Source organism: Winogradskya consettensis (genome assembly GCF_018332715.1).
GTDB lineage: Bacteria > Actinomycetota > Actinomycetes > Mycobacteriales > Micromonosporaceae > Actinoplanes > Actinoplanes consettensis.
This window is the reverse complement of record NZ_BOQP01000012.1, coordinates 1-57,397: the sequence shown is the minus strand read 5'-3', so window position 1 is coordinate 57,397 and position 57,397 is coordinate 1. Positions and strand designations below refer to the sequence as shown.

Here is a 57,397-nt window from a genome sequence, read left to right as displayed (position 1 = left end):
TGTCGAGCAGCGGGCGCATGGCGTACGTCCAGATCTCCTGCCGGGGGCAGCCCAGGCCGACCAGCACGATCCGGGCACCGGAGGCCTTGATCCGGTCGGCGATCTCAACGTCTTCGCCGGGCTCGTTGCTGCGGAACTTCGACGGCTCGACACCTGCCAGCTTCAGCGCGGGGAACATCTGCTCCAGGGCCGGGACCAGCTTGTCGAGAACCGGCTGCGTCGACCCGTACAGGTAGACGGGCAGGCCCTCGGCCGCGGCCTCCCGCAGCACCCGCAGGGTCAGCTCGGGCCCGTAGACCCGGTCGGCGAGGTCTGCGTGGTCGAGCAGGTTCATGGCTCCGCGCACGGGCTGGCCGTCCGGAGTCACCAGGTCGAATGAGTTGAGCCGGGCGTTGTGGGCCTTGTCCTGCACACCGGTCATCACGCCGTGCACGGCGAGCGCGGTCACCGCATAGTGCTTTCGCTCGCGAGCCGCCTCGATGATCTTGGCGGTGGCAGCTTCGTAGTCGACCGCGTCGACGAGCACACCGAGGACGTTTTTCTTGCCCAGGTCGATCATGATGCCGGAACCCACTTGTCGACGTTCGCGTCGTGGATCTCCTGCAGGATCATCGGGACGTCGTAGACCTGCTTCCACTGCGGGTAGTCGGCCTGGAACGCCGCCATCGAGCCGATCCACCACTGGTGGTCGCCGATCCGGTTGTCCTCGACGTACTCGGTGATCATCTCGGTGCCGCTGATCCGGCCGGCGATCGCGAACGCCTCGAGGTTCGACACGTTGGAGTGCCGTCCGCCACCCAGGTTGTAGACCTTGGCGGAACCGGGGTTGCGGAAGAACGCCTCGAACGCGCTGAGCACGTCGTGGCTGTGGATGGCGTCGCGTACCTGCTTGCCCTTGTAGCCGAAGATCCGGTACGTCCGGCGTTCCATGTTCGCGCGCATGACGTACCCGAGGAAGCCGTGCAGCTCGGTGGCGGAGTGCGCCGGCCCGGTGAGCGTGCCACCCCGGAAGATCGCGGTCTTCATGCCGAAGTAGCGGCCGTACTCCTGGGCCATCACGTCGGCGGCGACCTTGGACGCGCCGAACACCGAGTGCAGCGTCTGGTCGATCGACATGTCCTCGGTGATGCCCTCGTAGTAAGGGTGTGCCGAGTCGAGCTCCCAGCGCGTCTCCTGCTCGACCAGCGGAAGCCGGTTCGGCGTGTCGCCGTACACCTTGTTGGTGGAGCAGTGGATGAACGGCGCCTCGATGCAGTGCTCACGCGTGTTCTGCAGCATCGTGAGCGTGCCCCCGGCGTTCACATCGAAATCAGTGAACGGGTCCCGCACAGCCCAGTCGTGCGAAGGCTGCGCCGCAGCGTGGATGACAACGGCGATGTCCTTGCCGTACTTCTCGAAGATCCTGGCCACGGCATCCCGGTCCCGGATGTCCACGCCATGGTGCGAGTACTGCGACCCGAGGTCAGCAGTCAACCGCTGCACGTTCCACGCGGTAGACGCCTCAGCCCCGAAGAACTCCTGCCGCATGTCGTTGTCGATCCCCACGACATCCAGCCCAAGCCCAGCAAAATGCCGAACAGCCTCGGACCCGATGAGCCCACCTGATCCAGTCACCAGAGCAACGCCCACGAGCAACTCTCCAAAGCCCTCGACACCAAGAAATCAGTCGAGAGCATAACGCCCCCCGGCCCACCCGCTCTTCCACAACCCACAGCGCCCCCGCCGCCCAACTTCACCCAAACGATCCCCCGGCGCCGACGCCGCGCCCGGCCGCCCCCAACTCGGTAACAACTTGATCCCGCTCGAAAACCGGCAAAAGGGACCCCGCGGCCAAAGGATGTGACGCATTCGGCCCCGCCAACAAGGATTTTGATCGAGACTCAGCGACGCCCGCGAGCACTTCGAGGTTGAACGACCGCGCGGGCGCGACAACCGCAGGGTTGACCGCCACCACCGCACCGCGGGGCTTCCGGGGGCTCGGCCCCCGGAGCAGACATGACGAGGGACCCTAGCTCGCGCTTTCTGCGAGCATAGAGTCCCTGGTCACTCGTGGGGATGGGGGGAGTTGAACCCCCACGTCCTTTCGGACACACGGACCTGAACCGTGCGCGTCTGCCATTCCGCCACATCCCCGTGGCATTCAGTTAGCCGGAACAGACTACGCTGTCCCTCGTTACATCGCGAGCAGGTGTTTCCCCGCGACGCCAGGAAGACTAGCACGGCGTCGCGGGGCGTTATACGAGGGTCAGGAGCGACCGGCCGCTCGTCGCAGAGATGCGCAAGCGGCGGCCGGATACCATCATGTCCTCGGAACCCGAGGAGGAGCCGGTGAGCGTGCTGCAGCGCTTTGAGAAGCGATTGGAAGGCCTTGTCGAGGGGGCCTTCGCCAAGGTGTTCAAGGGTGTCGTGCACCCGGTGGAGATTCTGAATGCCATGCAGCGGGAGGCCGAAGCCCACAAGGCTATTCTCGCCGGTGGCCGGACTCTCGTGCCGAACCGCTACGTCATCGATCTGTCCCCCTATGACCACAGCAGGCTGGCGCCGTATGCCGCCGCGCTGGCCCAGGAACTGGCCCAGTCGCAGGCGGAGTTCATCGGCGAGCAGGCCTGGACGGTCTACGGGGACGTGATCGTCGAGATCGAGCGGGGCGATGGGCTGGACACGGGGATGTTCCGGGTCACGGCGGAGGTGTACACCGGCGGCGAGGTCGCTCCGGTGCAGCAGCCCGCCTATGACTCGCAGCCCGCGTATTCGCCTTATGACCAGCAGCAGGGTGGTTACCAGCAGCAGGGGCACAACGGTCGCAGCGTCGGCCTTGTCTCCGGCGACGGGCGTACCTATCCCCTGCAGATGGGGTCGACGGTGATCGGCCGAGGTGACCAGGCCAACCTGCGCCTGCCCGACGTCGGGATCTCCCGCCGCCACGCGCGGCTGGATTACGACGGCAGCCAGGTCGTGTTGACGGATCTGGGCTCGACCAACGGCACCATGGTCAATGGCCAGCGGGTGTCGGCGGTGGCCCTGAACCCGGGCGACATGATCCAGTTGGGGACGACGACGTTGACGTTCCGAGTGGACGGCTAGGCACCTTGCCTGAATTCGTCCTCACCGTCGCTCGTTTCGGCTTCCTCATCCTGCTGTGGATCTTCGTGTTCACGGTGGTCGGGGTGATCCGTAAGGATCTCTTCGCCGGTGTCCGGTCCAAGAGCATCGTGGCTACGCCCCGGGGGGTGGGCGGCGGCGTGATGCCTCAGGGCCGGCCGGCGAAGGCGAAACGCGGCAAGGCGGCCCGGCAACTGGTCGTGACCGCGGGTCAGCTTGCCGGCACCAGGATCACTCTGGGTGAGGCTCACATCACGATAGGGCGTGCCGAGGATTCGACCCTCGTCATCACGGACGACTTCGCGTCGGCCCGGCATGCCCGGCTCGTTCCGCGGGACGGCCAGTGGTTCGTCGAGGATCTCGGCTCGACGAACGGCACCTATCTCGATCGCGGTAAGGTCTCCGGACCTACTCCCGTCCCCCTTGGCGTGCCGATCCGGATCGGCCGCACTTCCCTTGAGTTACGGCCATGACCCTGACTTTGCGCTACGCCGCCCAGAGTGACCGCGGTCTGATCCGAGACGGAAACCAAGACTCCGTCTACGCCGGACCGCGGCTCCTTGCCGTCGCCGATGGCATGGGCGGCATGGCCGCCGGTGACGTCGCCAGCAACATCGTTATCGCGGCCATGGCTCCGCTTGACGAGGACGTCCCCGGCGATGCGCTGGTGGACGCTCTTCGGCAAGCGGTCGGCACGGCCAATCAGACGCTGCGCGACACCGTCGATGCCAATCCCGCGCTGGAAGGGATGGGCACGACGCTGACCGCTGTGCTCTTCTCGGGCAGCAAGATCGGGATGGTGCACATCGGCGACTCGCGCGCCTACATGATTCGCGCGGGCGAGTTCGCCCAGATCACCAAGGACGACACGTACGTCCAGATGCTGGTCGACGAGGGCCGGATCAGCCCGGAGGAGGCGAGCAGCCACCCGCAGCGCTCGCTGCTCACCCGGGCGCTCGATGGGCGGGACATCGACCCGGAGTATTCGGTTCGCCAGGTGCTCAAGGGCGACCGCTATCTCATCTGCAGCGACGGGCTCTCCGGTGTGGTCAGTGCCGAGACCATCGGCGAGAGCATGCGGGACATCCCCGATCCGCAGGCGTGTTGCGAGCGGCTCGTGCAGCTCGCGCTCCGCGGCGGCGGCCCCGACAACATCACTGTGGTGGTGGCCGACGCGACGGACGCCGACATCGTCGAGCAGGCGCCGATCGTGGGTGGCGCTGCCGCCCGTGACCGGGGCAACTCGACCGTGGCCGACAGCTCCAGCGCCGCCGCGCGGGCGGCCGCCCTGCAGTCCCCGCCTCGTCCGGCTCAGCCCGAGGGCCCGGCCTACGAGCGGGACGAGCAGGAGCAGCCCAAGCGGCACCCCGTGCGGACAGGTCTGCTCGTCCTGTTGCTTCTCGCCGTGCTCGGTGGCGGGTTGTGGACGGGCTGGCGTTACACCCAGGACCAGTTCTACGTGGGCGCCACCGAGACGGGTGAGCTCGCGATCTTCCAGGGTGTGCCCGGGCAGATCGCCGGCCTGGATCTCTCCAGCGTCGACGAGACCACGACGGGCCGCCTCGAGGACCTCACCACGGTCGCACAGGACCGGGTCAAGCAGGGCATCCACGCCGACAGCAAGGCCGATGCCCAGCGCATGGTGCTCGAGCTGACCAGCGAGGATCCGTCCAACCCGAACCTCAAGCCGGTATGCGCACCGAGCAGCGCCGCTGCCTCGATCACACCGTCGGCGAACCCCTCGGTCTCCGCGTCCGCGGGGAAGAGCTCGGGGCCCACCAAGAACACGAACTCCTCGGCGCCGACCGAACCCACCACCACGCCGGACGCACAGCCTTCGGACTCGACCCCGCCGGTCACCAGCGACCCGGTCGGGTGCCGGCCCGTCGACTGAGTGCCGTGCCCGACCGACGTCTGGGGACTCTTTCTTGACCGCGCCCGCCATACCGGCTCCCACACCCGCCTCCACGGGTGAGATGCCGCGCGTCCCGGGCACGAGGACGGGACGCAACGCGGAGCTCGGGCTGCTCGCCTTCGCAATGATCATCGTGGCGCTCTACGGCGCCATTGTGGAGGCGAACCAGCTCGGCAAGATCACCACCACCTTCTGGGTGCCGGCCGCGCTGCTGAGCATCCTGTTCCTGGGCCTGCACCTGGTGGTCCGGTTCACCGCGGCGTGGGCCGACCCTGTGCTCATCCCCGCGGTGGCCTTGATCAACGGGCTCGGCGTGGGGTTCCTGCGCCGGCTGGACATCGCGAAGTCGATCACGAAGAAGCTGCCCGAGCCGGGCATCTTCTCCGGCATCGGCGGCCGCCAGCTCGCGTGGACGCTGGTCGCGTTGATCCTGGCCGCGGTGTTGCTGCTGATCGTGCGCGATCACAAGGCGGTCTCGCGGTACGCGTACACGCTGGGTCTGGTCGGTATCGTGCTCGTGATGATCCCGGCGGTGCTGCCGGCCTCGATGTCCGAGATCAACGGCGCGAAGCTCTGGATCAAGATCGGCGGATTCTCGATCCAGCCGGGTGAGTTCGCGAAGCTCGCGCTGGTCTCTTTCTTCGCGTTCTACCTGGTGCGCAAGCGCGAGGTCCTGTCGCTGGCCAGCCGCCGTTTCCTCGGCATCGACTTCCCCCGTGGTCGCGACCTGGGCCCGGTCATCACGGTCTGGCTGCTGTCGCTGCTGGTCCTGGTGTTCGAGAAGGACCTCGGCACGGCGCTGCTCTACTTCGGTCTCTTCGTGGTGACGCTCTATGTGGCCACCGAGCGGGCGAGCTGGCTGATCATCGGCCTGATCATGTTCTTCGGCGGCGTCTACGTGGCTTACCTGCTGGGCGCGTCCGTCGGCGGCCCCTTCGCCAACTTCTACGACCGCGCCTCGATCTGGCTCGACCCGTTCGCGCCGCAGTACGTCTCGAACGAGGGCTATCAGCTGGTCCAGAGCCTGCTGGGGCTCGGCACCGGCGGGCTGTTCGGCACCGGACCGGGTGCTGGTTCGCCGGGCTTCGTGCCCGAGGTCCAGACCGACTTCATCTTCGCCGGCATGGGTGAGGAGATCGGCCTCTTCGGCCTCTCCGCACTGCTGGTGGTCTACCTGCTGATCGTCGAGCGGGGTCTGCGCGCGGCCATCCTGGTGCGCGACTCGTTCGGCAAGCTGGTCGCCGGTGGTATGGCGTTCACCCTGGGCTTGCAGGTCTTCGTCATCCTTGGTGGCATCACCGGGCTGATCCCGCTGACCGGTCAGACGACACCGTTCCTGTCGGCGGGTGGTTCGTCACTGATGGCCAACTGGTTGCTGATCGCGATGCTGCTGCGGATCTCGGATGCCGCTCGTAAGCCCGCGACGGGTGGCCCGGCGGCCCAGGCCGGTGGCCCCAAGCAACCGCCCGCACAGCTGCACGGCGCCATGACGGAGGTGATCAAGCCGTGAACGCACCCCTGCGCAAGGCCGGCGTGGTCGTTTTCGTCCTGTTCGGACTGATCTTTGCCAACCTGAACTGGGTTCAGGCCTACAAAGCCGACAAGTACCGCACCGATGATCACAACGGTCGCGTTCGCGTGGCGGAATACAACACGCCGCGCGGTGTCATCGAGGCGGACGGCAAGGCGCTGGCCGAGAACAAGGCCACCGACGATACCTACAAGTACCTGCGTGAATACCCCGAAGGGGAGATGTACGCGCCGGTCATCGGTTACAAGGGCGTCAACCTCGCGGCGACCGGCATCGAGCGCAGCGAGAACGAGTTCCTCTCCGGCACCAGCGACAAGCTGTTCGCCGACCGGGTGAGCTCGATGTTCACCGGTGACGAGGCCCGTGGCGGCAACGTCGTGCTGTCACTGAAGACCAAGGCACAGGAAACCGCCTGGAAGCAGCTCACAAACAACGAGCGCGGCGCCAAGTTCGGTTCCGCGGTCGCGATCGACCCGCGTACGGGTGCGATCCAGGCGATGGTCTCCATGCCGAGCTACGACCCGAGCCCGCTGGCCAGCCATGACACCGAGGATGCGGCGGCGGAGTACAACAAGCTCAACGCCGACAAGGACAAGCCGCTGCTCAACCGGGCCACGTCCGAGACGTACCCGCCGGGCTCGACCTTCAAGGTCATCGTCTCGGCGGCGGCGCTGCGGGCCGGCTACAAGCAGGACACCGAGATCCAGGCGGGCGACGAGTACATCGCCCCCGGCTCCGGCGCGCCGATTCACAACGCCGAGGCGGAGACCTGCCCCGGCTCGAAGATCAGCCTGAAGGAAGCCCTGACCGAGAGCTGTAACACCGGCTACGCCCGCCTCGGCGTGGACCTCGGTGGTCAGAAGGTCCAGGACGAGGCCAAGGCGTGGGGCTTCGAGCAGGAGGACCTCACGGTCGGCGACCTGAAGGACGGCGGCCTGCCCGTCGCGGCGAGCCACACCGGTGACCTCACGGTGGCGAACGACCAGGGTGGCCTGGCCCAGTCGTCGATCGGTCAGAAGGACGTCCGGATGACCACGGTCGAGGGCGCGCTGATGGCGGCGACGGTGGCCAACGGCGGTGTGCAGAAGCGCCCCTACCTGGTGCAGCAGCTGCTCACCGCGGACCGGCGGCCGATCTACACGGCCAGCCCGGAGACGCTGCGGACGCCGATCAACGGCTCGATCGCCGGTGATCTCAAGGACATGATGATCAGTGTCGTCGAGAACGGCACCGGCAAACAGGCCAAGATCAGCGGTTATGACGTCGGCGGCAAGACCGGCACGGCCCAGAACGCCGAGGGTGCCGACCCGCACGGCTGGTTCATCGGCTTCGCCTTCAACGACAAGGGTGAAGCGGTTTCCGCGGTATGCGTCATGCTTGAGAACGTGAGCGGCGGTCATGCGAGCGCCGAGGCTGCCCGGATCGCCGGGCTCATCATGAAGGCCGCGGCCGGTGGGGGAGGGGACTGACGTGATCAGCCCTGGGGTGACCCTCGGTGGCCGCTACCGTCTGGACGAGCGGATCGCCGGTGGCGGCATGGGTGATGTCTGGCGCGGCACCGACGAGGTGCTGGGCCGGACCGTCGCCGTCAAGATCCTGCTGCCCGCGCTGCTGGACGAGCCCGGCTTCGCCGAGCGTTTCCGCGGCGAGGCCCGGACCATGGCCACGATCAACCACCCCGGTGTGGTCGACGTCTACGACTACGGCAGCGACCAGCAGCTCGCCTTCCTCGTCATGGAGTACGTCGAGGGTGACGCGCTGTCGCGGACGCTCAGCCGCGTCGGACGGTTGACGCCCGCGCGCACCATGGCGCTGGTGGCGCAGGCCGCCGACGCGTTGCAGGCCGCGCACGCCAACGGGATCGTGCACCGCGACGTGAAGCCCGGCAACCTTCTCGTACGCCCGAACGGCACCCTGGTCCTCACCGACTTCGGCATCGCCCGCTCGGCGATAGTGGGTCAGCTGACCGTGGCGGGCTCGGTTCTCGGCACGGCGTCCTACATCTCACCCGAGCAGGCGTCCGGCGCGACCGCCACCGCGGCCTCCGACGTGTACGCCCTGGGCGTCGTCGCCTATCAGTGCCTCTCCGGCCACCGCCCGTTCGACGGCGCGACGCCGATCGAGATCGCCATGAAGCACGTCCGGGACCGCCCGCGCCCGCTCCCGGCCGACATCCCGCCGTCGGTCCGCGCGATCGTCGACCGGGCCATGTCCAAGGACCCGACGGCGCGCTGGCCCACGGCCTCGGCGATGGCGGCTGTGGCCCGTCAGGCGGCGTCGTCGCTGACCACCCAGGTGCACCAGCCGGCCGTCAACGGCTCGGCCCCGATGATCCGGCCGCAGTCCGGCGCCGGCCCGTCGAACCACCCGCAGTCCGGTGGACCGGCGGTCAACAACCGGCCGTATTCCGGTGTGCCCCAGTCCGCTCCTCCTGTGCCCGGTTCCGGCCGTCCGCCGTACCCACCCGTGCCCCGCCCCGTTTCCGGTGCTCAGGGTGCACGCGGAGCTGCCTCGGTCCCCCCGGCGCAGCAGCAGCCCTACCGACACCCGTCGGCCCCGCCGATGTCGCACCCGCAGATGGCTCCGGCCAAGCAGGGTGACGGCTCGGGCGGCCGGCAGGTCCTCATCGTGCTGGCCGTCGTGCTGGCATTGCTTGTCCTGCTCTGTGCCGGTGTGATCTCGTTCCTTCTGAAGAACGGGAACACCAGCTCTCTGGGCGCGGCCGATCAACGTGCTGCGGCGGCGTCGTACCGTCTTACGAAGCAGGCTGGTGCTCCGCACCGCCTCATCCCCGCGACCGAAGGACGACAGACGTTATGACGGCGCCCTCCCGCCTGCTCGGTGGCAGGTACCAGGTCGGCGAGCTGCTGGGCTACGGCGGTATGGCCGAGGTGCACCGGGGACGCGACCTCCGGCTCGGCCGAGATGTCGCCATCAAGATGCTGCGGACCGACCTGGCCCGCGACGCGACGTTCCAGGAACGCTTCCGCCGTGAGGCTCAGAACTCCGCTGCCCTGAACCACCCCGCGATCGTGGCTGTCTACGACACCGGCGAGGAGATCTCCGCGGCGGGGGAGAAGCAGCCGTTCATCGTCATGGAGTTCGTCCCCGGCAAGACGCTCAAGGAGGTGCTCGCGGCTGAGCAGCGCCTCCAGCCGCGTCGCGCCCTCGAGATCCTCGCCGACATCGACGCCGCCCTGGAGTTCAGCCACCGGCACGGCATCATCCACCGCGACATCAAGCCCGGCAACGTGATGATCACGCCGAACGGGCAGGTCAAGGTCATGGACTTCGGCATCGCCCGGGCGCTGGCCAGCGGTGCGACCACGATGACGCAGACCAGCGCGGTCATCGGCACGGCGCAGTACCTCTCGCCGGAACAGGCGCGCGGCGAGTCCGTCGACGCCCGCTCCGACGTTTACGCGGCCGGCTGCGTGCTCTTCGAGCTGATCGTCGGGCACCCGCCGTTCGTCGGCGACAGCCCGGTCAGCGTCGCGTACCAGCACGTGCGGGAGCAGCCCAAGGCGCCCAGCGACATCGTCCATGACCTGCCGCCCGAGATCGACGCGATCGTTCTCAAGGCGCTCGCGAAGAACCCGCTCAACCGCTACCAGAGCGCCCAGGAGATGCGCGCCGATGCCCTGCGCGCCGTCGCGGGGCGCCCGGTCATGGCCCCCGCGGTGATGACCGAGGCCGAGACGATGGCGATGACCGGCGGCATGGGCGGCGCGCCGACGGCGATGACCCGTCCGATCCAGGCCGGATACGGTCCTCCCCAGCGCGGCGGCCCTCAGCAGCCGCAGCGCAAGACCTCGTCGTGGGTGATGGCCGCGCTGGCCGCGCTCGGCGTGCTCGCAGTTGTCGCGCTCGGCATCGGGCTCGCCCTCGCGGGCGGCAACGACGACAACAACGACGCTCCGGTGACCAAGGCCATCCCGAAGGTGACCGGCCTCTCCGAAGGTGACGCGAAGACCGCCCTGACCCAGGCCGGCTTCACCAACGTCAGCGTCGGCGACGCCATCCCGAAGCAGGACTGCAAGGAGACCGTCGAACGGCAGACACCGGTCGAGAGCACCGCGGTCCCGCTCGACCAGCAGATCACCATCCAGGTCTGCTCGCCGCCGGAGCAGATCCGGGTGCCGTCCGGCCTCAAGGGCAGCACGCAGAGCGTCGCGGTCGAGGCCATCGAGTCCAAGGGTCTCAAGACGGACATCGCCGAGATCGACAGCTCGTCGGCGAGCGGGACGGTGATCAAGGTCGAGAAGGAAGGCGAGAACGTCGACCCGGGGACGACCATCACGATCACGGTCTCCCGCGGCAACCTCGTCGCCATCCCGGACGTCAAGGGCCAGACCGTGGACTCGGCCAAGGCCGTGCTGAAGTCGTTCGGCTTCACCAACGTGACGACCGAGGAGAGCAACGAGGACGGCGCTCCGGGCACGGTGGTCAGCCAGACTCCGAGCTCCGGCAGCAAGAAGTCCAAGTCGACGAAGATCGTCCTCACCGTCATTGCGGAGAAGGAGCCGGAGCCCTCCGACACGCCGAGCACCGACCCGAATGCCTCGAGCCCCCCGCCGGATGACGGCACCGGTGGCGGCGAAGGCACGGTCGACGGCCTTCTCAACTGACCAACCTTTAGGTACGCCCGGAGCCCGGCAGCTGATCGAAGCGGCCGGGCTTCGTCGTGTCAGCGGTCCGGCAGGATCCGGCGGACAGCGTCGAGCTCCCCGGCGAGCTGCAGGCCTTCCAGCTCGGCATCGTGCAACGACAGCCCTCCGGTCAACAGCGCGGTCAGCACCTTGGGCGGCCCGGTGAGCGTGGCCGCGGGCTCGTCCACCCGGCCCGGATGGGTGTGCACCACGCCGTGGTTCACCTCGAGCACCAGGTCCTCGTTGTCCTCGGCGTGCAGCTGGATCGCCACCGGAGGCTCGACGGGGGTCCGATCCGTCAGAGCCCGGGCGGGCTGGGCGAGCCAGTGTGTGCGGAAAGTGCCCATGCCGGGGGACTCGTGGAGCAGGGGGACACCCCAGCGGCTGAGCTCGCGGAGCACCGAATCCAGCTCACGGCCACGGTCGGTGAGCGTGAACAGGGTGGTGGCGACGGGTGGCGGCGCTGCTTCCCGGCGGATCAGCCCGGCCTCCTCGAGCTCGCGGAGCCGGTCGACGAGCAGGTTGCTGGCTATGCCGGGCAGCCCGTTGCGCAGGTCGGTGTGGCGGGACGGGCCGAGGGCGAGGAGCTCCCGGACGATCAGGAGGGTCCACCGGTCCCCGATCAGGTCCAGTGCCTTCGCGATGCCACAGAACTGCCCGTAGGTGCGCACGGGGTCAGCCTATCGACTCTTGTTGAGAATAAAAAGCTGCTTGTTGACTTTCTCAACAAGAAGGTTCTAGCGTCCTCGGACATGAGCCACACTTTGCGTGTACGCCGTCTGGCCTGGGCCGGCCTCGAGATCAGCCTCGGTGACCTCCGGCTGCTGATCGATCCGTTGGAGAACGCGGAGCCACTCGCACCCGCGATGGGCGTGCCGCGCCGGCCGCTGCCGCCCGTCGAAATCTTGCCGGGCACTCATGCCCTGATCACGCATCTGCACCCGGATCATTACGACCATGGGGTGCTCGCCAGGATCGGTGGCGAGGGGACCGTCGGCTGCCATGAACCGGTCGCGGCGGCGTTGATCGATGCGGGGCTTCCCGTGGTGGCCCAGAAGATCGGGCAGACGCGGGACCTGGGCGGGCTGACCGTCACGCCGGTGACCTCGCTGGACTGGCGAGGCAACGACGCCGACCAGGTCGCCTGGATTGTGGCCGGTGGCGGGCGGTGCATCATCCATTGCGGGGACACCATGTGGCACGGTAGCTGGTGGCAGATCGCGCGTGACCATGGGCCGTTCGACGTGGCCTTTGTGCCGGTCAACGGGGTGATCGCTCGATTCGAGGGCTACGAGGCGAACGTTCCGGTGACCATGACGCCGGAGCAGGGGGTGGAGGCTGCTGTCGCACTCGGCGCCGGCGCTGTCTGCGCGATCCACTACGGGCTGTTCGACAATCCGCCGACCTACGTTGAACAGCCGGATATCGAGAACCGCTTCCGCAATGCCGCATCGGAACGCGGGATTACCGCGATCCTCGCCGCTGACGGGGAGCCGGTCGTTCTGCGCTGATCAATCGATATGAGGCGGTGTTAACGTCGGTCATCGCGTATCCCACCAGCGGTATGGAGTTGCGATGGTTCTGAACGCCGATGACAGGCTGGCCATCCACGAGGTGATCTCACTTCACGGTCACCTGTGTGATGCCTCTGCCTATGACCGGTTCGATCTGGTGTTCACGGCTGACCTTGTGGTTGACGTGAGCGATCTCGGGCTTGCTCCGGTGCCGCATGTGGGGCCGTCCCAGGAGCGCCTCGACATGTATATCGGTGTTGCGCACAGCCGGGGGCCCGGTGACACGATTGCTCTGCATGTCACCAATGTTCTCGTTGTTGAGGACGGTGCTGGGGCTCGCGCATGGTCGAAAGCGCTGGCTCTTGGCAGGGACGGGTCGGTCGCCAGTTATACGTATGCGGATCGGCTTGTGCGCACCGATGTGGGATGGCGCATCAGGCACCGGAAAGTCTCGCCTCGGCGGGTGCCCGGGGTGGGGATCGAACCACTGATCGTTTAGCGGCGGGTTCGGGGTTCGGGCATTTGGGATTTGGGTTTTGGGGGCGTGGCGGTCTTGGGCCGCCACGGCCGGATGCGCGCGTGACGGCCTGGGCCGGTGAATGGTCGCGGGCGATAGCCGCCGGAGGCGGGGTTCGCGGCTGGTGCGGTTGTGGGGGTGGCGGGCGTACTTATGAGATTGCTTTTTCGCCCTTGATGCTGCGGAGAAGAACGCTGGCGACATCGATGACCTCGACGTTGTCCTGTTCGCCCTTGCCGGTTACGCCGTCGCCGATCATGGTGTAGCAGAAGGGGCAGCCGACAGCGATTGTCTTCGCGCCGGTGGCCAGTGCTTCCTCGGTGCGTTCGACGTTGATGCGCTTGCCGATTTTCTCTTCCATCCACATGCGGGCGCCGCCGGCACCGCAGCAGAAAGAGCGTTCCGAGTTGCGGGGCATTTCGGTGAGGCCGCCCTCGATGGCGCTGCCGAGAACCTCGCGGGGGGCGTCGAAGACGCGGTTGTGCCGGCCCAGGTAGCAGGGGTCGTGATAGGTGACGCCGCCGTCGACCGGCTGGACCGGGGTGAGTTTGCCCTCGGCGACCAGGTGGGCCAGGAGCTGGGTGTGATGCACTACCTCGACCTTCAGGCCGAGCTGTTCGTATTCGTTGCCCAGGGTGTTGAAGCAGTGCGGGCAGGTCGCGACGATGCGCTTGACCTTCGCTTCCTGGAGCGTTTCCACGTTCTGCTGGGCGAGCATTTGGAAGACGAATTCGTTGCCGATCCGGCGCGCGGGGTCACCGGTGCAGGTTTCGCCCTCGCCGAGAATGGCGAAGTCGACGCCGGCCTCGTGCAGCAGCGTCGCCACGGCGCGGGTGGTCTTTTTGGCCCGGTCCTCGAATGCGCCGGCGCAACCGACCCAGAACAGGTAGTCGAAATCGGACTCGCCGACCCGCTTGATCTCGAAGTCGAGGCCCTTTGTCCAGTCCTCGCGGGTGTTCTGCGGGGCGCCCCACGGGTTGCCCTTGTTCTCCAGGTTGCGCAGCATGACGCCGGCCTCGGCCGGGAAGCTGGATTCGATCAGCACCTGGTAACGGCGCATGTCCACGATGTGGTCGACGTGCTCGATATCCACCGGGCACTGCTCGACGCAGGCGCCGCAGGTGGTGCAGGACCAGAGGACGTCGGGGTCGATGATCCCGCCCTCTTCCTCCGTGCCGATCAGGGGCTTGTTGCCCTCGGCGAGCGTGAGGACGTCCATGTGTGCGAGCTGGGCCGCCGTGGCCTTTTCCTCGCCCGTGAGGTCTTTACCGCCACCACCGATCAAATACGGAGCCTTTGCGTACGCGTGATCGCGCAGACTGGTGATCAGCAGTTTCGGGGAGAGCGGCTTCGCGGTGTTCCAAGCGGGACACTGCGATTGGCAGCGACCACATTCGGTGCACGTGGAGAAGTCCAGCAGACCCTTCCAGGTGAACTGCTCGACCTGGGCGACGCCGAACTGGTCCTTCTCGGGGTCCGCCTCCTCGAAGTCGAGCGGCTTGCCCTGGCTCATCATCGGGCGCAGCGCACCGAGACCGGAACCGGCCGGCTTCTCCGGGGCGCGCTTGAAGAAGATGTTGAAGAACGCGAGGAAGCGGTGCCAGGCCACGCCCATCGTCACGTTGAGCGCGATCGTGATCAGCCAGCCCATCGAGATGAACAGCTTGACCAGCGCGACCCAGGTCGGCCCGTCCTCGGCCCTGGGCAGCAGCGCGCCCACACCGTGGCTGAGCGGGGTGGCCCAGGCCGGGAACTCGAAGGTGTCGTTGGCGACCTTGAAGCCGCGGATCAGGAAGCCACAGACCAGGACCCCGACGATGATCGCCTCGACGAAGTACGCCTGCCACATCGTGGAGCCCGTGAAACGGCTGCGGGGCTTCCGCCTGGCCAGCTGGCGGATCACGATCAGCACCACGATCCCGGCCAGGCCGAGAATGCCGATCAGCTCGGTGCCCAGCCCGTAGATCAGCCAGTGGCCGATGATCGGGAGCCCGCCGGCCGGGTCGACGACCTCGAAGTAGGCCTCGACCACCAGCAGGAACAACACCATGAAGGAGACCATGACGAACCAGTGCGCGCCGCCGACGACGCCCCACTTCAGCATCCGGGTGTGACCCAGGGTCTCGACCAGCATGGTCTTCGCCCGGGTGCCCTTGTTCTCGAAGCGAGCCGGGTCGGGTTGACCCTGCCGGATCACTGCTGTCATCTGGATGACAGCACGCACCGCGAGGACGACGGCCACGAGAGTGATCGTGCCGGCCAGAACGGTGGCGATGATCTGCGCGACGCCCATCTGCGTTGTGCCTCCTCGGTCGGGTGCCGACCTATGTTACCCACGGGTAATCGCTTTGCGCGCGGGTGTCGCCGCTTTCCTTCACAGCTTGGCCCACGGCGTGGTTTGCGGCTTGGCCCAGGGCTTGGCCCAGGGCTTGGCCCACGGCTTGGTTCGCGGCTGGGGGGGGCGCGGAAAAGCGCACCCCGCTGACCGGTGTGGCCGAGGGGTGCGCGTCTTTCGCTGCGGGCGGTCAGCGCCAGCGGGAAAGGATGCCCAGGGAGGCGACCATGCAGCCGAAACCGACGAGAAGGTTCCAGTACTGCCACTGCTCGACCGGCCACCGCTGCTCGGAGAGGTAGTAGACCACCAGCCAGGCGATGCCGAAAACGATCAGGAAGACAGCCGTGATGGGCAGCCAGACCGGACTCGGCTTCTTGGACGTGGCCGCACTGGCCGGACGGATGTCCGTCGGCGGCGTGTAGACCTTCTTCTTGCGAACCTGTGACTTCGGCACGGCGCTCTCCTGAGGGCAACAAGTGGTGAACAACCCACCCCTGAGCGGCTCCGGGGACACCGAAAGCTGCCCTTGGCGAATACTGTTCGATAGCTAGCGTAGTCAAGGCGGCACGCTCATAGGCACCCGGCGGTTGCCTTGAGCCAAAAACATGCGGAATCAGCTCGGGAAGTCTCGAGTAGCTCGGGGAGGTAAGACCGACGTGGAGTACACCACGGGGACGCCCTCGTGGCGACTTGTCATGCGCCGGGCCATTCGCGGCCTTCGGCCCCGACGTCGCGGGCAGCGTCAGCGCGGCTGGGGAATGGTGGTGCCGCTGATCGCTCTCGCGGCCGGCCTGCTGTTCACCACGTCGGCCACCACGGCCGACGGGACGGCGCTGCGTGACGACCGCCGCCCGCAGCTCGCCCAGCTCATCACCGACAAGCGCGAGCGGCTCGACGAGCGGGACGCCGAGGCCACCGCCCTGCGTGCCAAGGTCGACGAGGAGAGCCGCCGGTTCGCCGAGGTGGACGAGCCGGTCAACGAGGCCCGCAAGCGCGCCGACGCCCTACGCGAGCAGGCCGGCTTCACTGCTCTGCACGGCGAGGGCGTCACGGTGGTCCTGAACGACTCCTCACGCCGCCCCACGGACACCGGCGCCGACGCCCCGCAGAACGACGACCTTGTCGTTCATCAGGGTGATGTCCAGGCCGTGGTGAACGCGCTATGGGCAGGCGGTGCGGAGGCAATGTCGATCATGGATGTCCGTGTCATCTCCACCAGCGCGGTACGCTGTGTCGGCAACACGCTGCTGCTGCACGGCCAGGTTTTCTCGCCACCATTCAAGATCACAGCGGTGGGCAATCCCGCGGCGATGCACCGGACCCTGGACTCCTCCGAGGGCGTCCAGCAATTCCGGGACGCGGTCGCCGACTTCGGCCTCGGCTACACGGAAACCGTCGAGAGGAACGCGACTGTGCGGGCGTACGACGGGTCGAGTGACCTCCGATCCGCCGAGGTCACCAAGTAATGGCCCCGGAAGCCACCCCCGGGGGCAACGCCAGCTCCGGGCGCCACCGCGCGCCCGACGGCGACGCACAGACCGCATACATCCCCCGGATCACCGACGCGGCGCCGGACGGAGTGCAGGGCGGGCCGATTAACTCGCCGGCCGGCAGTGGCTGGCCTGAGCCGGTTGTTCCTGAATCTCCCGCTGCGCCTTCCGTGGCGCCTGCTGCAAAAAGCGCGCAATCGGATTCTTCGGGTGATTCGGGTGATGGCGGCGCTGAGGGGCCCGCTGGAATTGACCCGGTCGTGGCTCGGGCTGCTGCGGCTGCTCGCGCTCGGTCTGCCACTCCCGCTGTAGGCGCGGCTGAAAATGAGTTCGCCTTCTTCGCCGGGGGCGTTCCGCCCGCGACTCCCTTCGTGCTGCCCGCACCTTCCGCTACGCCGCCGGCGACTGCTGCTCCGTTCACGCCGCCTGCGGCTGGTCCGGCTGCTCCTTTCACGGCACCTGCGGTTGGTCCGGCCTCGGGACCTGCCGCCGGTCCGGCCCCCGCGCCTCCTGGTTCGGCTCCGCTGCCGACTTCTGGTACGCCGCAGGTCGCTGCGCCTGGATCGCCTGTCGCGGTGCCTCGTGCTGCTGCTCCGGCTTCACCTCGGGGCGCTGCTCCCGGTTCGCCTGCCGCGGCACCTTGGGCTGCTGCTGCGCCGGTCTCGCCTTACGGTGCTGCTCCAGGCTCTCCCCAGGGCGCTGCTCCGGGCTCTCCACTGAGCGCTGGGCCGGGCTCGTCTCAGGGCGCCGCGCCGGGCTTGTCCCAGGGGGCTGTTCCGGGCGTTGCGCCGGTTTCGCCTCTTGCGGCTCCTACGGCAGCGCTTCCCGCGATGATTACGCCTCGTGTTTCAGCGCCGGCGGCTTCCAACGGAATGACGACGCCTGCGCCCGGTGGGATTACGTCTGGGCTCACTGCGATGACGTCTGGGCCCACTGCGATGACGTCTGGGCCCGGTGGGCTGACGTCTGGGCCCGGTGGGCTGACGTCTGGGTCTGGTGGGATGGCGCCTGGAGTTGGTGGGACGGCGTCTGACGTTGGCGGGGTTGTGCGGGAAGCGTCGACTGCCGCTGCGGGCAATGGCTTTGAGCAGGACGTTTATCGGGGTGGACGGCGGCGGGCCTCGGAGCCGCAGACGCCGCAAGCCGCTGAGGCCCAGGTGGCAGCGCGTGCACCTCAGCCTCCGTCGGTGCCGAACGTCGTGGGCCGGCAGGATCGTGGTGCTGACGCTGGGGCTTGGGTGAACGCCGGCAACGAGACTGCGGCCTGGTCCCAGACGGCCCCGGCCGGAACGCGCGGCGACTCGGGCACCGCCTGGTCCACGGGAGCCGACACCGGCGCGTGGGCAGGCGCGAGTGACACCGGCGCCTGGGGCAGCAACAACCTGCACCCGGGACCGGGCAGCAACGACTTGCGCCCGGGACGAAGCAACGACCCGCACCCGGGACGAAGCAACGACCCGCACCCGGGACAGAGCGGCGACCCGCGCTCGGGACAGGGTGGCGACCCGCGCTCGGGACAGGGTGGCGACCTGCGATCGGCGCAGGCCGGCGGGCTCGCCAATGACCCGCGTCTGCCTCAGCCCGTCAGTGGTGACCCGCGTCTGGCCCAAGCTGTCAGTGGCGACCCGCGTTCGGTGCAGCAGGCCGGTGGAGTTTCCAGTGACCCGCGTCTGCCTCTGACCAATGCTTCGGACCCGCGGTCTGCGCAGGTCGGGGGCGTAGAGGCCGCTGATCGGTGGAACCGGCACGGGGGGCCGGGGGCGGTGGGGCAAAATCGGGGGCAGGAACTTCGGAACGGCGACCCGTCGGCGACGGCGATCATCCGTACCATCGACGCGCCGACGGGGCTTCTTCCCGCCGTGCCGTCGATGAAGGAGCGGTCGACGAAGCAGGAGGCGGTTCCGGCGGTTCGGACCCCGTTGCCGAAAGACACGGGGGACGCTGTCGGTGCGGTCTCCGTGGCCGCTGTCGCCGCAGGCGCGGCGGCCAGCCGGGAGGCCGGCGGTGAACCGGCCGAGGAGGTCAAGGCGAAGCGCGGTGAGAAGGTCGTCAAGCTCCGGCCCGAGCAGACCGGTGAGGGCTACAAGAGTGTCTACTCGGAGCTGACCCGGCCGACGCTGGGGTCGCGGATCCGGTCCGGCATCCGGGTGTCCGGCGAACTGATGATCACGTTCGGGCTGGTGGTGCTGCTGTTCGCCGGGTACGAGGTGTTCGGCAACTCGGCGAAGGTTCAGGACGAGCAGGACAGCCTGTCGGATCAGCTGGCCGAGCAGTGGAACGACCCGACCGTGGCGCCGAGCACCGGGCCGACCAAGAAGGCTCGGGCGGCGCCCGGGGATGACCTGGTCGGGCGGCTCTACATTCCGAAGCTGGGGATGGACTGGGTTGTCACGAACGGTGTGCGGCCGCAGGACATCCGTTATTCGCCGGGGCACTACCCGGACACGGCGATGCCGGGCGAGGTCGGCAACTTCTCGGTTGCGGGGCACCGGATTCGCAAGATCTTCTGGCGGTTGGACGAGTTGAAGCCGGGTGACGTGATCGGCGTCGAGACCCAGGGCGACTGGTACACGTACAAGGTCATCGGCAATGAGGTCGTCAAGCCGACGGCCGTCCAGGTCGTGGCGCCCGTGCCGAACAAGCCGGGTAAGAAGGCGACCGAGGCGCTGCTGACGCTGACCACGTGTAATCCGAAGTTCAACAACTATCAGCGGCTCATCGTGCACGCGGAGCTGGTGGACACCGTCAAGCGTGACAAGTCGCTGCCGCTGGACGGCAAGCCCACCGAGTTCGGGAAGGCGTAGGGAGACGGCGTGTACGCCTGGATCTGGCGAAAACTTCCCTTTGGGCTGTGGGGCAAGCTGACCAGCTCACTCGTACTGAGTGTGACGATCGGTGCGTTGCTCTGGTATTGGGTCTTCCCGTGGGCGACGCCGTTGCTGCCCTTCGATGACGTGCAGGTCGGCACCGGCACCGAGCAGACCGGCCCCGCGCAGCAGGACCCCAACGCGGTGCCGGGTGACGACTCGATCCTCGGGCCGGACGAGATTCCGTACAACACGGCTTCGAACGATCCCCACCCCTCCCCGAGCTGAGCTGAGCCAGGTGACCCCCGTGCGCATCCTCGTGATCGACAACTACGACTCGTTCGTCTTCAACCTCGTGCAGTATCTCGGCCAGCTGGGTGCCGAGTGCGAAGTGCGACGCAACGACGAGATCTCGGTCGAGGAGGTCGGCACGTTCGGCGCGGCGGGGGTCCTGCTCTCACCCGGTCCGGGTACGCCGGAACGCGCCGGAATCATGATGGACGTGATCCGGGCGTACGCGGGGAAGTTGCCGATGTTCGGGGTCTGTCTCGGTCACCAGGCGATCGGGGCGGCCTTCGGCGCGACGGTCACCCGCGCCCCGGAGCTGCTCCACGGCAAGACGTCATCGGTGCAGCACAAGGGTGAGGGCGTGCTCGCCGGCCTGCCGGATCCGTTCACCGCGACGCGCTACCACTCGCTGGCCGTGCTCCCCGACACCCTGCCGGACGAGATCGAGGTCACCGGCTGGACCGAGTCGGGCGTGGTGATGGCGATGCGGCACCGCACGCTGCCGATCGAGGGCGTGCAGTTTCATCCCGAGTCGGTGCTCACCGAGGGCGGCCACACCATGTTGGCCAACTGGCTCGCGTCGTGCGGCCTGCCCTCAGCACTCGACCGGGCGCCGGAGTTGGCGGCCGAGGTCGAGCTGCGGCGTCGCTCGGCTTTTGCTTCCTGAAGAATTTTAAGAGGTCGCGGCCGCCGTGCTGGTGGCCGCGACGATCGACACCATGATCGCGGTCTGGATGCTGTCGATCGTGCTCTTCACGGCCGCGGCAGCCCATGAACCCTCGGAGATCGCCTTCAACCGCGCCTTGACCTCCTTACGGTCCAGGTCGCGGAAGATCTTCCGGTCCAGGTCGGTCGCGCCGACCAGGGCACACAATGCGGCCGTACGCGGATCCGGCACGGCAGATGTGGTCACCGCCGCGGTCAAGCGCTGCCGGGCCTCGGTCTCGGGCGTCGGCTGAACGCCGTGCGGAGCGGGATAGCGGGTGCGGTTGAAGACGAGCAGCACCTTGTCCTGCTGCTTCTCCAGCACCTCGGTCTCGACCAGCCGCTCCATGGTCCGTTTGCGCGCGTCCTTGGCGAGCTTCGACACCCAGTGGCTGGGTTTGCGGCTCTTCTCATCCGCGGCGATCCGGGCTAGCGCGTCGTCCACGAGCGGGTCACCGGTCGGCGTCGCATCGCGGATGACGACGTTCTTCTCCTCGATGTCAGCGCGGCCCGCCAGCGCCAGCTCTAGCAGCAGGGCGCCCGCAAGCCCGTTGTCGAGGTGGATGCCGTCCGTCACAGGCGCACCGTCATCCCCGTACGCGAGCAGTGCGAATTCCTCGGCCAGGTTCATCCGGCGAGCCTATCGAAAATCGTGGCATCGACCGGGGGCACGCGCCCGCTGCCCGGGTCCGGCACAATAAGGGCCGAGGTGAACCGATCATGGACGGCCTGTTCCTGACCGCGGTGCTTCCGCTGGGCGCCTTCGTGCTGCTCACCGCGGGCAACGCGTTCTTCGTGGCAGCCGAGTTCGGGCTGGTCACCGTCGACCGCGCGGAGATCGAGAAGCGGGCCGGGTCGGGTGACCGGCGGGCGCAGACGGTCCGGCACGCGCTGCACGAGCTCTCATTCCAGCTCTCGGGTACGCAGCTCGGCATCACGCTCACCGCTCTGCTCACCGGATATCTGGCCGAGCCCGCGCTCTCCCGGCTCTTCACGCCGGCCATCGAGCCACTCACCGGCGAGCACACCGACGCCGTTACGCATGTGCTCGCGCTGGTGATGGCGACGCTGTTGTCGATGCTGTTCGGCGAGCTCGTGCCGAAGAATGCGGCCCTTGCCCGTCCGATGCGGGTGGCCCTGGCGACGGCGGCGCCGCTGCGCACCTTCTCCCGGACCTTCAAGTGGATGATCGGGGCGCTCAACGGCTCCGCCAACTGGCTGGTGCGCCGGCTCGGCATCGAGCCGCAGGAGGAACTCGCCAGCGCCCGGTCGCCGGAAGAGCTGGGGTTGCTCGCCGCGATCAGCGCCCGGGCCGGTGCCCTGCCGAACGAGACCGCCAAGCTGCTGCGGCGCACGATCCGGTTCGGGGAGAAACGCGCGGCCAAGGCGATGACCCCGCGCGTCGACGTGGTCGGGCTCAAGACCACCGCGAGCGTCGAGGATCTGATCACGGTCGCGCGCAGCACAGGCCACACCCGATTCCCCGTGTACGAGTCGACGCTCGACCTTGTCGTCGGTGTTGTCGGGGTTTCCGACGCTCTCGGCGTGCCACCCGAGCGCCGGGCAACGACACCGGTCTCCACGGTGGCCCGCGAGCCCGTATACGTCCCGGAGAGCCTCGCCCTCGACAAGGTGCTCTCCGCGTTGCGGGCCGCCGACGCCGACCTGGCGATCGTGGTCGACGAATACGGCGGCACCGACGGCGTGGTCACGGTCGAGGACCTGATCGAGGAGCTGGTCGGGGAGATCGCCGACGAGTACGACGTGGATGCCGAGCCGGAGCTGACCGCGCCGGGCGGTGCGCGTACGTTCCTGGTCGACGGTTTGCTCCGGGAGGACGAAATCGTCGAGCAGACCGGTTTCCGGCTCCCCGACGGACCGTACGAGACGCTGGCGGGTTTTTTGCTGGCCAAGTTCGGGCACATCCCGGTGGCCGGGGAGACGAGCACCGACGACGGCTGGGAATTCACCGTGCTGGAGGTCGACCGGCACCGCATCGAGCAGGTGCGCGTCGTCGCGCCGGCGCCGGAGCCCACCGATGACTGAAGTGCTGGTCACAATCGTGTTGTTGCTGGGTAACGCGCTTTTTGTCGGCGGTGAGTTCGCGTTGATCGCGTCTCGGCGTACGGCGCTGGAGCCCCTCGCCGAGACCTCCCGGCCGGCCCGCTGGGCGCTCTCCGCGATGAACCAGATCCCGTTGATGATCGCCGGTGCCCAGCTCGGCATCACGATCTGCTCGCTCGCGTTGGGCGCGGTCACCGAGCCCGCGCTCGCGCACCTGCTGGAGGGGCCGTTCGCCGCGGCGGGCCTGCCCGAGAACGCGCAGCATCCGGTCGCCTTCGTGCTCGCCCTGGTCGTCGTGGTCTTCCTGCACACGGTGATCGGCGAGATGGTCCCGAAGAACATCACCCTGGCCGGCCCGGAACGCTCCGCGCTGGTTCTCGGGCCTTTCATGCTTGCTTTCTGTACGGCGACCCGGCCGCTGCTCACCGCGATGCGCTGGGCTTCCCGCCTGGTGTTGTCGCTGTGGAAGATCGAGGCCACCGACGCGGTCAAGACGGTGTTCACGGCCGAGGAGCTGGCCGGCATGGTCACCCAGGCCCGCGCCGAGGGGCTGCTGGGAACCGAGCAGTACGAGCGGATCCACGCGGCCCTCGGGCTCAACGAGCGCAAGGCCGGTGACCTGGTGAAACCCTGGTCGGGTGTCACCACGGTGGCGGACGACGCGACGCCCGCGGCGATCGAGGCGGTGGCCACCCGCAGCGGCCGGTCCCGTTTTCCGGTGGTGCAGCGCGAGTCACGGCGGGTGCTCGGATTCGTACACGTCAAGGATGTCCTGGGTTATGCCGGCGCCGAACGCGGCGAGCCGATCCCCGCGGAGCTGATCCGGCCGCTCGCGGTGGTGCCCCCGGAGCGAAACCTGGCCGACCTGCTGCTGACCATGCGGCGTGACCGGCGGCACATCGTCCTGGTCAGCGATGGGCGCCGCCCGCTCGGCGTGATCGCGCTGGACGACGTCCTGCACGCCGTGGTGGGCGAACCCCCGAGTTGATCGTTTCGTTAGGTCTGGATGCGTGTCAATCGTCGGACCTTGTTCGTGGCACTCCTGGCCATCGCTGTCCTCGCTACCGGCGTGTTCACGGCCGCGTACTTCTTCCCGCGTGGTGACACCGCGCCCCGCCTGGCCTCGGTCCCGGCACCGGGCGTCCTGACCTCGGTTCCCGGGGTGGTTGACGTCCTGGCTGCCGGTGATGTCGGCGTGGCAGCGGCACCGGTGTCGATCCGCTACACCTTCGACGGCGGCGTGTCCCGGCCGATCACCGACGTGCACGGCGGCTACGAACTGACGCCCGTGGGCCAGAACGGCGGCGCACTGAGCCTGACTCCGCAGGGTACGGGCCTAGCCGTGCAGTACCCGGCGCGCTGCACATCGGTGCCGGACGCCAACTGCCCGCGAGCGATCCTCGAGGGCGTACGCGACGACAACCTGAACCCGGGAACCCGCCCGCTGCGCTACGGCGCGTCGATCTTGATGACCCACGCGGACCTCGCCGACGGCGCGAACATCGTCCAGAAGGGCTACTCGGTCGGCGGCGGCAGCCAGTTCAAGGTGCAGGTCGACCACGACAAAGGCCACCCGAGCTGCGTGATCACCGGCCGCAACAGGATCTACCGCGCCGAACCGCAGCTGGACGTGGCCGACGGAACCTGGCACGACCTGGCCTGCACCCGCGAGGCGTCTGCTTTGAAGTTGACTGTGGACGGTGTGGAGCAGGCATCGGTGCCGATCCCGCCCGGCCTCTCGATCGCCAACCCGGCGCCACTGCGCATCGGTGGCAAGGGTGCCAACAGGGGAAACGACCAGTACGCCGGCCAGATCGACAACGTCTTCCTCTCCATCGACTGACCCATCGACCGTTGTCTCATAGGCTGAGTACGTGGCCGGATCCGTAGTTGACGTACACATCGAACACGCAGGCGGGCAATACAGCCTCTACCTGCACTGGTCCGACGGCGAGCTGACCGTCACCCGCGGCTCGGACGTCGTCGGCGGCCTGCGCCACCCCGGCGACGTGCTGCTGCACCTGCTCGCCCGCAAGGTCCCGATGCAGGACGTCGTCCGTTATCTCGAGAAGGTGGAGCCGGCCTTCGACGCGTACGCCGAACTGCACCGCCGCTCCGAAACCGACATGGCCGCCTGGCGTATGGCCGACCACCTCCGCCGCGAGCAACTCAAAGAAGAATTCCGCCGCACCCGGGACGCCTGACGCTTGACTCTCCAGTTAGTGGAGGCAGCAGGCTGAACGCATGACAGCGCCAACCCTGGAAAAACTGACCGAAGCCGTCAATGCGGGCCGAGCCGGCGCTAAGGGTCCGGCTCGTGCGGCCCTGCAGGAGCTCTGGACCGAGGTAGGGCCGGCCGGTGACCCCATGCACCGGGCAAGCATCGCCCACTATCTGGCGGATCTTCAGGAGTCTGTCGCCGACGAGCTGATGTGGGACCAACGCGCCCTGGCTGCGATGGCCGGCCTCGGTGACGAGCGCGCCCACGCCTTTCTGCCCTCTCTCCACCTCAACCTGGCCGACGCCCACCGGCGTCTCGGCGAGCGTGCCCCGGCAGAGCAACACCTGGCCGAGGCCGCTCGCCTGGTCACCGCGTTGCCGGGCGACGAATACGGCGCCCTCATCCGCACGGGCATCGACAACGTGGGCGAACTGCTCGACGCCGGCTCCACGGCGCCGCTGTGAGCCTTACAGCTCCGTCAGTTCGCTTGGTCTTCGGCGGGTTTCTTGGTGCGGGGGAGCAGGAAGGTGCGGTTGTGGTTCCAGCGGCCAGGGACCCGTCCGCGCAGGGCCTGCAGCGCTTCCTCCGTCAGGTAAACGCCGAGGATGGCGGCCAATCCTCCGACGACGGGTTCTGCGAGGTCTGCCCACGTGAGATCCACATTCGTTCCTTCCGGCTCCACGGTCCGTTGGTCAGTGTGCCGTGCGCACGTTTCCAACTCCGCCGTTTTGGTCCACACCGAGCCTCTGCCGGACTGCGGCGACTTCCTACCGGACTGCGGCGACTTCCTGGCAGATCGTGGTGACGAAGGCGTCGACGTCGGCCTCGGTGGTGTCGAAGGAGGTCATCCAGCGGACCTGACCTGCTGCCCGATCCCAGTCGTAGAAGCGGAACTTCTCGCGGATGCGGTCCGCCGCGTCGTTGGGCAGCTCGGCGAAGACGGCATTGGCCTGCGTGGGCTGGCTGAAACTCAGCCCGGTGATCTTCCCGGCGGCGACAGCCTCGTCGAGCGCCGCCCGCAGCCGGGCAGCCATCGCGTTGGCGTGGCTGGCCGAGCGCAGATACAGATCGTTCTCGAAGAGCGCCAGGAGCTGTGCGCTGACAAAACGCATCTTCGATGCCAGCTGCATGTTCATCTTGCGGAGGTAGACGAGCCCGTCGGCGGCTCCCGGGGTCAGCGCGACGATCGCCTCGCCGTAGAGGATGCCGTTCTTGGTGCCGCCGAAGCTGAGAATGTCGACACCCGCATCGGTGGTGAATTCCCGCAACGGCATCCCCAGAGCCGCGGCCGCGTTGGCGATCCGGGCACCGTCCATGTGCAGCGTCATCCCCTTGGCGTGGACGTGCTCCGCGATCGCCCGAATCTCGGCGGGGGTGTAGAGCGTGCCCAGCTCGGTGGTCTGGGTGATGCTGGCGACCAGAGGCTGCGCGCGGTGCTCGTCACCCCAGCCCCAGGCCTCCCGGTCGATGAGCTCAGGGGTCAGCTTCCCGTCCGGAGTGGGGACCGTCAGCAGCTTCAGCCCACCGATCCGTTCGGGCGCCCCGTTCTCGTCGGTGTGGATGTGCGCCGTGCTCGTCGCGATGACCGCACCCCACCGCGGCACCAGGCTCGTCAACGCCGTGACGTTCGCGCCCGTCCCGTTGAACACCGGGAACACCTCGGCCTGATCGCCGAAGTGCTCGCGGGTGACCTCGAGCAGGCGCTGGGTGTAGGCGTCGGCGCCGTACGACACCTGGTGTCCGCCGTTGGCCGTGCTGATCGCCGCGAGAACCTCGGGATGCGCTCCGGCGTAGTTGTCGCTGGCAAAGCCCCGGTATCCGGTGTCATGAAGCTGATCCACCGCGGCAGAGTAACCGGCCCTGTGCTCCTACCGGGTCTGCTCGGTGAACATCTCGATCAGACGCGGGGGTGGCGCGTTGTCCCCGAAGAGGTGCTCGAAGAATTTGGCGTGGTCGGTGGGCACGGCGCTGCGAGCGAACATTGCCTGCTCAAATTCCGCGAGCGCGGTTTCGACGTCACCGGGGTGCCCGGCGATGGCCTTACCGAGCTCGGCGCCGTCGAGCATCGCGTTGTTGGCACCCTCGCCGTCTGGAGCCGAAAGATGGGCGGCGTCACCGATGAGGGTCACCCCCGCCACCCGATCCCACCGGTGCCCGATCGGCAGGGCGAAGAGGGGGCGCAGCACCGGCGGAACGTCACTTTCGGTGATCAGCGCGGTGAGTTCTGGTGCCCAACCGCTGAACTCCCGCTCCACCCAGGCGGCGACCGCACCCGCGTCCGTGAAGTCGATGCCGGCGAACCACTCCTGCGGCTTGCTGACCATGACATAGGTGTGCAGGGTCGAATCGCGCTCCCGGTGGGCGTTGATGGTCGGGTTTTCGCCGGCCGTGGCCAACGTTCCACCCCCGACGGCCTCCGCGGCGGCGGGATGACGCTTGTCCGCGTCGTGCAGAAAGGTCTCAACAAAAGACTCACCTGTGTACGAGGGCTGCGCGCTCGACACCAGCGGCCGCACCCGGGACCACGCGCCGTCAGCACCCACCACCAGGCTCGTCACCGTGCTGGTGCCATCGGCGAAGGTCACCTCGTGACGGCCCTCGCCGAGGGAGCGGACGCCGGTGACCTTACGACCCCACTGAACGGTCCCGGCCGACAGCGAATCGAGCAGCATCCTGCGCAGCTCACCGCGCTGGACCTCGGGACGTCCACCGGTGCCGTCGTCCTCCTTCTCGAACAGCACAGTTCCCTCGCGGTCGAGGATCCGCATCGCCTGCCGCCCCTCCAGAACGAGCCCACGGAACTCGTCCAGCAGTCCGGCGGCCTCGACGGCAAGCTGCCCGTTGTAGTCATGGATGTCGAGCATCCCGCCCTGCGCACGAGCGGTCGGAGACGCTTCCGCCTCGTAGACGGTGGCCCGGATGCCGTGAACGTGCAGAACCCGGGCCAGGGTGAGCCCGCCGAGCCCGGCGCCGATGATCGTGACAGAAGTACGCATGATGGCCCATTCGGATCGAAGCTGTGAACGTCACCGGGGTTGATCCCGGCCCGCTTCCTGACACCCGAAAGACTGACGTGGACCGCAGACACGAGGCCGACACCGAGCTGACACGGGCCTCCGATCAACTCGTTTGCATACGTTCGGACAACCCGCGCAGCTCGGACCCGCCGGCCTGCCGCCGCGACCGGTCCAGCAGCACCCGGATGGGCTCGATGAGCTCAGCTGCCGTGCGTACGTGCTGGGGTGCGATCCGTTCCGCAGTGAGCAGGTAGCGGATCGCCTCCCGATCCCGTCCCCCGATGCGGGCCAACGCCCGGGCGGTGTCGGCGTAGTAGAAGACCTGCCGCACCCCGGCCGGGATCTTCGCCGCGTCGGTCCGCTGAGCGATTTCCACAACGAGCCCCGGGTCGCCATCGTCGACCTCGATACTCATCCGCCAGATGTCCACGTTGGTCGGTCCGAAGAACATCCCCATCGTGTTGGTCTCCCCGGTGCGGCGGGCGAGCACCGCAGCCTCGGTCAGCCACTCCCGGCTGTCATCGATCCGGTCCCGGCACCGGCTGGCCAGCGCGGCAACCAGATGCAAAGAGCCGAGCGTCTCCGGTCTCCCCGGCCGCCCACGGTGCTGTTCCAGCTGATTCACGGCTCGCTCAGCGATCGTCTGCCCCCGCTGATGCGACCCACAAGCAATGGAAGCCCTGGCCAATATGTACGCCGCATGCCCCCGCAGCACCGGGTCCCCGGACGCCTCCGCCGCGTCCCGGCACCGCTCCGCACCGAGCCACGCATCCGCGGGAAACCCCAAACTCCGCAACACCGACGACGCGTTGGAAGCCGCATCACACAGCAGCCGCAACGCCTCCACATGATCCGGCCCAGCCGTCTCCGTGTGCAGGTCCCGCAGCAGCCCCGGCAGCACCTGAGTAGCGCCGGCATAGTCACACGCCTGGTGCAGGGCCTCGACAAGAGCAACAGTGCGCTTCAACTCAGCCAACGGCGGCGCAGACCCAGCCGGCGCCTCACTCAGATCGATATCAATGAGCGCCCGCCGCAACCCGAGCACCCCACCCCGCGCGGCCGCGGTGGCCCGATCGGACGCCGGCACCACCACCCCAACAAGATCAACCGGCGCACACTCCAGAGCCCCAGCTATATCCGCCAACATGAACCGGTTGTCAGCCCCCTGCAGCCCCCGCTCAATCCGACTCCAGGTCGCATGCGAAACCCCAGCCCGACTAGCCGCAAACCGAACACTCCACCCCCGCCCCAACCGCCGCGCCCGAATCCGCTCCCCGACCCCAGGGTCGGTCCCTCGTCGTGGGGCCATAACCCCGACGCTAACGCCACCCACTGATCAAGTGGTCCATCCCCGTACCACCAAAACCACCGAACTCTGGACCTGGTGTTCGGGTCTTGCAGCGACTCTCGCCGGTCCGACTTTGAGTGGCGATGGCGGGTCTTTGGCGGCGAGGACCAGCGAGGGATGCCGGTTTCACTGAACAAAGCGTTTCTTAAAAAGTATCAGATCTGCTACTTTTTAATACAGGAGGTGGCGTTGTGGATCTCAGCAGCCCGATGGATGCGGTTGTGCCCAGCCTGGAAGGCCAGATTCTGAGGGTTCTTGCGGCGACATCCCGACCCATGACCGCTTCGACGATCGTTCGCTTGGTCCACCGAGGCAGCGCTCCGGGCGTACGAGTGGCGTTGCGCCGTCTCGCCGGGGTGGGGACGATCATCAACGATCGGATCGGCAAGCAATACCAATATCAGGCGAACCGGGAGCATGCGGCGTGGCCCGCGATCCAAGCTGTCGTGGACTTCGCCAACGGCTTTCCGGCCCAGTTGGACGCCAAGATCAGTCAAACGGTCCGCGATGGGCTGGCTGGTTGGCCCGAGGCCACCGGGAACAACGCTGACGTGACGTGCGCCGTCTTCGGTTCGTTGGCCCGTGGAACAGCGGACGCCGAAAGCGACATAGACCTGGTGCTGGTAGTCCCGGACGCCACGCCGCCGGACATGGCAGAAGCGCTTAGCGAACGACTCACGGCGCGTGTTGGAGCCTTCACCGGCAACCAAGTCAACGTGTTGTTACTGACTGCCGGCCAACGCGACGACCTGATCAAGCGCGGCGATGCGCTGGTGGACTCCTGGCGCCGCGACGCGCGGACAGTGCACGGCCCCGAATTACTGAACACACCGGAAGAAAACTGACGCATGCCGAAACCACTTCGGACCCGAGAAATGAACGCCATCGACAGCAAGCAGCGTGCCGCGACAGCCCGGGAGCACCTCGCCGTCGCCCGTGAACGCTTGGAGGTGGCGGACATCGCGCCTGGCCCATCAGAGATGGCACAGGTTGCTGCCTCCAACGCCATACTCTCGGGCATTGCCGCAGCGGATGCGATCTGTGGAACGGTGCTCGGTGAGTGCTCCAGCGATCCGGACCACCGAGCGGCGTCTCAAATGCTCAGGCGCGTTCAGGGAGCAGACGGGCTGGCGGCCAAGCTTCAGCAGCTAGTGGCAGACAAGACGGCGATCCAGTACGGCGGGTACTGCACAAACTCCGTGGCACGGGCATCGGTCGCACGAGCGGAAGCACTGGTGAATGCCCTCCAACAGCACGGCCTCTAGCTGAATTCCGGCACCCGACGGTATAGCCGAATCGGTGAGGACGACAAGCTAACCGGGAAGCGGGCTAGGGCATCGCGGGCGCTCGACCAGGCTGTGAAGCTAGCCCGCCGCAAAACCCGGAAGGCCAACCTGAAGCAGGCCGAGAGGGGCGATGACCCGACCGGCAACAGGGCTTCTGTGCTTGGAGCGGTGACGGGAATCGGACCCGCGCTGTCAACTCGGGAACCGTACAAGGTACTGAGTATGGAACCGCCAGTTCAGAACGGTGCCGAGCGGTCTGGAGAGGCCTCGGTTGGCTTGCCGTACCGGCACGCTGGTGGGCACGTGCGAGCGTGCGCGAATCGGGTTGCCGGGTGGCCGATGATGGTCACAATGAGGACAACACAAGGAGACGGACCTCCGTGTGTCGTTCGTGCAGCCGCTGCCGGAGGGACGGGTCCTGCTGGCGGCGGCTCGTGCTGGACGTGGCGAGCTCAACGGTGAGGTATGGACCCGCGACGGCGATTTGGAGCACCACGGCCACTTGGGTGACGCCATCGAGGAACTCCAGGCGACGGCATCGGGGAAGGTATGGGCCGGCTACTTCGATGAAGGGGCGTTGGGTGGAAGCGGACCGGAGGGACACGGCCTTGCCCGCTTCAACCAGGATTTGACCATCGACTGGCTTTACCCGCGCGATGCCGGGCTCCCGTTCATCTCCGACTGCTACACGCTCAACCTTGACGGCGCGACTGCTCATTTCTGCCCATATACGGATTTCCATATCCAGTCTGCGTCGGGCGACACCGTCACGGACTGGGGGGCGTCTCCCCATCAGTCTGCCCACAGCATGCTGGTCAGGGGCGCAGACCGTGTGCTGCTGTCGGGCTGGGGCTCCGAGTATGACGTTGTGACACTGCTACGGATCGGCCGAGAGGGTGTGCGCCAAATTGGCGGGCAGTGCCGGATCGTGCTACCCGATGGCATCGAAACACAGGAACTCCGCTACACCTGCCGAGGCGGTGACCTGCATGCCTTCAATCGAGGGCGGTGGTACCGCATCAACTTGCATGCCTTCAGCGCGATCGCTGGCTCCACTGACACATGACGGCGGTCATCTAGCGTGACAGCGATTGGTGGACACGCAGGACACTGCAACCAAGTCGGCTGTCGGGTGCTGCTGCACCGGCGTAATGGCAAGAGAGCAGCTGACAGTGCACCAGAATGCCGAACGCGTGGCCCCGACATTTGTCGTGACCACGCGATTCGTCGTTGAGCGGGTGACGGGAATCGAACCCGCGCTGTCAGCTTGGGAAGCTGATGTTCTGCCATTGAACTACACCCGCAGCGGGACCACTGTACCCGATTGGTGGGGGTTGTGTGGTTGCGGGTTCGAGTAGACGTCGGCCGGGTGTGGCGCGGCCCAGCTTCCTCCTGGCCTGGCAGCGCCCCGGGTGGTGCTTGCGGGCCCGGCCGACGTCTACGTTTTGTGGTCTTTCGGTTCGAGTCTTGGGTTTTTGCTTCCGGTCCGATCTTTGTTCTGCGCTGCTCAGGCCGCTCGCTCTGCGGGGGCGGGCGCTCAGGTGGACGCGCGGAGTGTGGCCGCGGGTGATCGCTCAGATGTGTGCGGTCAGCTGGGCGATTGGGCGGTCGGCCGAGGCCGGGGCCGCGGGCTCGGGGATGGTGCGGGTGACGCGATCGGGCGTTTTGCGTGCGGGTCTGTTGGTGTCGGGCGCGCTGGATCTGGCGGGGGCCGGCGCCGAGGCAGAACCTGGCGCGGGCACGGGTGCGAGTGCGGCGGGTGTCGCGAGTGCTGGCTTTGCGCGGTTGTGTGCTGTGGTGCGGGTGCTCGGGCGGGTGGGGGTGGTCGGGGCGAGGGAGGCCGTGGTGGGGGAGGGGGGTGACGGGAGGGTGGAGGGGGATTGCCACTTGAGGGTGATTGGGGGGAAGCGAAGGCTCATGGCTAGGGGGAGGGCGCCGGCGGGGCCGTGGCGGCGGAGCATGGCGGTGTCGATCGTGAGCTCGAAGAGGCGCCAGTCGACGGCGGGGGAGGCGTTGAGGGCGTCGGCCAGGTGGGTGATGACGGCGGGGTCGGTGACGGGGTGGGCGTGGCCGGTCAGGTAGGCCTCGTCGTCGCTTTCTTCCGGGGGGTAGGTGTGGAGGGCGTAGCGGCCGTCGCGCTCGAGGTCGGTGCGTTTGGCGGAGTTGACGATGAAGCAGTAGAGGCCTTCGTCGGTGATGACGGGGGAGACCGGGTGAACTCGGGGGCCGCCGTCGGCGCGGACGGTGGCCAGGTAGCCCATGCCTGGGCCGTACTGCTGGAGCAGCGCGCGGATGGCCGAGGCGAGCTCGGGCTCGGCGGTGGCGAAATCGGACCAGGATGCCATGGGGTGATTCTATCGAACATTTGTTCGATTAGACCACCCGACCAGCGTTTTTCAGGTCACCGGTATGGTGTTGCGATGCTGCTCTCCGACCGTGACCTGGTCTCCGAGATCAAGTTGGGCACCCTCGCTCTCGAGCCGTTCGAGCCGGAGCTTCTGCAGCCGTCCAGCATCGACGTGCGGCTCGACCGCTTCTTCCGGGTGTTCAACAACCACCTCTACACCCACATCGACCCGGCGGAGCAGCAGGACGACCTGACCGCTCTGGTGGATGTGGCCGATGGTGAGCCGTTCGTGCTGCACCCGGGCGAGTTCGTGCTGGCTTCGACGCTCGAGGTGATCACGCTCGGCGATCAGCTGGCGGGGCGGCTCGAGGGTAAGAGCAGCCTGGGGCGGCTCGGGTTGCTGACGCACTCGACGGCAGGGTTCATCGACCCGGGGTTCTCCGGGCATGTGACGCTGGAGCTGTCCAACGTGGCCAATCTTCCGATCAAGTTGTGGCCGGGGATGAAGATCGGCCAGCTGTGCATCTTCCAGCTGTCGAGCCCGGCTGAGCACCCGTACGGTTCAAGTGTCTACGGCTCCCGTTATCAGGGGCAGCGCGGCCCGACCCCGAGTCGTAGCTCGCACAACTTCCGTACCTGGAAGACCAACTGAACCCTGGGAGAATCCCGCCATGTACCTGATGATCTCGACCTATCTGGCGCCGCTCGAGACGGTGGACGAGGCTCGCGACGATCACCTGGCGTTCATCGCCGGGCTCGAGGAGCGCGGTCTGGTTCCTTCGGCGGGCCGGCAGGACCCGGTGACCGGTGGCATCATCCTGCTCGCTGTGGACACCCGGGCCGAGGCGGAGGCGTTGATCGCCGAGGACCCGTACGTCCTGCGTGGCCTGGCGGAGTACGAGGCGATCGGCTGGCAGCCCACCCGCGGCGTGCTGGCCGATTGGAAGAGCCCGGCTTAGAGGTCGGCTCCGTCGAGGAGGCCGCGGATGTCGTCCACGGACGGGGGACATTCGTTCACGATCACGGCGGTGCCGATGACCGTGGCGCCGAGGTTTCCGACGAGTGTGGACAGGGCTCGGGACTGGGCGCCGGTCGAGGCCCAGTCGTCGACGATGAGCACGCGGTCGTGCGTACCGATCAGATGGGTTCGCACGCCCAGGTGCTGGGGTTCCCCGCGGTGATCCGCGGGGATCTCCACCCAGGTCATCGGCTCGGCGATCGGCCTGCGGGCCCCTTGCCGGTACGCCTCCACGAAGCCCGCGCCCGCGGCACGCGCGACAAGTGGTCCGACGAGAAAGCCTGTGACCTCGGGTGACACGACGACGGTCGGGGAGTCGGGGAAGAGGCCGGCGAGCCCGGGGCCGAGGCCATCCAGGATCCGGGGATCACGCCACCATCCGGACCGGTCGCTGACCATTACGTCACCCCCGGGCGGCGACGTCCAGCGGAACGCGGCTATCAACAGGGCGCGGAGATCAGCTGACACTCCGTGAGAGTGTAAAGGTACGACCGGTTAGAACCCGATCGGACAACGGGTCAACTTGGTGCCGTTGCCCAAGTCCATCAGGCATGCTGTTGCGCGTACCCATGCCTACATTGCCGTCGGGTCGTGGCCCGATCACTCCAGGTTCCCGTGCCGGTATCGGCGCGGCCCTTGTGCTGCTCGTGGTCGTCGCCGGACTGTCAGCGACGGATCACGGCCTGTCGAGGTTCGTGGGTCTCTTTGCGATAGTGCCGATCGTGGCTGCTGTGTTCGCGTACTGGCAGCCCGTGGTCGGCGTGGGTGTGCTCGCCACCGTGGTGGGGGCCGTCTTCGTCGCGACCAGCGGCAACGTGGATCCGGCTGCGATGGTCAACGTGCTGGCGATCGCGCTCGGCACCGGGCTCGCGGCGGTTGTCGCGCGCACCAGGCAGAGGCAGGACCTGCGGATCGAGGAGCTGCGGCGGCTGGCCCTGGTGGCCCAGCAGGCGGTGCTGCGCCCGCTGGGTCCGCAGATCGGGCCGCTGGCGGTGGCCGACCGCTACATTTCCGCGTCCACGGCCGCTGACATCGGCGGGGACCTGTACGAGGCCCTGGACACGCCGTACGGCGTACGGATCATCATCGGAGACGTACGAGGTAAGGGCCTGGACGCCGTCCGCCTGGCCAGCATCGTGCTCGGCTCCTACCGGCACGTCGCCTACGAGCGGGCCGACCTGCGCGCGATCGTCACCGACCTGGACCGCGCCGTGGCCCGCAGCGTCGGCGACGAGGACTTTGTGACCGCCGCCCTCATCGAGGAGCGCGGCGGCACGCTGACCATCGTCAACTGTGGACACCCGGCGCCCCTCCTCCTGCGCCGGGGCCAGGTGATCGCGTTGGAACCGCCGTCGCCCGCGCCCCCGCTGGGCTTCATGCCCGTGGCCCGGCCCCGGGTCGAGCGGCTCGAGCCGGGTGACCGGCTGCTGCTCTTCACCGATGGTCTGGGCGAGGCGCGACGGGACGGCGAGTTCTTCCCGACGGCGGATCGGGCGTGGCGGCTGCTCGGGCACGGCACGGTCGGCGACGGTCTTGCGTCGTTGGAGACCGCTCTCGTCGACTGGGTGCGCGGGCGGCTCGAGGACGACATCGCCCTCGTGCTGCTCGAGTACTCCGGGCCTGACGGAGGTCCGGGCGTACCGATGCCGAGCTGGGAAGTTGGCGCAGCCGGCAGTTAGGCCGCGGGTTCCTCGACGGGCTCGCCGGGATCGTGGGAGTCCGTACCTACGCTGGCAAGAGAAACGGGCGAATCCGGCGCCGTTGCCGGGATCGACTCGTGGGACGAGGGCGCTGCAGGGGCCGGCACGACGGCCCTGGCGGAGACGGTCTCAGGCTGCCGGTGCCGGCCCACGTAGTGGCGCGGCTGGTCCGCCTGGCGAGGCTCCGGAATCAGACTCTTGATCGTGGCGAACATGACGTGACCTCCCCGGGTCTGCGTACGTCCTGCGCGTACACACGGAGAAACGAGCCTCTTCCCGCGTCGATACGTCCCCGGGGTGCGGTCACTGGCAAATGTCCGAAAGGTTGTCGTGCCTCCCACCCGATCGGAGGCGTTTAGCCCCCAAGTCGGCGCACAACCTTTTGATCGGCGGCGACTTGTCGATGGCTACTGTGCGGTAATACAGTGCTAGTTACTGACGGGTAACTCGCGTCCTGAGAGCGGGGCCAGAACACATGACTCACTACAAGAGCAACCTGCGTGATCTCGAATTCAATCTTTTCGAGGTCTTCGGGGCGGATCGTGCGTTCGGCCAGGCGCCGTACGACGGCATCGACGCGGAAACCGCGCGCGACGTCCTCGCCGAGGTCAACCGGCTAGCCCGGGAGGACCTCGCGGCCAGCTACACCGACTCGGACCGCAACCCGCCCAAGTTCAACCCGGCGGATCACACCGCGCCGCTGCCCGAGTCGTTCAAGAAGTCGTACGCCCAGTTCATGGCGTCCGAGTTCTGGCGTCTCGACCTGCCCGAGAGCCTCGGCGGCACGCTCGCGCCGCGGGTGCTGTGGTGGGCGATCGCCGAGCAGATCCTCGGCGCGAACGCCCCCATCTGGATGTATTCCTCCGGCCCCTCCTTCGCGCACGTCGTCGAGGTCGAGGGCACCGAGGCGCAGAAGAAATGGGCGAAGCTCTTCGTCGACAAGCAGTGGGGCTCGACGATGGTGCTCACCGAGCCCGACGCGGGTTCCGACGTCGGCGCCGGCCGCACCCGGGCCATCCAGCAGGAGGACGGTTCGTGGCACATCGAAGGGGTGAAGCGCTTCATCACCTCGGGTGAGCACGACCTCACCGACAACATCATCCACTACGTGCTCGCGCGCCCGGTCGGCGTCGAGGGCGTGGGTGGGCCGGGCACCAAGGGCCTGTCACTGTTCATCGTGCCGAAGTTCCACTTCGACGCGGAGACCGGCGAGCTGGGCGAGCGTAACGGCGTCTACGCCACGAACGTCGAGCACAAGATGGGCCTGAAGGTCTCCAACACCTGCGAGATGACCTTCGGCGAGCACGGCACCCCGGCCAAGGGCTGGCTGCTGGGCGACGTCCATCAGGGCATCCGGCAGATGTTCATGATCATTGAGTACGCCCGGATGATGGTCGGCACGAAGGCGATCGCCACCCTCTCGACGGGCTACCAGAACGCCCTGGAGTACGCGAAGAACCGCGTGCAGGGCGCCGACCTGACGGAGAATTCCAACAAGGCGGCACCCCGCGTCACGATCACCCATCACCCGGATGTGCGGCGCTCGCTGATGCTGCAGAAGGCGTACGCCGAAGGCCTGCGCTCTCTGGTCATCTACACGGCGACCTGGCAGGACAAGGTAGCGATCGCCCAGGCCGCGGGGGACGTCGAGGCGGCGAAGGCGGCGAGCCGGGTCAATGACCTGCTCCTGCCGCTGGTCAAGGGCGTCGGCTCGGAGCGGGCGTACGAGATGCTCGGCCACGAGTCGTTGCAGACCTACGGCGGCTCCGGCTTCCTGCAGGACTACCCGCTCGAGCAGTACGTCCGCGACGCCAAGATCGACACGCTGTACGAGGGCACCACCGCGATCCAGAGCCTCGACCTGATCTTCCGCAAGATCGTGAAGGACGGCGGCGTCTCGCTGGCCACCATCGCGACCGAGATGCAGGAGTTCATCGACAGCGAGGCCGGCAACGGTCAGCTCAAGGTCGAGCGGCAGTCGCTGGGCAAGGCGCTCGGCGAGCTGCAGGCCATCCTCGGCATCGAGATGACCTGGCTGCAGGCGGTGCAGGGCGGCGACACCCGCGAGCTCTACCGGGTCGGGCTGACCTCACGCCGGGTGCTGCTCGCGCTGGGCGACGTCACGGTCGCGTGGCTGCTGCTGCGGGGTGCCGAGATCTCCCTCAAGCAGCTCGGCACCGAGCTGAGCACCAGCGACAAGGCCTTCTACGAGGGCAAGGTCGCGGCGGCCCGGTTCTTCGCCCGCGAGGTCCTGCCCCGCATCGGCTCGGACCGCCGGATCATCGAGAACACCACCCTCGACGTGATGGACCTGCCCGAAGAAGCCTTCTGAGCAGTAGCGCACGGACGAAAAGCCGGCGGACAACGGTGTCCGCCGGCTTTTCCATGCCTGGAAACCGGCCTTCCATGCCTGGAAACCGGCCTTCCATGCCTGGAAACCGGCCTTCCACGCCTGGAAACCGGCCTTCCATGCCTGGAAACCGGCCTTCCACGCCTGGAAACCGGCCTTTCCATGCGTGGGACCGCTTGGAATGAGGTCAGCCGCGCGCGGTATGCGACGTGATCAGGGGCAGCGCGCCGGGCTCGGTGTCGGACCACGAGCCTTCGAAGCGGTGCACGGCGAGACCGGACGTCTTCAGGCCCTCGACAACACCGCCACCCTCGTACGGCCGCAGGAGAATGGACACATCCGACATGGTCGGATTATGGCCGATGACCAGAACCGTACGGACGGTGTCGGGGACCGCGCGGAGCAGGTCGATGACCTCGGTGCGCCCGCCGTCGTAGAGGCCGGTCTCGTAGTGGACCTCGGGCGACCCGCTGTCCGGCGCGGCCTGGGCCAGCGCGACCGACACTCCCTGCCATGTCTGTCTGGTCCGGGCGGCCGGCGAGCAGATCACCAGCCGCGGATTCAACCGCTCGTCGGCCAGCCAGGCTCCGGCGGCGTCGGCGTCCGCACGTCCGACGTCGGTCAGATGACGCTCGAAGTCGAGCAGGTCACCGGGGTCCTCCGCCTTGGCATGGCGCAACAGGACAAGGGTTCTCGCGGTCATGGGTCCAAGCTTGCCTGATTGAGCCCTTCACCACCTGGGTAGACACACGTATCGACGTATTGCCGCGGCTCGAAGCGGCAGCGACGAGCCAGGGAGGTCCATCATGGGCATCGGCGGAAGCATTTTCCTACTGGCGCTGGGAGCGATCCTCGCGTTCGCGGTCAACGCCAACATCAGCGGTCTGGACATCAACGTGGTGGGCTACGTGTTGATGCTGGCCGGACTGGTCGGTCTTGTTCTCACGCTCTACTTCTGGAACAGCCGCCGCCGTCCCGCGACGGTGGTGGACGAGCGCCCGGTCATCCGTGAGGAGCCGGTCTACCGCAACGATGGCGAGGTCGTGCAGGAATACCGCGAGACCACGCGGCGCAACCCCCCGCCGCCGCCGAGCTATGGTGCCTGAGTAGGGCGTATCAAACGTACGGCTGAACGAGGGGCCGGCTCAGGATGGGCCGGAAGTGGGCAGCCGTTCAAAGGGGCGTCACCGGACAATTCGGTGACGCCCCTAAAAAATTAGGCGAGTGCCTTGCGAACAGCCTCGGCGATCGGGGTCACCGGGCGGCCGAGGAGCTTCTCCAGGTCGGCGGTGCCGGTGTTGAGCGCGCCCTGCGATGCCGCACGGTCGACGTCGGCGAGCACGACCGCGAACTCCTGCGGCAGACCGACGCTGACAAGGAATTCGACGTGCTTCTCCTCGGGCAGGTTGGTGTAGGTGACCTCGCGTCCCGACACCTCGCTGACCAGCGCAGCGAGCTCGGCCAGCGTGACGCCTTCGCCGCCCAGCTCGTACACCTTCTGGTCGACATCGTCCGCGAGGATCGCGGCAGCGGCGGCCTCGGCGTAGTCGGACCGCGGGGCAATGTTGATCTTGCCCTCGCCCGCGCCGCCGACCAGGCCGTGGTCAAGGGCGGTCGGGAGGTTGTAGTTCTCGACGTACCAGCCGTTGCGGAGGAAGACCGACGGGATGCCGGACGCGGTCAGGGCCTCCTCGGTGGCGCGGTGATCGGTCACGAGGATCGCGTCGCTGGTGGCGGCGAACGGCGCGCTCGTGTAGACGATCTTGCTGATGCCCGCTGCCTTCGCGGCGTTCACGACGTTCGTGTGCTGCGGAATCCGCCGGCCCGGCTCGCTGGCCGAGATGAAGAGCAGCTTGTCGGCGCCCGCGAACGCCGCGCTCAGCGACTCCGGCTCGTCGTACGACGCCTTCTTGACGACCACACCCTTGTCCGCCAGATCCTTGATCTTTTCGACGCTGCGGCCCACCGCGACGATCTCGCCGGCGGGTACGCCCCGGCTCAGCAGGGACTCGATGGCGAGGCGGCCGAGGTGTCCGGTGGCTCCGGTGACGACGATGGTCATGACGATGACTCCCTGGCTCGGTGAAAGGCTTTCGATTCCCACAACGAGGCAGGTCAAGGATCACTTCCCAAAGGAGAGTGAGCACCTTGAAGTGCAGTACTCACCTGAGGGATAGTAAGCAGGTGGAAACGGATGTGTACGCGAAGAATTGCCCCAGCCGCCAGGTGCTCGACCGGATCGGCGACGCGTGGAGCGTACTGATCGTGTCCTCGCTCAAGGACGGCTCGCTGCGATACACCGAGCTGGCCCAGCGGATCAACGGTGTCAGCCCCAAGATGCTGACCCAGACCCTGCGCGGTCTGGAACGGGACGGCATTGTCACGCGTACGGTGCACGCCGTGGTGCCGCCCCGGGTGGACTACGCGCTGACCACGCTGGGACGCAGCCTGCTCGGCCTCTGCAACGCCCTGCAGGACTGGGCGGAACTGCACATCGGCGACGTTCTCGACGCGCGCGAGGCCTACGACAGCCGGCCCTGACCTACGCGTAGAGCGAGAAGTAGATCGCGACGTGGTGGCAGAGCGCCGCGATCAGCGTGCACGCGTGGAAGAACTCGTGGTGGCCGAAGACGGCCGGCCACGGGTTCGGGCGGCGTAGTGCGTAGAAGACCGCGCCGACGCTGTAGATCACGCCGCCCGCCGCGAGCAGGACCAGTGCGGTGACGCCACCCTTGTGCAGGACGTCCGGCAGGATCGCGACCGCGCCCCAGCCCAGGGCCAGATAGAGCGGCGCACCCACCCATCGGGGCAGGTGCGGCCAAACGCTCTTCAGTGCGACCCCGCCGAGCGCGCCGACCCAGATCAGGGTCAGCATGACCGTCGCCTTGCCGGAGCTCAGCAACAGCACGCAGAACGGTGTGTACGTCCCCGCGATGAAAATGAAGATCATCGAGTGGTCCAGCCGCCGCATGATCTGGTAGCCACGTTCGGTCCAGGTCCTGCGGTGATAGAGCGCGCTGATCCCGAACAGCCCGCAGACCGTGACGCTGTAGATGAGACAGCTCACGAACGGTGACATCCCTGGTCGGGACAGCGCGATCGAGCAGAGGACCACGCCGCAGACGAGCGCGACGAAGAACGCGTACTGATGCAACCGCCCGCGCAGACGCGGCTTGCCAAGATCGGCGGGCTTTATCTGGAAGGGGGTTTCGGTTGTCACGGGATAAGGCTACGACACCGTAGGTTGCCGGGAAGTAGTCCAAACGCCCTTGACAAATGACCTACCTGTCGCGAACCGCATCGACCAGGGCCACGTCGGTGGTGGTGGTCTGTGATCCGAGGAACACGTTGGTCTCCGGGTCGAAGATCCACATCGCTTGGGCGCCGTATGTCCACGCCACCCCCGTTCCCTTACGTCCGGCCGGATCCGTCACCCCCTCGATCACCTTGAGCCCGGGCACCGTCGCGGCGGCCCGATAGACCGCAGCCCGCTGCTTCGGCGTCAGCCAGAACTGCTCCGCGTAGTACCAGAGATCTTTGGCGATGGCGTTCGTCCGGGCCTCCTCCGTGTCCTGGTTGGCGTCCTTCTCGATCTGCTTGAGCAGCTTCTTGGGATCGGTCGGCAAATCCGGCAGGTAGTGCGCCTCCGGCTTGCAGTTGTCGCCCTCGACCGTCTTCTTGCCCGGCCGGCAGGCCTCGAGGACCGTCTCGCCTTCCTCGGAGCGGATGACGAGCCCGTCATGCTTGCCGTCGATGGAGAACCACCCCTCGTACACCACCTTGCCGCCGGCGCCGCGCTGCGAGAGGTACAGGAACTGGTCGGGTCGTGGAACGACCGCCTCCTGGCGCAACGCGGCATCTGCAGCCTCGTCAAGGACCTGGGATGCCAGGCGAAGGGGTCTTTCCGTAGGCGCCATCGCGAGAGGAGGTGCAGGTGCAGGCGCAGGCGGGGGCGCTTTCGCGGCAGCGACAACAACGATGGCGGCTGCGGCAAGACCCGCCGTACCCGCGAAGGCGATCCGGCCCATGCTCCAGAAACGCTTCTTCGCAAGACCGGCCTCGGCGATGAAAGCCGCGCGGGCCGGGGCCAGCCGCTTCGCGTTCGGCAGGACCGCATCCTCGGTGAGGTCGCGGATCAAAGTCAGATCATCCATGGCGTACGCCCTCCTCGAACACAGTCAGCGGATTGCTCCCGCCCAACGCGGCACGTACGGCGATCCGCGCCCGGTGCAGGCGCGACCGCACCGTGCCCACCGGAATCTCCAACGCGGCAGCCACCTGCTCGTACGTCAACTCCTCCTGAGCCACGAGGAGCAGCACGTCACGATCACCGGAATTCAGCTCGGCCAGCGCCGACTGCAACGTGTCCCGCAGGGCCGACGCGCTCAGATCGGTCGCCACCTGATCGGCGTGATTGATGACATCGGCACTCGGCGCGATCGAGGTGCGCAGGCGGAAGTCACGCGCCTCGTCCCGGCGGTGCTGGGCGACCAGGTTCGTCGCGATGCCATAGAGCCAGGGCCGCGCGTCGGGACGCGTACGGTCATAGCCGTCACGTCGCCGGAACGCGACCAGAAAGACCTCACCGACCAGGTCGTCGGCGCTCTGATCGCCCAGCCGCCGCGCCAGATAGCGGTGGATGTGTGGTGCGTGCCGGTCGAAGATGCCCGTGAAGGCCTCGGGTCTGCTCCTCGACCGGCCGATGAGCTCGGCATCGTCTGCCATGGTGCCCCTTTCCACTCAGGGTGACATCTCTTATCCGTCACCGGAGCGGAAAGGGTTCGCGGGTTCTTCTACGCGTCCAGACCGCGCAGGATGAGAGGCAGCCGGCTCGGGGCCGCCGGGTCGATCACGATCGGCACACCCCAGTCCTGCCGGGTGAGGTGGCACGCCGCATGCTCGACATCCGCGTCACACGTCGCGGCCTGCGCCACGACCTGCAGCACTCCCTTGGGCACATCGGGGTTGAGCACGAGCCGTCGGGACAAATCCGTGCCGGTGCCCTCGCCCTCCAGCAGCAGCTCAGGCGGGGACGCCGAAACGACCAGACGCGTCGACGGGCCGAACGTCGTGTCGAGCTTCTGCCCCGGCGGCGGGGTGAAAACGATGTCCAGGGTGACCTCGCCCGGCGCCAGCGGTGACGCCGGCCGCTCGGTGCGATGCCGCTCACCCTCCACCGTCCGCACCGCGCCCGGCGCCAGCTTCACCAGCCGATGCGCACCCGACTCCACCACGAACACCTCGCCGGCCCGCGTCACCAGGATGTCGCTCGGCTCCGCCAGCCCGGAATCAACCGTCGACACCTCATCGGTCGCCGGATCGAAACGCCGCACCGCACCGTTGTAGGTGTCAGCAACCAGCACCGACCCGTCGGCCAGCGCACCGACACCGAGCGGATGCTGCAGCAACGCCTGCTTCGCGGCGCCATCAACATGCCCGAAATCAAAAAGCCCCTGCCCGACAGCGGTGTGCAACTCACCGTTCTCGATCCAGCGCAGGGCCGACGTCTCACTGTCCGCAATCCAAAGCTTTGCACCGTACGCCGAGAGCCCCGACGGTTGCGCCATCCACACATCCGGAATGGGCCCGTCCCGCAGCGACTCCACGGTCGTGCCTGCGTAGACGCCCAGCGTCCCGAGCTCGGGATCGAACCACCACAACTGGTGGATCCCGGCCATCGCGATGATGATTTTGTTTTCGAACCACGCCAGATCCCACGGCGACGACAACGCCACCCCGTCGTCCTGCGCGGAACGCCACGGCAGCCCGGTGCCGGCCAGCGTGCTGACCTCCCCGGTCTCCAGGTCGAGCCCACGCAACAGATGATTGACGGTGTCGGCGACGACCACCGTGCGACCGTCGGGCACCAGGCAGAGCCCCTGCGGCTCGGAGAAACTCGCAGCGCCCGCGGGCCCGTCAACCCGGCCGCGCTGCCCGCTACCGATCCGCCTGATCAGCGTCTCGCCGTCGGGGCCCAGCTCCACCAGCGAATGCCGCGCCGAATCGGAGACCAGCAGATTGCCGCTGGGCAGCTCGATGGCCTTGCCCGGGAACCGCAGCACGGTCTTGTCGGCAGCCGGCGGAACGTAGGGCCCATCCCCGCGGTGCAGGGTGCCCTTCGCCTCGTGCACGGCGATCAACTCGTCGAGCAGCCGGATCAGCCCCTCGGCATGCCCCTCACCCGCCATCGACGCGACGACATACCCCTCGGGGTCGACAACGCTGAGCGTCGGCCACGCCTTAGCTGCGTACTGCTGCCACATGACCATGTCAGCATCGTCGAGCACCGGGTGATGCACGCCGTAACGCTCAACGGCGGCCGCCAGCGCCTCAGGATCCCGCTCATGCTCGAACTTCGGCGAATGCACGCCGATCACCACGAGCACGTCGCCGTACTTCTCCTCGAGCGGTCGCAGCTCATCCAGGACATGCAGACAGTTGATGCAGCAAAAAGTCCAGAAGTCGAGCAACACGATCTTGCCCCGGACGTCGGCGAGCTTCAGCTCCTTGCCGCCGGTGTTCAACCAACCCCGAGCCCGAAACTCGGGAGCCCGCACGCGCGCATCCATGCGGACAATTTTGCCCCGCGCCCCGGCCCGTCGTGAGCCGGGGAGGCGAGGCGAGAGTCACTGTTTTCAGGCAACCCGATCGCTGTCGTCAGGGACCGGGAACAGCGACGTGGCCAGGGCGACCATCGCGAGCAGGAGCAGTGCGGCGAGGATTGCGGGCTTGGCGCGGGGCCATGCGGGGGTGCTGTTCCCGGCGAACGGTGACCCGTCGACCGCATCGATGTCGGCGATCTTCGGTGGGGCCTCGGTGGAGGTGGAGGTGAGGACACCGAGCCTGGGTAGCGCGCCAATGAAATCGGGGTCGTAGACGGGCGTGCCGTACTCATCACTCTGATAGAGCCGCCAGGTGTCGCGGTAGCCGGAATAGCTACCCAGGACGGAAGCCGGTGGTTCGGGGTGGAATTTTCTGAGCAGGTCGTTGTCCGGGAGCGGCACGAGGGCGATCAGGGCGAGCACCAGGACGGGGAACAGTCCGGCTCCGACTCGGGTCATCGGGCCGTGTGAGGCCAGCGTGGTGGTCATGACGAGGCTGAGCGTGAGGACGATGACGATGGACAGCGCCATCACCGGGCCGAGCGCTTTCAGGTCCGGCACTGTGTCCCGCGACGTCGAATACCACCCGCGTTCGCAGAATGCCCAGACAGCGAGGACAACGCCGGCCGCCGCGGGTGGATGCCACCAACGTGGACGCAGGCGGGAGTGGAGCAGCACAGCCACGGTCAGGGCCCCTGCGGCCAGGATCAAGGAGCCGGATTCGGCCAGCGCGTTGAGGTCGTCGCCGCCGGGGAACTCGGCCGGCCAGCCGAAGCCGTCGGTGCGGGCGTCCACCAGGCCGGCGGTGAACGCCAGCAACGCCAGGCCTAGGAGACCGAATCGGCGCTCCCATCGCCGGGTGGGTTCCGCGGGTGGTGTGGTCAGGGCGAACGCCAGCAGGGCAGTGAGCGCCAGGGTCCCCGCGTACGGCATCAACTGGAGGTCGAGGTAGAGCCCGCCCACCTGTAATCCGCCGGCGGTCAGGAAAACCCGGGACGCCCATTTTTCAGCACGCACCCGGCGATGGTGCCGAACCAGGCTCAAGCCCGGTTCAGCACCACGTCAGGTTCAGGACTTCGGTTTGAGACAGAGGACCTGGGACTTGTTGTCGCTGGTCGGGTTGACGACGTACGGCTGGTTGACGTCGGGGCACTGGTCCTTGGTGTCGACGATGGCCGTCACCTGGAACGAGCCGGCGTCGGTGCAGTTGGCGGCGACGGCCTTGTCGCCGTCGCGCTTGACGCAGTCGCCGGCGCTGACCGAGAAGCCGCCGCTGTCCGAGCCGCGGGCGATCAGCCAGGTGATGCCGAATGTCAAGCCGACCAGCAGACCGGCGCCGAGGATGACACCGATGAGCACGGGCAGCATGCGTACGTGCGGGGTCTCGGGCTTGGCGACCTCGGTCACCGACTGGCTGGTCTCGGGCTTGAACGAGCTGAACGGGTCCGGGCCGCCCGTCGCCTCGGTGCCCGGCCAGCTTGCCGTGGCGTCCGGGTCGGGCGGGGTGACCGTGGCCCGGCTGGCGGGGCCGCCGAACGTGTTGCCACCCTGCGGGCGTTCACCGAACGGGTGCGTCGAGTCGTTCGGCGGCGGGAAGCCGTTTTCGAACGGCTGCGAGGCATGCATGGCAGGCAGGGCGGGCGCAGGCACGTACGGGTCCTGGCCGCGGCCGGAGACGTCGATCGTGTGCTCGCTGAAGTCCGGCGGCATGGTCCGGCTCGCCGGGTTACCGGGAACCGGGCCCGGGTGGTTCGGCTGCCCCGGACGTCCCCGGCCGGCGAGGTCGGAGGTGAACTCGTTGTAGCCCGACTCCGGCTGCCCCGACGACGGGAACGCCTGCCCGGACGTCGGTGCACTCGAGCCGTAGCTTCCGGAGGTGGGTGCACTGGCGCCGTACGTCCCGGGTGCCGAGCCGTAACTGCCCGACGTCGGTGCGCTGGAACCGTACGTTCCCGGGGTGGAACCGTAAGTGCCCGAAGTGGGTGCGTTTGCCGGGAAGCCGTGACCACCGGACTGTTCGGAGTCGAATCCCTGACCCGACGTCGGCGCGCTCGGCGGATAACCCTCGCCCGGACCGGACCCCTGATTGGGTACGGAAGCCGCGCCCCCGAAAGCAGCAGGCTGCCCGGACGTCGACGCTGCCGCGGGCGAACCCGGCGCGAACGGCTGCGAGGGAGGCGAAACACGGGCACTACCCGCGCTCCGGCCCGCATTCCGCGCCGAATCCTGCGAATCACCATCGGCAGGCGACCCGAAACCGTCGCCCTGAGGTGCATAACCACCGTCAGAAGACGACCCGAACCCGCTGTCAGCGGGCGCGCCGTAACTGCCACTGGAGGACGCACCGTACGCGTTGTCGGGTGCACTGTCCGAGGCTGAGCCGTACGGGCTGCCGTAGTCGCCGGACGAGGGCGTGCCGTAAGCACCCGAGGTCGGAGCCGCGTCGGGGGTGCCCGGCGCCGCGCTGCCGTAGGTGCCGGAGCGACCCGCCGGTGCACCGAAGCTGTCCCGCTCGTCGGCCTGACCGAAGCCGTTGTTCTCGTGCTGACCGGCAGAGTTGAAGCCGGCACCGTCACGCTGGTTGGCGGGGCCGAAGCTGCCGCCTTCCTGCTGGTTGGCCTGACCGAAGCCGTTGCTTTCGTGCTGGCCTGCCGGGCCGAAGCTGTTTTCGGGCTGGCCGAACGGGTTGCGGTCAGCTTCCGGCTGGCCGTAGGCGCCCGAGGTGGGTGCCGCGCCGAACGGGGTGTGTCCGTCGTCGCTCTGGCCGGCCTGCTCACCTGGGCTTTCGGGCTCCGGGGGGCGGCCGTAGACGCGCGACTGGGGGTTCGCGGCCGGCGGGGCGCTCTCTTCGGCGTCCGGCGGCGGGGAAACGCGGCTGGAGACCGGAACCGAGGCGCTCGCGGAGACCGGGCGCGCGGTGCCCTTGGCCGGGCTCGCCGGGGTGGAGCTCGACGGGCCGGCGTGGTCCGCGGCTTCGGGCGCTTCGGCGGGGTCGCGCGGGTGCGGGACCGCGGCGGGACGCTGCTCTGCCACGACGGGGGCGCCGCCTGAGCTGAGAGCGCCGCCGGTGCTGAGCGCCGCGCCGGGGACTCGCTGCGGGTAGCCGCTCGACGTCTCGGGCTGCCCGTTGTCAGAGGCCTCCAAGGATGCACCCGGCACACGCTGCGGGTAGCCGCCCGATCGAGAGTTGTCGTCGCCGCTGAACGGGGACGCCGACCCGAACGACGGGTCAGACCCCGCCGTGCCGAACGGAGAGTCCGCGCTCGAAGTCCCGTACTGCGACTCGGAGCCCGCTGTGCCGAACGCGGAGTCGGATCCGGCCGAGCCGTACTGCGACTCCGTGCCTGCCGTGCCGTACTGCGACTCCGTGCCTGCCGTGCCGCGCTGGGGGTCGGGGCGGGAAGTGCCGAACGGGGAGTCGGATCCGGCCGTGCCGAACGACGACGGGTCAGAGGCGGCCGCACCGAATGGAGAGTTGGAACCCGCGCCGCCGTGCGATGAGTTGGAACCCGCCGCGCCGTACGGAGACTCGGAATTCGGAGTGCCGTACTGGGAGTCGGAATTCGCGGGGCCGTACGGAGACTCGGAGTTCGCGGGGCCGTACTGGGACTCGGAATTCGGCGTCCCGTACTGGGACTCGGAACTCGGGGTCCCGTACTGGGAGCCTGAGTTCGGCGCGCCGTACTGGGAGTCGGAAGTGGGGGTGCCGGGCTGGGACTCGGGGCCGGTCGGGGCGAACGGCGAGTCGGTGCTCGGGGTGCCGTACTGGGTGCCCTGGGTCGGGGTGCCGTACTGGGACTCCGAGCTGTTGGGACCGAACGGGGAGTCGGAGTTGGCCGTTCCGAACGGGGGCTCCGAGATGGGCTTGCCGTAGGGGGAGGCCGGCGATGTGCCCGGGGTCGATGAGGTCGACGCGCCGGGGCGGAACGGGGAGTTGGCGCCGGCGGTCGACGACGGGCCCGGTCCGAACGGGGAGCCTGCGGACGACGACGAGCCCGCGGACGAACCCTGGCCGAACGGCGGTGCCGAGGGCTGACCTTGACCGAACGACGAGTCCGGGGACGTGTTCTGGCCGAACGGGGAGTCCGTGGACGTGTTCTGGCCGAACGGGGAGTCCGTGGACGTGTTCTGGCCGAACGGGGAGTCCGTGGACGTGTTCTGGCCGAACGGGGAGTCGGAGGACTGGGTCTGGCCGAATGGTGATTGGGCCGGGGGGAAGGAGGAGTCCGCGGGGCGGCTTGGGCTCGAGGTGGGGGCAGGGCCGAAGGTGGGGTCTGCGGGTGGGCTGCTGAGGTCGGTGGGGCGGGTGAAGGGGGACTCGGAGCTGGAGGGGCCGAACGGGGAGTTCGGGGCGCTGAAGCGGGAGTCGGCCGGGTCGAAGGGGAGGTCGCCGTTGACGGGGGCGAACGGGGCGTCACGGAGGCCGGGGAAGCTGCTGTTCTCGCCGGCGGAGTTGCCGCGGAGGGGGAAGCTGGCGCCTTCGGGGGCGTCGCCGCGGACCGGGAAGCCGGTGAGCTCCTGGGCGGGCGGGGTGCTGCCGTCGATGGACGGGCTGTCCGGGTAGTCGGTGAGGGTGGCGCCGGGGACGCGGACGCGCTGGTCGCCGAAGGCAGAGACGCCGGGGGCGCGCTCAGCGGCGGGGGCGTTGCCGTCGTCAGGGGCTGCCGTGCCGCGTTCGAACGGACCGCGGCCCTCGCCCGGGGAGCGGCGCGGGAGATCAGGCGTCGATGCCACGGGTGCCTGCCCATCGAACGGAGCTGCCTGCGCGCCAAAGGGCGCTGCGGCTGCCTGCCCATCGAACGGAGCTGCCTGCCCGTCGAAGGGACCTGCCTGCCCGCCAAAGGGAGCCGCGGGTGCCTGCCCATCGAAAGGACCTGCCTGCGCCTCGAACGGAGCTGCCGGCGCACCAAAGGGTGCCTGCGCACCAAAGGGTGCCTGCGCACCAAAGGGTGCCTGCGCGGCGAAGTCGGCTGCGGGGGCGAAGGGCGACGCGGGTGCCTGGGCGGCGAGTGGAGCTGCCGCGCGAGGGCTTGCCGCGGGCGGGGCCGCGGGTGGCTGGGCGGCGCCGCGCGTCGGGGCGAAGCCGTTGAACTCGCCGACCGGGCCGGCTAGCGGGCCGCCGGCGATGCCGGGGTTGCGCTGGGGGAGCTGGCCGCCGGGAGCGTGGCGGAACGGGACCTGGCCCGATGCGTCGGTGGCCGGGGGCTGGGGGGACCAGCCCGAGGAGGGGGCATCGGGAGCCGACTGGCCGCGTGAAGGCAAGGGCGTTGACTCCGTACTACGAGGGTCCTGGGGTGAAGAGGGTGCGCGTGAAGCGGGGGCGCCGAAGACCGGGCCGGGGGTGGCGTCCGCCACTGCGGGGACCACGAAGGGCGAGCCGCCGTTGGGGGTCGACTGCGGTGGTGGCGCGTACGCACTGGGGAGCGAATCCTCGGCGTGCGGGTACGACGGAGCGGAACCGGACGCAGCGTGACCGTCTGTGTCGGGGCGGTTGTCGGGCGGGAAAGCTCCGCGGCCCGATGTGGCCCCCGGCTGCCGGCCGGCGTGCTGGCCATCGGACGTCATAACCGCCTCCTCCATGACTGTCGGCCGTGCCAGCTTATGCACGGACGCGGCCGACCTTGCAGAGCTGGAGCATGACCCCGGCCACATGACCCGGCCGGCCGAGCCGGGGCGGGTGACCGTGCCCAACCGTACCGGGCGTAGCCGAGAGTAGGAATCCCGGTGTACGCCGTGGGACGCGGGCGACGTGCCCGAAAAAGTCCGAACGTGATCATGCACACGTTGGACAAATGCCATCAATTGCGGGCGGACTATCCGGAGTGGGTGGTCCGAAAATCTCACAGAGATAACGAGAAGCCCCGACCTGTGTATCGGTCGGGGCTCTCGGTGCCGCGTCGATCGGGCGGACGATCAGAGACGCGGCGGGTGAAGTGATCGCTTATGTGGTGCTCGCCTTACCCAGCGTGATCGGGAGCGATCAGAAAGTGCGCTGCTGCGCAAAGATCGCGATCTCGTTACGCATGGACTGGGTCGGCGCCGCCTGCATGGCGCGCTCGATGGCGCGGGCGTCGCGCTTGGCAAGACGGCGGCTGCGGATGCGGCTGATGGCGCTCATTGTGGTGCTCTCCCCCTGGCCTTCATTGGCCTTGTTGGACGTGCCGTGGTTCCGGCGCTGGCTTAATTAAACCGCGCCGGAACCCAGCATGCCAACGAATCAGGGGGTGATCCCGCTTACTAGCCTAAGGATCAAAGGTGGTGCAGGTTGGTTGCAGAACAAAAAACGGATCAGGTCCAGGAGAGCAGCGCGCCCTCCGGGTCCTCGAGGAAGCGGCCGATGTCGCGCAGGAACTTCGAGCCCAGCTCGCCATCGATGATGCGGTGGTCGAACGAGAGGCCCAGCGTGGTGACCTGGCGAATCTTGATCTTCCCCTTGTGCACCCAGGGCGTCGGGCGTACGGCGCCGAACGCCAGGATCGCGGACTCGCCGGGCGGCAGGATCGGCGTGCCGGTGTCGATGCCGAAAACCCCGACGTTCGTGATCGAGAACGTGCCGTTCGCCATGTCGGCCGGCGGCGTCTTGCCCGATCTTGCGACCTGGACCAGCAGGTTCAGCGCTTCGGCGAGCTCGCGCATGGAGAGCAGACCGGCGTCCTTGATGTTCGGCACGATCAGTCCGCGCTCGGTGGCCGCCGCGATGCCGAGGTTGACGTACTCCTTGATCACGATCTCGTTGGTCGCCCCGGACCAGGCCGAGTTGACCATCGGGTGCCGCTTGATCGCGAGGAGTACGGCCTTGGCGACGAACAGCATCGGAGAGAGCCGGATCTCCCGGAACTCGGGGCGGGCCTTCAGTCGCTCCAGCGCCTTCATCGTCTTGGTGATGTCGACGGTCAGGAACTCCGTGACATGCGGCGCGGTGAACGCCGACGCGACCATGTTCGCCGCCGTCAGCTTCCGGACGCCCTTGATCGGGATCCGCTGCTCCCGGAAACCGTCGGACGTCCCCACAGCGGGTGCATCAACGACAACATCAACTGCAGCCACTGCGGCTTGTACGTCGGCACGTGTCACCGAACCGAGCGGCCCCGACCCGACGAGCGTGGAGAGATCAACACCAAGATCCTTGGCCAGCTTGCGTACGGGCGGCTTGGCCAGCACCTTCGACGAAAGCGCCGCCGCCACGGGAGCGGGAGCTGCCACGGGACTGGGAGCGGGAGCTGCCGCGGGACTGGGAGCCGGAGCGGGACGTGCCGCCGGGGCGGGAGCTGCGGGCGCCGGAGCGACGGCCGCAGGTTGAGTCGCGCGAGCCGCCGCAGGCGGGGTTGGCGTAGCTGCGGTTGTGGACGCGTCGGGCGTACCTATCCGGGGTCGGCGTTTTGCAGTTACGGTTTTCGGGCCGTAACCGACGAGCACAGCCGTGCGCCCGCCCGGGGCCGGACCCCCGATGAGACCGGGCTCGACCGCACCCTCCTCCGGAGCGATCTCGACGGCAGCGAGCGACTCCGCCGAGGGAATGGGCCCGGCGGTCGGGTCGGTGTCGATCGAGACGATGGGCGCACCCACCTCGACGGTTGTTCCGGCCTCGACGTGGATCTTCGCAACCACGCCACCCCACTTGGCCGGGATCTCGACGGCCGCCTTGGCGGTCTCGACCTCGACGATGGGCTGGTTGAGCTCGATCGTGTCGCCGACACTGACGAGCCAGGTGAGGATCTCGCCCTCGGTGAGACCTTCGCCCAGGTCGGGCAGGGTGAAGTCCTTGATCCGTGACATCCGGGTCACCAGCCGAACGAACGGTCGACGGCGTCGAGCACCCGGTCCAGGTCGGGCAGGTACTCCTCTTCGACGCGGGCTGCCGGGTAGGGCACGTCGTAGCCGGTCACGCGCAGGACCGGTGCCTCCAGCGAGTAGAAGCACTCCTCGGTGATCCGGGCGGCGATCTCCGCGCCCAGGCCGAGGTTGCCGGGGGCCTCGTGGACGACGACCGCGTGGCCGGTCTTGCGCACCGAGGCGAAGACCGGATCGAGGTCGAGCGGTGAGAGGCTGCGCAGGTCGATGACCTCCAGCTGACGGCCGTCCTCGGCAGCGGCCTCGGCCGAGTCGAGGGCGACCCGGACCATCGGACCGTAAGCGATCAGGGTGGCGTCGCTGCCCTCCCGGGCGATCCGGGACGAATGCAGCGGGTACGCATCCTGCGGCGCGAGGGACAGGTCGACCTCGCCCTTCTCCCAGTACCGGCGTTTCGGCTCGAAGAAGATGATCGGATCGTCGGACGTGATCGCCTGCTGGATCATCGAATACGCGTCGGCGGAGTTCGAGCACGTCACGACCTTGAGGCCGGGGGTGTGCGAGAAGTACGCCTCGGGCGACTCGGAGTGGTGCTCGACCGCGCCGATGCCCCCGCCGTACGGGATCCGGATGACGATCGGCAGCCGCACGTTGCCCAGCGAGCGGTAGTACATCTTCGCGACCTGGGCGACGATCTGGTTGTACGCGGGGAAGACGAACCCGTCGAACTGGATCTCGCAGACCGGCCGGTAGCCGCGGATGGCCAGGCCGACCGCCGTGCCGACGATGCCGGCCTCGGCGAGCGGGGTGTCGATGACCCTGTTCTCGCCGAAGTCCTTCTGCAGGCCGTCGGTTATCCGGAAGACACCGCCGAGCTTCCCGACGTCCTCGCCCATGATGACGACTTTGGGGTCGTTCTCCAGGGCGCGACGCAGGCCGTGGTTGAGGGCCTTGCCGAGAGTGAGGGTTTCTGACATCAGTGGGCACTCCCCTCGAACGCGGCCTGGTAGTCGGCGAACTGCTTGCGCTGTGCGTCGACGAGTGGCGAGCCGTTCGGGTACACGTTGTCGAAGATGGAGATCGGTTGCGGATCGGGCATCGCCAGTACCTGCTCGCGCAGGTTCAGCGCGAGGGTACGGGCGTCCTCGTCGACCTGACCGAAGAAGTCGTCATCGGCGAGCTGCTGCTTGGTGAGGAACGCCTTGAACCGGCTGATCGGGTCCTTGGCCTTCCACGACTCGACCTCGCTCGCGATGCGGTAGCGGGTCGGGTCGTCGGAGCTGGTGTGCGCGCCCATCCTGTACGTGTAGGCCTCGATCAGCGTCGGGCCGTTGCCGTTGCGGGCGTTGTCGAGCGCTGACCTGGTCACGGCGTACGAAGCGAGCACGTCGTTGCCGTCGATCCGCACGCCCGGGAAGCCGAAGCCTGCCGCGCGGCGGTAGAGGGGGATCCGGGTCTGGCGTTCGAGCGGCTCGGAGATGGCGTACTGGTTGTTCTGGCAGAAGAACACCATCGGCGAGTTGAAGACGCCGGCCCAGACGAAGGCCTCGTTCACTTCGCCCTGGCTGGTGGCGCCGTCGCCGAAGTAGGCGATGACGGCCTCGCCGTCGGGCCCGCCCGTCCTGCCGTCCATGGTCACGCCCATGGCATAGCCGGTCGCGTGCAGCGTCTGCGAGCCGATGACGATCGTGTACGAGTTGAACTTGTACTCGTTCGGATCCCAGCCGCCCTGGTCGACGCCCCGGAACAGGCCGAACGGCATGATCGGGTCGATCCCGCGGGTATAGAGCACGCCGTGCTCGCGGTACGTCGGGAACGCCATGTCCTGCTTGCGCAGCGCCCGCCCGGAACCGACCTGCGCCGCCTCCTGGCCGAGCAGGCTCGCCCAGATGCCCAGCTCGCCCTGGCGCTGCAGGGCGGTCGCCTCGGCGTCGAGCCGGCGGACCGTGACGAGATCCCGATAAAGCTCGCGGTACTCCTCGTCAGTGAAGCTGACCGAATAGGTCACCCCCTCCGCCGTGGTGACGCTGTCGACGCGCTCACCTTCGGGGGTGAGCAGTTGAACGAAACCGCCGGCCGGAGCGTCAGCCCCGACTTCGCTTTCGCCGTTCGCCATCCGTGTCTCCCTGTTCATCTCAACGCCCACGGCGGGGGTTGCCCGTCCGCGCGGCTAGACCGCTGGTATGCCGCGCCTGACCGGGTGAGGTTGCCGCGCGGCCCGACGACGTGATCACAGACCCCGCCGGGGAGTGACGGCCCCCACCGCAGCTCCGCTGGTAGCGAAGGCGACGGCGGCGGTGCCGTCCCCCTCATCCTCGCAGAGAACGTGAGGGGCGCCACAGGTCAGGTCGATCACAGATCGGAAATCTTGCGGGTTTATCGGCGACCGTATTTGCCCAATAAAGTCCTTTTCGTACCATCACTTCCGCCTTAACGGCCCACCCCTACCGCTCCCCAGAGCCCCCTGCGTCGTTCACCCCTCTAGCCGCGACGAATCCATATGGATCTTTACTCTGGGGAGGGTGCCGGCCGTGCCGGAGCAGCCGAACGACGACAACCCCGAACGCCCGCTGACGGTCCTCCGAAAACGCCTCAACGGCGTCTACAGCGCCCAGGGCTTCACCGGCACAACCCGTCGTTACGTGCTGATCGTGGTGATGCTGGTAGGCCTGGCCTCGCTGCCAACGCTCGCAGCGATCACCGCCGGCTCCCGGCAACTCGCCACCGACCGCCCCGCGGTCCCCGACGTGCCGTTCATCCCCCCGGCCTCCAGCGGCCCGATCCAGGTCAAGCCCTCAGCGTCACCCGCACCCCCTGACATCCAAGGCCAACCCCAGAAAAAGAAGCCGACCCCCCCAGCTCTGGGTACGCCCAAAGCCGACAACACTCGCACTTCGCCGCAGCCCGGGGCTGGGTCCCCTTCGCAAGCTGATCCTCGTCCAGCGCCTGGATCCACCACTGGGCCGGGCGGTATTCCGCGTGCTGTCCCGAGTGGTGCGGATTCCGGCAAATCGCCAGCTCCCCAAGCGGGTGACCCCGGGCAGCGCGACCCCGCTGACGACGACCCTGCCGACCCCGCAAATGGCGACCCCGCAAACGGCGACCCCGCAAACGGCGACCCTGGGAAGGGCGGACACGTGAACGACGACGACATCGTGGGCCGAATTCAACCCATCGCACCCACCGCCCCTGCCAAGCCCGACGCCCCGGTTGGGCCTGGTGCTCCGGGCGGGCCTGGTGCTCCGGGCGGGCCTGGCGTCGAGGGCGGGCCTGGTACTCCGGTTGGGCCTGGTGCCATGGGCGGGCCTGGCGCTACGGCCGGGCCTGGTGGTCCGGGCGGGCCTGGTGGTCCGGGCGGGCCTGGTGGTCCGGGCGGGCCTGGCGCTTCGGGCAAGCCAGGGAGTTCCGGTGAACCGGGCGGTTCGATCGCGCCTGGCGGCGGTGCGGTTGGGCCGGGTGGTGCGGTCGGGCCGGGTGGTGCGGTCGGGCCGGGTGGTTCGGCTGAACCCGGCGGGACGTCGTCCAATCCAGACAATTCAGATAAAGACGATGAGAACGACGATCCGAGCAGCCCGGACGGGCAAGACATTGGCTCGTCCGACGACTCGACGGGTAATTCGGTCGGTTGGCCAGGTGGCCCGGAAGCCGACCCCGACGGCGATTCCGCAAGCGACTCGGGAGACGACTTCGGCGCTGATTCCGCAAACGGCTCGGAGGTCGGCTCGGAGGGTGATTCCGCGAGTGGCTCGGGTGCCGACTCCGAGGGTGATTCGGCGGGCGGGGCTGAGTCACTCGGCGAACCCGACAAATCCGTCCCGGACCAAGTGGATGTCGATGATCTGTCTGACCAACCGGCAGTTCCCGCCGACTCTGCTCAGAGTGATGACAAGGACAGTGCGGATGATTCCGACCATTTGGGTGATAGCGAGCCGCGTGATCCGCCGGCCAAGCCCGTACACCGAGCTGCCTGCCCGGATCGTCCTCGCCGTTCGGCCGTAGACGTCGCCGTCAAGAAAACCAACGCCAGAAGCCACCGGTGGGCGAGCGCCGACCGGTTCGACACCAGCCGGAGGTCAACGGTGACCGAACGCCCCCAGAATCTCAGGCCCGCCCGCAAAACAGACCGCACCCACAACAGCCACCGCCACCAGCCCGCACCGCCCCGCGCCAACGAAACCCTGGCAACCACCCGCGGCTACAACGGCGCCCACAGAGCCGACCCGCCAAACCGGGCCGATCAAACCCACCGAGCCGACCAGGCTCACCGGGCCGACCAGGCTCACCGGGCCGACCAGGGGCATCAGGCCGATCAGTCGCATCGGGCCGATCAGTCGCCTCGGGCCGATCAGTCGCATCACGGCGATGAGTCCCAACGTGGTGACCAATCGCAGCCCGGTGACCAATCGCAGTCCGGCGAAACCGCGGCGAGACCGGAGCAGTCATCCCAGGTCACGCACACCTACCGGAGCGACGAAGCTCGCAAGGCAGCCCTGCACCGAAGCTCCCGCCCATCCCGTCACCACGCCGACCACGACACCAGCACCAACCGACGCTGAAACCCGAGCCGGCCGAGTAGGGCCAGCTAAGTAGAGCCATGCCCTGCCGCCGAGCCCAAGCCCTGCCGCCGAGCCCAAGCCCTGCCGCCGAGCCCAAGCCCTGCCGCCGAGCCCATGCCCGGCCCACCCAAGCCCCCGGCAGGCCAACCGAGACTCGACGCAGCCCGACCAAACCCCGGCTGACCGAACCGAAGCCCACCCAACCCGACCAACCCAACCAGACCGCGGCCAACCCGACCAGATC

At 68.0% G+C, this 57,397-nt stretch carries 52 protein-coding genes, 2 tRNA genes and 1 pseudogene (1 of these 55 cut by a window edge); 27 read left to right on the top strand and 28 right to left on the bottom strand.

Going from position 1 to position 57,397, the window contains the following annotated elements; genetic code table 11:
* From Aco04nite_RS14665 to Aco04nite_RS14655, 3 genes are all read right to left on the bottom strand, one after another.
* Positions 1-574 carry the 5' portion of a WecB/TagA/CpsF family glycosyltransferase gene (locus Aco04nite_RS14665; RefSeq protein ID WP_438874916.1) on the bottom strand. The gene continues 248 nt to the left of window position 1, outside the view, so the window shows 574 of its 822 coding nt (coding positions 1-574); its start codon is at positions 572-574; its stop codon lies beyond the left edge, outside the window.
* On the bottom strand, positions 556-1,629 hold the full coding sequence (locus Aco04nite_RS14660; protein ID WP_212997790.1) for an NAD-dependent epimerase/dehydratase family protein: 1,074 nt from the start codon (positions 1,627-1,629) through the stop codon (positions 556-558). The genes Aco04nite_RS14665 and Aco04nite_RS14660 overlap by 19 nt, the downstream gene beginning before the upstream one ends.
* Before the next feature lie 421 nt (positions 1,630-2,050).
* Positions 2,051-2,133: transfer RNA gene (locus Aco04nite_RS14655), tRNA-Leu, on the bottom strand.
* A gap of 168 nt (positions 2,134-2,301) precedes the next feature.
* Between Aco04nite_RS14655 and Aco04nite_RS14650 the strand changes: the two genes are divergently transcribed.
* The 7 genes from Aco04nite_RS14650 (at position 2,302) to pknB (ending at position 11,176) form a co-directional block, all read left to right on the top strand.
* Positions 2,302-3,084, top strand: coding sequence for an FHA domain-containing protein (locus Aco04nite_RS14650; RefSeq protein WP_203837240.1), 783 nt, complete (start codon positions 2,302-2,304; stop codon positions 3,082-3,084).
* 5 nt (positions 3,085-3,089) lie between these two features.
* Entirely contained in the window at positions 3,090-3,575 is a 486-nt protein-coding gene (locus Aco04nite_RS14645; RefSeq protein ID WP_212997789.1) for an FHA domain-containing protein FhaB/FipA, read from the top strand.
* Positions 3,572-4,996: a PP2C family protein-serine/threonine phosphatase gene (locus Aco04nite_RS14640; RefSeq protein ID WP_212997788.1), complete on the top strand. Its 1,425-nt coding sequence runs from the start codon at positions 3,572-3,574 to the stop codon at positions 4,994-4,996. Before Aco04nite_RS14645 ends, Aco04nite_RS14640 begins: the two co-directional genes overlap by 4 nt.
* 82 nt (positions 4,997-5,078) lie before the next feature.
* Positions 5,079-6,527, top strand: a complete 1,449-nt coding sequence (locus tag Aco04nite_RS14635) for an FtsW/RodA/SpoVE family cell cycle protein (protein ID WP_244876001.1) — start codon at positions 5,079-5,081, stop codon at positions 6,525-6,527.
* On the top strand, positions 6,524-8,017 hold the full coding sequence (locus Aco04nite_RS14630) for a peptidoglycan D,D-transpeptidase FtsI family protein (protein ID WP_212997786.1): 1,494 nt from the start codon (positions 6,524-6,526) through the stop codon (positions 8,015-8,017). The genes Aco04nite_RS14635 and Aco04nite_RS14630 overlap by 4 nt, the downstream gene beginning before the upstream one ends.
* 1 nt (position 8,018) lies before the next feature.
* Positions 8,019-9,368 carry a serine/threonine-protein kinase gene (locus tag Aco04nite_RS14625; protein ID WP_212997785.1) on the top strand — a complete coding sequence of 450 codons (1,350 nt, stop codon included), beginning with the start codon at positions 8,019-8,021 and terminating at the stop codon, positions 9,366-9,368.
* A complete protein-coding gene (gene pknB / locus Aco04nite_RS14620; RefSeq protein ID WP_212997784.1) occupies positions 9,365-11,176 on the top strand; it encodes a Stk1 family PASTA domain-containing Ser/Thr kinase in 1,812 nt (603 codons plus the stop codon). Before Aco04nite_RS14625 ends, pknB begins: the two co-directional genes overlap by 4 nt.
* Before the next feature lie 59 nt (positions 11,177-11,235).
* Here the strand turns inward: pknB and Aco04nite_RS14615 are convergent, their stop codons facing one another.
* Complete coding sequence (locus Aco04nite_RS14615; RefSeq protein ID WP_212997783.1) at positions 11,236-11,868, bottom strand: winged helix-turn-helix transcriptional regulator; 633 nt, start codon at positions 11,866-11,868, stop codon at positions 11,236-11,238.
* Between the two features lie 81 nt (positions 11,869-11,949).
* On the opposite strand from Aco04nite_RS14615, the gene Aco04nite_RS14610 reads away from it, so the two are divergent.
* Together Aco04nite_RS14610 and Aco04nite_RS14605 are read left to right on the top strand one after the other, a co-directional pair.
* Entirely contained in the window at positions 11,950-12,708 is a 759-nt protein-coding gene (locus Aco04nite_RS14610; protein WP_212997782.1) for an MBL fold metallo-hydrolase, read from the top strand.
* A 64-nt stretch (positions 12,709-12,772) separates the two neighbouring features.
* The gene (locus tag Aco04nite_RS14605) at positions 12,773-13,210 is read left to right on the top strand and encodes a nuclear transport factor 2 family protein (RefSeq protein WP_212997781.1); all 438 of its coding nucleotides are present in this window, start codon (positions 12,773-12,775) and stop codon (positions 13,208-13,210) included.
* A gap of 169 nt (positions 13,211-13,379) precedes the next feature.
* Here the strand turns inward: Aco04nite_RS14605 and Aco04nite_RS14600 are convergent, their stop codons facing one another.
* Both Aco04nite_RS14600 and Aco04nite_RS14595 read right to left on the bottom strand, forming a co-directional pair.
* The gene (locus Aco04nite_RS14600) at positions 13,380-15,521 is read right to left on the bottom strand and encodes a (Fe-S)-binding protein (protein ID WP_212997780.1); all 2,142 of its coding nucleotides are present in this window, start codon (positions 15,519-15,521) and stop codon (positions 13,380-13,382) included.
* Between the two features lie 232 nt (positions 15,522-15,753).
* Positions 15,754-16,017, bottom strand: a complete 264-nt coding sequence (locus tag Aco04nite_RS14595; protein ID WP_203837229.1) for a cell division protein CrgA — start codon at positions 16,015-16,017, stop codon at positions 15,754-15,756.
* A 202-nt stretch (positions 16,018-16,219) separates the two neighbouring features.
* Here Aco04nite_RS14595 and Aco04nite_RS14590 point away from each other — a divergent pair, with 202 nt between their 5' ends.
* The gene (locus Aco04nite_RS14590) at positions 16,220-17,029 is read left to right on the top strand and encodes a DUF881 domain-containing protein (protein ID WP_212997779.1); all 810 of its coding nucleotides are present in this window, start codon (positions 16,220-16,222) and stop codon (positions 17,027-17,029) included.
* A gap of 474 nt (positions 17,030-17,503) precedes the next feature.
* Here the strand turns inward: Aco04nite_RS14590 and Aco04nite_RS14585 are convergent, their stop codons facing one another.
* Positions 17,504-17,692, bottom strand: coding sequence for a hypothetical protein (locus tag Aco04nite_RS14585; protein ID WP_212997778.1), 189 nt, complete (start codon positions 17,690-17,692; stop codon positions 17,504-17,506).
* A gap of 1,124 nt (positions 17,693-18,816) precedes the next feature.
* Between Aco04nite_RS14585 and Aco04nite_RS14580 the strand changes: the two genes are divergently transcribed.
* The 3 genes from Aco04nite_RS14580 to Aco04nite_RS14570 are packed head-to-tail and all read left to right on the top strand — an operon-like array spanning position 18,817 to position 20,815.
* Complete coding sequence (locus Aco04nite_RS14580) at positions 18,817-19,857, top strand: class E sortase (protein WP_244875997.1); 1,041 nt, start codon at positions 18,817-18,819, stop codon at positions 19,855-19,857.
* Between the two features lie 9 nt (positions 19,858-19,866).
* The gene (locus Aco04nite_RS14575) at positions 19,867-20,148 is read left to right on the top strand and encodes a hypothetical protein (RefSeq protein WP_212997777.1); all 282 of its coding nucleotides are present in this window, start codon (positions 19,867-19,869) and stop codon (positions 20,146-20,148) included.
* Positions 20,149-20,167: 19 nt separating this feature from the next.
* A complete protein-coding gene (locus Aco04nite_RS14570; protein WP_203837226.1) occupies positions 20,168-20,815 on the top strand; it encodes an aminodeoxychorismate/anthranilate synthase component II in 648 nt (215 codons plus the stop codon).
* A 6-nt stretch (positions 20,816-20,821) separates the two neighbouring features.
* On the opposite strand, the gene Aco04nite_RS14565 is transcribed toward Aco04nite_RS14570, so the two are convergent.
* A complete protein-coding gene (locus Aco04nite_RS14565; RefSeq protein WP_212997776.1) occupies positions 20,822-21,484 on the bottom strand; it encodes a GOLPH3/VPS74 family protein in 663 nt (220 codons plus the stop codon).
* Between the two features lie 89 nt (positions 21,485-21,573).
* Here Aco04nite_RS14565 and Aco04nite_RS14560 point away from each other — a divergent pair, with 89 nt between their 5' ends.
* From Aco04nite_RS14560 to Aco04nite_RS14540, 5 genes are read left to right on the top strand one after another with little or no spacing between them, the layout of a single operon-like run.
* Positions 21,574-22,899: a hemolysin family protein gene (locus tag Aco04nite_RS14560; RefSeq protein ID WP_212997775.1), complete on the top strand. Its 1,326-nt coding sequence runs from the start codon at positions 21,574-21,576 to the stop codon at positions 22,897-22,899.
* Entirely contained in the window at positions 22,892-23,905 is a 1,014-nt protein-coding gene (locus Aco04nite_RS14555; RefSeq protein WP_212997774.1) for a hemolysin family protein, read from the top strand. The genes Aco04nite_RS14560 and Aco04nite_RS14555 overlap by 8 nt, the downstream gene beginning before the upstream one ends.
* Positions 23,906-23,950: 45 nt before the next feature.
* The gene (locus tag Aco04nite_RS14550; protein WP_244876000.1) at positions 23,951-24,760 is read left to right on the top strand and encodes a LamG-like jellyroll fold domain-containing protein; all 810 of its coding nucleotides are present in this window, start codon (positions 23,951-23,953) and stop codon (positions 24,758-24,760) included.
* A 31-nt stretch (positions 24,761-24,791) separates the two neighbouring features.
* A complete protein-coding gene (locus Aco04nite_RS14545) occupies positions 24,792-25,121 on the top strand; it encodes a hypothetical protein (protein ID WP_212997772.1) in 330 nt (109 codons plus the stop codon).
* Positions 25,122-25,161: 40 nt separating this feature from the next.
* Positions 25,162-25,602 carry a hypothetical protein gene (locus Aco04nite_RS14540; protein ID WP_212997771.1) on the top strand — a complete coding sequence of 147 codons (441 nt, stop codon included), beginning with the start codon at positions 25,162-25,164 and terminating at the stop codon, positions 25,600-25,602.
* 14 nt (positions 25,603-25,616) lie between these two features.
* On the opposite strand, the gene Aco04nite_RS14535 is transcribed toward Aco04nite_RS14540, so the two are convergent.
* The 4 genes from Aco04nite_RS14535 to Aco04nite_RS14520 all read right to left on the bottom strand — a co-directional run bounded on the left by Aco04nite_RS14535 (position 25,617) and on the right by Aco04nite_RS14520 (position 29,464).
* Positions 25,617-25,799: a hypothetical protein gene (locus Aco04nite_RS14535; RefSeq protein ID WP_212997770.1), complete on the bottom strand. Its 183-nt coding sequence runs from the start codon at positions 25,797-25,799 to the stop codon at positions 25,617-25,619.
* Positions 25,800-25,905: 106 nt separating this feature from the next.
* Positions 25,906-26,979: a threonine aldolase family protein gene (locus tag Aco04nite_RS14530; RefSeq protein WP_212997769.1), complete on the bottom strand. Its 1,074-nt coding sequence runs from the start codon at positions 26,977-26,979 to the stop codon at positions 25,906-25,908.
* Positions 26,980-27,006: 27 nt separating this feature from the next.
* Complete coding sequence (locus tag Aco04nite_RS14525) at positions 27,007-28,134, bottom strand: FAD-dependent oxidoreductase (RefSeq protein ID WP_212997768.1); 1,128 nt, start codon at positions 28,132-28,134, stop codon at positions 27,007-27,009.
* Between the two features lie 124 nt (positions 28,135-28,258).
* On the bottom strand, positions 28,259-29,464 hold the full coding sequence (locus Aco04nite_RS14520; RefSeq protein ID WP_212997767.1) for a helix-turn-helix domain-containing protein: 1,206 nt from the start codon (positions 29,462-29,464) through the stop codon (positions 28,259-28,261).
* Positions 29,465-29,694: 230 nt separating this feature from the next.
* Here Aco04nite_RS14520 and Aco04nite_RS14515 point away from each other — a divergent pair, with 230 nt between their 5' ends.
* From Aco04nite_RS14515 to Aco04nite_RS14505, 3 genes are all read left to right on the top strand, one after another.
* The gene (locus Aco04nite_RS14515) at positions 29,695-30,348 is read left to right on the top strand and encodes a nucleotidyltransferase domain-containing protein (protein WP_212997766.1); all 654 of its coding nucleotides are present in this window, start codon (positions 29,695-29,697) and stop codon (positions 30,346-30,348) included.
* Between the two features lie 30 nt (positions 30,349-30,378).
* Entirely contained in the window at positions 30,379-30,768 is a 390-nt protein-coding gene (locus tag Aco04nite_RS14510; RefSeq protein ID WP_212997765.1) for a hypothetical protein, read from the top strand.
* 403 nt (positions 30,769-31,171) lie between these two features.
* Positions 31,172-31,855, top strand: coding sequence for a hypothetical protein (locus Aco04nite_RS14505; RefSeq protein WP_212997764.1), 684 nt, complete (start codon positions 31,172-31,174; stop codon positions 31,853-31,855).
* Between the two features lie 167 nt (positions 31,856-32,022).
* Here Aco04nite_RS14505 and Aco04nite_RS14500 read toward each other — a convergent pair.
* Positions 32,023-32,093, bottom strand: a tRNA-Gly gene (locus Aco04nite_RS14500).
* Positions 32,094-32,687: 594 nt separating this feature from the next.
* Positions 32,688-33,134 (bottom strand): annotated as a pseudogene (locus tag Aco04nite_RS14495) (pyridoxamine 5'-phosphate oxidase family protein); the annotation flags it as partial.
* 75 nt (positions 33,135-33,209) lie between these two features.
* On the opposite strand from Aco04nite_RS14495, the gene dcd reads away from it, so the two are divergent.
* Entirely contained in the window at positions 33,210-33,788 is a 579-nt protein-coding gene (dcd, locus tag Aco04nite_RS14490; protein ID WP_203837215.1) for a dCTP deaminase, read from the top strand.
* Between the two features lie 19 nt (positions 33,789-33,807).
* Positions 33,808-34,095 (top strand): YciI family protein, encoded by a 288-nt coding sequence (locus Aco04nite_RS14485; protein ID WP_212997763.1) that lies wholly within the window; start codon positions 33,808-33,810, stop codon positions 34,093-34,095.
* On the opposite strand, the gene Aco04nite_RS14480 is transcribed toward Aco04nite_RS14485, so the two are convergent.
* Positions 34,092-34,622 carry a phosphoribosyltransferase gene (locus Aco04nite_RS14480; protein ID WP_212997762.1) on the bottom strand — a complete coding sequence of 177 codons (531 nt, stop codon included), beginning with the start codon at positions 34,620-34,622 and terminating at the stop codon, positions 34,092-34,094. The genes Aco04nite_RS14485 and Aco04nite_RS14480 overlap by 4 nt on opposite strands.
* 83 nt (positions 34,623-34,705) lie before the next feature.
* On the opposite strand from Aco04nite_RS14480, the gene Aco04nite_RS14475 reads away from it, so the two are divergent.
* Positions 34,706-35,833, top strand: coding sequence for a PP2C family protein-serine/threonine phosphatase (locus tag Aco04nite_RS14475; RefSeq protein ID WP_212997761.1), 1,128 nt, complete (start codon positions 34,706-34,708; stop codon positions 35,831-35,833).
* A gap of 496 nt (positions 35,834-36,329) precedes the next feature.
* Positions 36,330-38,186, top strand: a complete 1,857-nt coding sequence (locus tag Aco04nite_RS14470; protein ID WP_212997760.1) for an acyl-CoA dehydrogenase — start codon at positions 36,330-36,332, stop codon at positions 38,184-38,186.
* Between the two features lie 205 nt (positions 38,187-38,391).
* Here the strand turns inward: Aco04nite_RS14470 and Aco04nite_RS14465 are convergent, their stop codons facing one another.
* Entirely contained in the window at positions 38,392-38,907 is a 516-nt protein-coding gene (locus Aco04nite_RS14465; RefSeq protein ID WP_212997759.1) for a SixA phosphatase family protein, read from the bottom strand.
* 103 nt (positions 38,908-39,010) lie between these two features.
* Here Aco04nite_RS14465 and Aco04nite_RS14460 point away from each other — a divergent pair, with 103 nt between their 5' ends.
* The gene (locus tag Aco04nite_RS14460; RefSeq protein ID WP_212997758.1) at positions 39,011-39,310 is read left to right on the top strand and encodes a DUF6458 family protein; all 300 of its coding nucleotides are present in this window, start codon (positions 39,011-39,013) and stop codon (positions 39,308-39,310) included.
* Positions 39,311-39,420: 110 nt separating this feature from the next.
* Here Aco04nite_RS14460 and Aco04nite_RS14455 read toward each other — a convergent pair whose 3' ends face one another.
* Positions 39,421-40,266, bottom strand: a complete 846-nt coding sequence (locus Aco04nite_RS14455; RefSeq protein WP_212997757.1) for an SDR family oxidoreductase — start codon at positions 40,264-40,266, stop codon at positions 39,421-39,423.
* A 122-nt stretch (positions 40,267-40,388) separates the two neighbouring features.
* On the opposite strand from Aco04nite_RS14455, the gene Aco04nite_RS14450 reads away from it, so the two are divergent.
* Entirely contained in the window at positions 40,389-40,745 is a 357-nt protein-coding gene (locus Aco04nite_RS14450) for a winged helix-turn-helix transcriptional regulator (protein ID WP_212997756.1), read from the top strand.
* 1 nt (position 40,746) lies between these two features.
* On the opposite strand, the gene trhA is transcribed toward Aco04nite_RS14450, so the two are convergent.
* The 11 genes from trhA to Aco04nite_RS14395 form a co-directional block, all read right to left on the bottom strand.
* Positions 40,747-41,424, bottom strand: coding sequence for a PAQR family membrane homeostasis protein TrhA (gene trhA / locus Aco04nite_RS14445; RefSeq protein ID WP_212997755.1), 678 nt, complete (start codon positions 41,422-41,424; stop codon positions 40,747-40,749).
* Positions 41,425-41,485: 61 nt separating this feature from the next.
* The gene (locus Aco04nite_RS14440) at positions 41,486-42,343 is read right to left on the bottom strand and encodes a CU044_5270 family protein (RefSeq protein ID WP_212997754.1); all 858 of its coding nucleotides are present in this window, start codon (positions 42,341-42,343) and stop codon (positions 41,486-41,488) included.
* A 7-nt stretch (positions 42,344-42,350) separates the two neighbouring features.
* Positions 42,351-42,929, bottom strand: coding sequence for an RNA polymerase sigma factor (locus Aco04nite_RS14435; RefSeq protein WP_212997753.1), 579 nt, complete (start codon positions 42,927-42,929; stop codon positions 42,351-42,353).
* Between the two features lie 68 nt (positions 42,930-42,997).
* The gene (locus Aco04nite_RS14430; protein WP_212997752.1) at positions 42,998-44,773 is read right to left on the bottom strand and encodes an NHL domain-containing thioredoxin family protein; all 1,776 of its coding nucleotides are present in this window, start codon (positions 44,771-44,773) and stop codon (positions 42,998-43,000) included.
* 66 nt (positions 44,774-44,839) lie between these two features.
* On the bottom strand, positions 44,840-45,823 hold the full coding sequence (locus Aco04nite_RS14425; protein ID WP_212997751.1) for a hypothetical protein: 984 nt from the start codon (positions 45,821-45,823) through the stop codon (positions 44,840-44,842).
* A gap of 51 nt (positions 45,824-45,874) precedes the next feature.
* Complete coding sequence (locus tag Aco04nite_RS14420; RefSeq protein ID WP_212997750.1) at positions 45,875-49,540, bottom strand: hypothetical protein; 3,666 nt, start codon at positions 49,538-49,540, stop codon at positions 45,875-45,877.
* Positions 49,541-50,786: 1,246 nt separating this feature from the next.
* Positions 50,787-50,924, bottom strand: coding sequence for a hypothetical protein (locus Aco04nite_RS14415; RefSeq protein WP_203837197.1), 138 nt, complete (start codon positions 50,922-50,924; stop codon positions 50,787-50,789).
* 170 nt (positions 50,925-51,094) lie between these two features.
* Positions 51,095-52,582, bottom strand: coding sequence for a dihydrolipoamide acetyltransferase family protein (locus tag Aco04nite_RS14410; RefSeq protein WP_212997749.1), 1,488 nt, complete (start codon positions 52,580-52,582; stop codon positions 51,095-51,097).
* Between the two features lie 5 nt (positions 52,583-52,587).
* Entirely contained in the window at positions 52,588-53,577 is a 990-nt protein-coding gene (locus Aco04nite_RS14405) for an alpha-ketoacid dehydrogenase subunit beta (protein WP_212997826.1), read from the bottom strand.
* The gene (gene pdhA / locus Aco04nite_RS14400) at positions 53,574-54,713 is read right to left on the bottom strand and encodes a pyruvate dehydrogenase (acetyl-transferring) E1 component subunit alpha (RefSeq protein ID WP_212997748.1); all 1,140 of its coding nucleotides are present in this window, start codon (positions 54,711-54,713) and stop codon (positions 53,574-53,576) included. Before pdhA ends, Aco04nite_RS14405 begins: the two co-directional genes overlap by 4 nt.
* A 1,957-nt stretch (positions 54,714-56,670) precedes the next feature.
* Positions 56,671-57,000, bottom strand: coding sequence for a hypothetical protein (locus Aco04nite_RS14395; protein ID WP_212997747.1), 330 nt, complete (start codon positions 56,998-57,000; stop codon positions 56,671-56,673).
* Positions 57,001-57,397 lie beyond the last annotated feature (397 nt).

Bases quoted from the DNA above. Each gene is read 5' to 3' on its own strand.
- Aco04nite_RS14470 (WP_212997760.1), top strand. From the start codon at position 36,330: ATGACTCACTACAAGAGCAACCTGCGTGATCTCGAATTCAATCTTTTC.
- Aco04nite_RS14510 (WP_212997765.1), top strand. From the start codon at position 30,379: ATGAACGCCATCGACAGCAAGCAGCGTGCCGCGACAGCCCGGGAGCAC.
- Aco04nite_RS14410 (WP_212997749.1), bottom strand. From the start codon at position 52,582: ATGTCACGGATCAAGGACTTCACCCTGCCCGACCTGGGCGAAGGTCTC.
- Aco04nite_RS14520 (WP_212997767.1), bottom strand. From the start codon at position 29,464: ATGGCCCCACGACGAGGGACCGACCCTGGGGTCGGGGAGCGGATTCGG.
- Aco04nite_RS14525 (WP_212997768.1), bottom strand. From the start codon at position 28,134: ATGCGTACTTCTGTCACGATCATCGGCGCCGGGCTCGGCGGGCTCACC.
- Aco04nite_RS14540 (WP_212997771.1), top strand. From the start codon at position 25,162: ATGACAGCGCCAACCCTGGAAAAACTGACCGAAGCCGTCAATGCGGGC.
- pknB (WP_212997784.1), top strand. From the start codon at position 9,365: ATGACGGCGCCCTCCCGCCTGCTCGGTGGCAGGTACCAGGTCGGCGAG.
- Aco04nite_RS14640 (WP_212997788.1), top strand. From the start codon at position 3,572: ATGACCCTGACTTTGCGCTACGCCGCCCAGAGTGACCGCGGTCTGATC.
- Aco04nite_RS14475 (WP_212997761.1), top strand. From the start codon at position 34,706: ATGCTGTTGCGCGTACCCATGCCTACATTGCCGTCGGGTCGTGGCCCG.
- Aco04nite_RS14485 (WP_212997763.1), top strand. From the start codon at position 33,808: ATGTACCTGATGATCTCGACCTATCTGGCGCCGCTCGAGACGGTGGAC.
- Aco04nite_RS14455 (WP_212997757.1), bottom strand. From the start codon at position 40,266: ATGACCATCGTCGTCACCGGAGCCACCGGACACCTCGGCCGCCTCGCC.
- Aco04nite_RS14435 (WP_212997753.1), bottom strand. From the start codon at position 42,929: ATGGCAGACGATGCCGAGCTCATCGGCCGGTCGAGGAGCAGACCCGAG.
- Aco04nite_RS14415 (WP_203837197.1), bottom strand. From the start codon at position 50,924: ATGAGCGCCATCAGCCGCATCCGCAGCCGCCGTCTTGCCAAGCGCGAC.
- pdhA (WP_212997748.1), bottom strand. From the start codon at position 54,713: ATGGCGAACGGCGAAAGCGAAGTCGGGGCTGACGCTCCGGCCGGCGGT.
- Aco04nite_RS14460 (WP_212997758.1), top strand. From the start codon at position 39,011: ATGGGCATCGGCGGAAGCATTTTCCTACTGGCGCTGGGAGCGATCCTC.
- Aco04nite_RS14430 (WP_212997752.1), bottom strand. From the start codon at position 44,773: ATGGATGCGCGCGTGCGGGCTCCCGAGTTTCGGGCTCGGGGTTGGTTG.
- Aco04nite_RS14465 (WP_212997759.1), bottom strand. From the start codon at position 38,907: ATGACCGCGAGAACCCTTGTCCTGTTGCGCCATGCCAAGGCGGAGGAC.
- Aco04nite_RS14650 (WP_203837240.1), top strand. From the start codon at position 2,302: ATGTCCTCGGAACCCGAGGAGGAGCCGGTGAGCGTGCTGCAGCGCTTT.
- Aco04nite_RS14605 (WP_212997781.1), top strand. From the start codon at position 12,773: ATGGTTCTGAACGCCGATGACAGGCTGGCCATCCACGAGGTGATCTCA.
- Aco04nite_RS14610 (WP_212997782.1), top strand. From the start codon at position 11,950: ATGAGCCACACTTTGCGTGTACGCCGTCTGGCCTGGGCCGGCCTCGAG.
- dcd (WP_203837215.1), top strand. From the start codon at position 33,210: ATGCTGCTCTCCGACCGTGACCTGGTCTCCGAGATCAAGTTGGGCACC.
- Aco04nite_RS14555 (WP_212997774.1), top strand. From the start codon at position 22,892: ATGACTGAAGTGCTGGTCACAATCGTGTTGTTGCTGGGTAACGCGCTT.
- Aco04nite_RS14560 (WP_212997775.1), top strand. From the start codon at position 21,574: ATGGACGGCCTGTTCCTGACCGCGGTGCTTCCGCTGGGCGCCTTCGTG.
- Aco04nite_RS14600 (WP_212997780.1), bottom strand. From the start codon at position 15,521: ATGGGCGTCGCGCAGATCATCGCCACCGTTCTGGCCGGCACGATCACT.
- Aco04nite_RS14635 (WP_244876001.1), top strand. From the start codon at position 5,079: ATGCCGCGCGTCCCGGGCACGAGGACGGGACGCAACGCGGAGCTCGGG.
- Aco04nite_RS14565 (WP_212997776.1), bottom strand. From the start codon at position 21,484: ATGAACCTGGCCGAGGAATTCGCACTGCTCGCGTACGGGGATGACGGT.